45 protein-coding genes and 1 pseudogene (2 of these 46 cut by a window edge) are annotated in these 57,671 nt (G+C 58.8%); 19 read left to right on the forward strand and 27 right to left on the reverse strand.

Going from position 1 to position 57,671, the window contains the following annotated elements:
* Both CEPID_RS08765 and CEPID_RS08770 read left to right on the forward strand, forming a co-directional pair.
* A protein-coding gene (locus CEPID_RS08765) for an aminotransferase class I/II-fold pyridoxal phosphate-dependent enzyme (RefSeq protein ID WP_047240659.1) crosses the window boundary here: on the forward strand, positions 1 to 772 show its 3' portion. It extends 365 nt beyond the left edge of the window; the window shows 772 of its 1,137 coding nt (coding positions 366–1,137); the start codon falls outside the window, past its left edge; the stop codon is at positions 770 to 772.
* A 185-nt stretch (positions 773 to 957) separates the two neighbouring features.
* Positions 958 to 2,685, forward strand: a complete 1,728-nt coding sequence (locus tag CEPID_RS08770) for an FUSC family protein (protein WP_047241456.1) — start codon at positions 958 to 960, stop codon at positions 2,683 to 2,685.
* A 9-nt stretch (positions 2,686 to 2,694) separates the two neighbouring features.
* Here CEPID_RS08770 and CEPID_RS08775 read toward each other — a convergent pair whose 3' ends face one another.
* From CEPID_RS08775 to CEPID_RS08790, 4 genes are all read right to left on the reverse strand, one after another.
* Positions 2,695 to 3,492, reverse strand: coding sequence for an alpha/beta fold hydrolase (locus CEPID_RS08775; RefSeq protein ID WP_052843469.1), 798 nt, complete (start codon positions 3,490 to 3,492; stop codon positions 2,695 to 2,697).
* Between the two features lie 21 nt (positions 3,493 to 3,513).
* Positions 3,514 to 4,854 (reverse strand): M20 family metallopeptidase, encoded by a 1,341-nt coding sequence (locus CEPID_RS08780; RefSeq protein ID WP_047240660.1) that lies wholly within the window; start codon positions 4,852 to 4,854, stop codon positions 3,514 to 3,516.
* Between the two features lie 59 nt (positions 4,855 to 4,913).
* A complete protein-coding gene (locus CEPID_RS08785) occupies positions 4,914 to 6,557 on the reverse strand; it encodes an AbgT family transporter (protein WP_047240661.1) in 1,644 nt (547 codons plus the stop codon).
* A 284-nt stretch (positions 6,558 to 6,841) separates the two neighbouring features.
* Positions 6,842 to 7,534 (reverse strand): hypothetical protein, encoded by a 693-nt coding sequence (locus CEPID_RS08790; RefSeq protein WP_052843472.1) that lies wholly within the window; start codon positions 7,532 to 7,534, stop codon positions 6,842 to 6,844.
* A 166-nt stretch (positions 7,535 to 7,700) separates the two neighbouring features.
* Between CEPID_RS08790 and CEPID_RS08795 the strand changes: the two genes are divergently transcribed.
* A complete protein-coding gene (locus tag CEPID_RS08795) occupies positions 7,701 to 8,633 on the forward strand; it encodes an ornithine cyclodeaminase family protein (RefSeq protein ID WP_047240663.1) in 933 nt (310 codons plus the stop codon).
* Here CEPID_RS08795 and hutG read toward each other — a convergent pair.
* Positions 8,630 to 9,562: a formimidoylglutamase gene (hutG, locus tag CEPID_RS08800; RefSeq protein WP_047241458.1), complete on the reverse strand. Its 933-nt coding sequence runs from the start codon at positions 9,560 to 9,562 to the stop codon at positions 8,630 to 8,632. The genes CEPID_RS08795 and hutG overlap by 4 nt on opposite strands.
* Positions 9,563 to 9,581: 19 nt before the next feature.
* Here hutG and CEPID_RS08805 point away from each other — a divergent pair, with 19 nt between their 5' ends.
* The 4 genes from CEPID_RS08805 (at position 9,582) to hutH (ending at position 15,042) form a co-directional block, all read left to right on the forward strand.
* On the forward strand, positions 9,582 to 10,382 hold the full coding sequence (locus CEPID_RS08805; RefSeq protein ID WP_047240664.1) for an IclR family transcriptional regulator: 801 nt from the start codon (positions 9,582 to 9,584) through the stop codon (positions 10,380 to 10,382).
* Between the two features lie 167 nt (positions 10,383 to 10,549).
* Positions 10,550 to 12,238, forward strand: coding sequence for a urocanate hydratase (gene hutU, locus CEPID_RS08810; RefSeq protein ID WP_047240665.1), 1,689 nt, complete (start codon positions 10,550 to 10,552; stop codon positions 12,236 to 12,238).
* A complete protein-coding gene (gene hutI, locus CEPID_RS08815) occupies positions 12,238 to 13,416 on the forward strand; it encodes an imidazolonepropionase (protein ID WP_047240666.1) in 1,179 nt (392 codons plus the stop codon). Before hutU ends, hutI begins: the two co-directional genes overlap by 1 nt.
* 90 nt (positions 13,417 to 13,506) lie before the next feature.
* Positions 13,507 to 15,042: a histidine ammonia-lyase gene (gene hutH / locus CEPID_RS08820; RefSeq protein ID WP_047240667.1), complete on the forward strand. Its 1,536-nt coding sequence runs from the start codon at positions 13,507 to 13,509 to the stop codon at positions 15,040 to 15,042.
* Positions 15,043 to 15,097: 55 nt separating this feature from the next.
* On the opposite strand, the gene CEPID_RS13330 is transcribed toward hutH, so the two are convergent.
* Together CEPID_RS13330 and CEPID_RS08830 are read right to left on the reverse strand one after the other, a co-directional pair.
* Complete coding sequence (locus CEPID_RS13330) at positions 15,098 to 15,505, reverse strand: hypothetical protein (RefSeq protein WP_047240668.1); 408 nt, start codon at positions 15,503 to 15,505, stop codon at positions 15,098 to 15,100.
* The gene (locus CEPID_RS08830; RefSeq protein ID WP_047240669.1) at positions 15,484 to 16,146 is read right to left on the reverse strand and encodes a hypothetical protein; all 663 of its coding nucleotides are present in this window, start codon (positions 16,144 to 16,146) and stop codon (positions 15,484 to 15,486) included. Before CEPID_RS08830 ends, CEPID_RS13330 begins: the two co-directional genes overlap by 22 nt.
* Before the next feature lie 70 nt (positions 16,147 to 16,216).
* Between CEPID_RS08830 and CEPID_RS08835 the strand changes: the two genes are divergently transcribed.
* Positions 16,217 to 16,984 carry an SDR family NAD(P)-dependent oxidoreductase gene (locus tag CEPID_RS08835; RefSeq protein ID WP_047240670.1) on the forward strand — a complete coding sequence of 256 codons (768 nt, stop codon included), beginning with the start codon at positions 16,217 to 16,219 and terminating at the stop codon, positions 16,982 to 16,984.
* Between the two features lie 25 nt (positions 16,985 to 17,009).
* On the opposite strand, the gene CEPID_RS08840 is transcribed toward CEPID_RS08835, so the two are convergent.
* Positions 17,010 to 17,405, reverse strand: a complete 396-nt coding sequence (locus CEPID_RS08840) for a DUF2200 domain-containing protein (protein ID WP_047240671.1) — start codon at positions 17,403 to 17,405, stop codon at positions 17,010 to 17,012.
* An 84-nt stretch (positions 17,406 to 17,489) separates the two neighbouring features.
* Here CEPID_RS08840 and CEPID_RS08845 point away from each other — a divergent pair, with 84 nt between their 5' ends.
* On the forward strand, positions 17,490 to 18,470 hold the full coding sequence (locus tag CEPID_RS08845; protein ID WP_047240672.1) for a YeiH family protein: 981 nt from the start codon (positions 17,490 to 17,492) through the stop codon (positions 18,468 to 18,470).
* On the opposite strand, the gene CEPID_RS08850 is transcribed toward CEPID_RS08845, so the two are convergent.
* Positions 18,451 to 19,749, reverse strand: a complete 1,299-nt coding sequence (locus tag CEPID_RS08850; protein ID WP_047240673.1) for a glycosyltransferase — start codon at positions 19,747 to 19,749, stop codon at positions 18,451 to 18,453. The genes CEPID_RS08845 and CEPID_RS08850 overlap by 20 nt on opposite strands.
* A gap of 141 nt (positions 19,750 to 19,890) precedes the next feature.
* Between CEPID_RS08850 and CEPID_RS08855 the strand changes: the two genes are divergently transcribed.
* Positions 19,891 to 20,979 (forward strand): oxidoreductase, encoded by a 1,089-nt coding sequence (locus CEPID_RS08855; protein WP_047240674.1) that lies wholly within the window; start codon positions 19,891 to 19,893, stop codon positions 20,977 to 20,979.
* On the opposite strand, the gene CEPID_RS08860 is transcribed toward CEPID_RS08855, so the two are convergent.
* Both CEPID_RS08860 and CEPID_RS08865 read right to left on the reverse strand, forming a co-directional pair.
* Positions 20,976 to 22,337 carry a YeeE/YedE thiosulfate transporter family protein gene (locus tag CEPID_RS08860; RefSeq protein WP_047240675.1) on the reverse strand — a complete coding sequence of 454 codons (1,362 nt, stop codon included), beginning with the start codon at positions 22,335 to 22,337 and terminating at the stop codon, positions 20,976 to 20,978. The two genes, CEPID_RS08855 and CEPID_RS08860, sit on opposite strands and share 4 nt — an antisense overlap.
* Before the next feature lie 90 nt (positions 22,338 to 22,427).
* Complete coding sequence (locus CEPID_RS08865; RefSeq protein ID WP_047240676.1) at positions 22,428 to 24,014, reverse strand: cation:proton antiporter family protein; 1,587 nt, start codon at positions 24,012 to 24,014, stop codon at positions 22,428 to 22,430.
* Positions 24,015 to 24,138: 124 nt separating this feature from the next.
* On the opposite strand from CEPID_RS08865, the gene CEPID_RS08870 reads away from it, so the two are divergent.
* The 3 genes from CEPID_RS08870 to CEPID_RS08880 all read left to right on the forward strand — a co-directional run bounded on the left by CEPID_RS08870 (position 24,139) and on the right by CEPID_RS08880 (position 26,897).
* Positions 24,139 to 24,756 (forward strand): hypothetical protein, encoded by a 618-nt coding sequence (locus tag CEPID_RS08870; RefSeq protein ID WP_047240677.1) that lies wholly within the window; start codon positions 24,139 to 24,141, stop codon positions 24,754 to 24,756.
* Positions 24,757 to 24,772: 16 nt separating this feature from the next.
* Entirely contained in the window at positions 24,773 to 25,141 is a 369-nt protein-coding gene (locus CEPID_RS08875; RefSeq protein WP_144413496.1) for a hypothetical protein, read from the forward strand.
* A gap of 103 nt (positions 25,142 to 25,244) precedes the next feature.
* Positions 25,245 to 26,897 carry a metallophosphoesterase family protein gene (locus tag CEPID_RS08880; protein WP_047240679.1) on the forward strand — a complete coding sequence of 551 codons (1,653 nt, stop codon included), beginning with the start codon at positions 25,245 to 25,247 and terminating at the stop codon, positions 26,895 to 26,897.
* A gap of 90 nt (positions 26,898 to 26,987) precedes the next feature.
* Here CEPID_RS08880 and hisC read toward each other — a convergent pair whose 3' ends face one another.
* The 4 genes from hisC to CEPID_RS08900 are packed head-to-tail and all read right to left on the reverse strand — an operon-like array spanning position 26,988 to position 32,591.
* Complete coding sequence (hisC, locus tag CEPID_RS08885) at positions 26,988 to 28,025, reverse strand: histidinol-phosphate transaminase (RefSeq protein ID WP_047240680.1); 1,038 nt, start codon at positions 28,023 to 28,025, stop codon at positions 26,988 to 26,990.
* 16 nt (positions 28,026 to 28,041) lie between these two features.
* Positions 28,042 to 29,715 carry an alpha-keto acid decarboxylase family protein gene (locus tag CEPID_RS08890; RefSeq protein ID WP_047240681.1) on the reverse strand — a complete coding sequence of 558 codons (1,674 nt, stop codon included), beginning with the start codon at positions 29,713 to 29,715 and terminating at the stop codon, positions 28,042 to 28,044.
* A 48-nt stretch (positions 29,716 to 29,763) separates the two neighbouring features.
* Entirely contained in the window at positions 29,764 to 31,167 is a 1,404-nt protein-coding gene (locus tag CEPID_RS08895; protein WP_047240682.1) for an amino acid permease, read from the reverse strand.
* A gap of 23 nt (positions 31,168 to 31,190) precedes the next feature.
* Positions 31,191 to 32,591, reverse strand: a complete 1,401-nt coding sequence (locus CEPID_RS08900) for an aldehyde dehydrogenase family protein (protein WP_047240683.1) — start codon at positions 32,589 to 32,591, stop codon at positions 31,191 to 31,193.
* A 152-nt stretch (positions 32,592 to 32,743) separates the two neighbouring features.
* Between CEPID_RS08900 and CEPID_RS08905 the strand changes: the two genes are divergently transcribed.
* Positions 32,744 to 33,646, forward strand: coding sequence for an AraC-like ligand-binding domain-containing protein (locus CEPID_RS08905; RefSeq protein ID WP_047240684.1), 903 nt, complete (start codon positions 32,744 to 32,746; stop codon positions 33,644 to 33,646).
* Positions 33,647 to 33,948: 302 nt separating this feature from the next.
* Here the strand turns inward: CEPID_RS08905 and CEPID_RS08910 are convergent, their stop codons facing one another.
* Entirely contained in the window at positions 33,949 to 34,359 is a 411-nt protein-coding gene (locus CEPID_RS08910) for a hypothetical protein (protein ID WP_047240685.1), read from the reverse strand.
* A gap of 230 nt (positions 34,360 to 34,589) precedes the next feature.
* Between CEPID_RS08910 and CEPID_RS08915 the strand changes: the two genes are divergently transcribed.
* The gene (locus CEPID_RS08915) at positions 34,590 to 35,768 is read left to right on the forward strand and encodes an alpha/beta hydrolase (protein WP_047240686.1); all 1,179 of its coding nucleotides are present in this window, start codon (positions 34,590 to 34,592) and stop codon (positions 35,766 to 35,768) included.
* A gap of 10 nt (positions 35,769 to 35,778) precedes the next feature.
* On the opposite strand, the gene galK is transcribed toward CEPID_RS08915, so the two are convergent.
* The 7 genes from galK to CEPID_RS08950 all read right to left on the reverse strand — a co-directional run bounded on the left by galK (position 35,779) and on the right by CEPID_RS08950 (position 43,952).
* A complete protein-coding gene (gene galK / locus CEPID_RS08920; RefSeq protein ID WP_047240687.1) occupies positions 35,779 to 37,005 on the reverse strand; it encodes a galactokinase in 1,227 nt (408 codons plus the stop codon).
* A 2-nt stretch (positions 37,006 to 37,007) separates the two neighbouring features.
* On the reverse strand, positions 37,008 to 38,123 hold the full coding sequence (galT, locus tag CEPID_RS08925; protein WP_047240688.1) for a galactose-1-phosphate uridylyltransferase: 1,116 nt from the start codon (positions 38,121 to 38,123) through the stop codon (positions 37,008 to 37,010).
* Positions 38,124 to 38,153: 30 nt separating this feature from the next.
* Complete coding sequence (locus CEPID_RS08930) at positions 38,154 to 38,468, reverse strand: hypothetical protein (RefSeq protein WP_236684229.1); 315 nt, start codon at positions 38,466 to 38,468, stop codon at positions 38,154 to 38,156.
* Between the two features lie 20 nt (positions 38,469 to 38,488).
* The gene (locus CEPID_RS08935) at positions 38,489 to 40,138 is read right to left on the reverse strand and encodes a sodium:solute symporter family protein (protein ID WP_047240689.1); all 1,650 of its coding nucleotides are present in this window, start codon (positions 40,136 to 40,138) and stop codon (positions 38,489 to 38,491) included.
* 10 nt (positions 40,139 to 40,148) lie between these two features.
* Positions 40,149 to 41,096 (reverse strand): aldose 1-epimerase family protein, encoded by a 948-nt coding sequence (locus CEPID_RS08940; RefSeq protein WP_047240690.1) that lies wholly within the window; start codon positions 41,094 to 41,096, stop codon positions 40,149 to 40,151.
* 139 nt (positions 41,097 to 41,235) lie between these two features.
* Positions 41,236 to 42,375 carry a M20 family metallopeptidase gene (locus tag CEPID_RS08945; protein ID WP_047240691.1) on the reverse strand — a complete coding sequence of 380 codons (1,140 nt, stop codon included), beginning with the start codon at positions 42,373 to 42,375 and terminating at the stop codon, positions 41,236 to 41,238.
* A gap of 17 nt (positions 42,376 to 42,392) precedes the next feature.
* Positions 42,393 to 43,952, reverse strand: coding sequence for an AbgT family transporter (locus CEPID_RS08950; RefSeq protein ID WP_047240692.1), 1,560 nt, complete (start codon positions 43,950 to 43,952; stop codon positions 42,393 to 42,395).
* 172 nt (positions 43,953 to 44,124) lie between these two features.
* On the opposite strand from CEPID_RS08950, the gene CEPID_RS08955 reads away from it, so the two are divergent.
* Positions 44,125 to 45,126 (forward strand): Lrp/AsnC family transcriptional regulator, encoded by a 1,002-nt coding sequence (locus tag CEPID_RS08955; RefSeq protein WP_047240693.1) that lies wholly within the window; start codon positions 44,125 to 44,127, stop codon positions 45,124 to 45,126.
* Between the two features lie 34 nt (positions 45,127 to 45,160).
* Here the strand turns inward: CEPID_RS08955 and CEPID_RS08960 are convergent, their stop codons facing one another.
* From CEPID_RS08960 to CEPID_RS08970, 3 genes are read right to left on the reverse strand one after another with little or no spacing between them, the layout of a single operon-like run.
* On the reverse strand, positions 45,161 to 46,075 hold the full coding sequence (locus CEPID_RS08960) for an ABC transporter ATP-binding protein (RefSeq protein ID WP_047240694.1): 915 nt from the start codon (positions 46,073 to 46,075) through the stop codon (positions 45,161 to 45,163).
* Complete coding sequence (locus CEPID_RS08965; RefSeq protein ID WP_047241460.1) at positions 46,072 to 47,643, reverse strand: ABC transporter permease; 1,572 nt, start codon at positions 47,641 to 47,643, stop codon at positions 46,072 to 46,074. Before CEPID_RS08965 ends, CEPID_RS08960 begins: the two co-directional genes overlap by 4 nt.
* A 14-nt stretch (positions 47,644 to 47,657) precedes the next feature.
* Positions 47,658 to 48,686, reverse strand: a complete 1,029-nt coding sequence (locus CEPID_RS08970) for an ABC transporter substrate-binding protein (RefSeq protein ID WP_047240695.1) — start codon at positions 48,684 to 48,686, stop codon at positions 47,658 to 47,660.
* Between the two features lie 777 nt (positions 48,687 to 49,463).
* Between CEPID_RS08970 and CEPID_RS08975 the strand changes: the two genes are divergently transcribed.
* The 3 genes from CEPID_RS08975 to CEPID_RS08985 all read left to right on the forward strand — a co-directional run bounded on the left by CEPID_RS08975 (position 49,464) and on the right by CEPID_RS08985 (position 56,358).
* The gene (locus CEPID_RS08975) at positions 49,464 to 49,691 is read left to right on the forward strand and encodes a hypothetical protein (protein ID WP_144413497.1); all 228 of its coding nucleotides are present in this window, start codon (positions 49,464 to 49,466) and stop codon (positions 49,689 to 49,691) included.
* A gap of 739 nt (positions 49,692 to 50,430) precedes the next feature.
* Positions 50,431 to 53,169: a PD-(D/E)XK nuclease family protein gene (locus tag CEPID_RS08980; RefSeq protein ID WP_047240697.1), complete on the forward strand. Its 2,739-nt coding sequence runs from the start codon at positions 50,431 to 50,433 to the stop codon at positions 53,167 to 53,169.
* A gap of 3 nt (positions 53,170 to 53,172) precedes the next feature.
* The gene (locus tag CEPID_RS08985) at positions 53,173 to 56,358 is read left to right on the forward strand and encodes a UvrD-helicase domain-containing protein (protein ID WP_047240698.1); all 3,186 of its coding nucleotides are present in this window, start codon (positions 53,173 to 53,175) and stop codon (positions 56,356 to 56,358) included.
* 75 nt (positions 56,359 to 56,433) lie between these two features.
* On the opposite strand, the pseudogene CEPID_RS08990 reads toward CEPID_RS08985, so the two are convergent.
* A pseudogene (locus CEPID_RS08990) lies at positions 56,434 to 57,671 on the reverse strand (MFS transporter) (it continues 7 nt past the right edge of the window).

Below are 57,671 nucleotides of genomic sequence, written 5' to 3' on the forward strand. Positions count from 1 at the left end.
GGTGCCTGGTCTAACCGTGTTCTCCGACCAACTCAATCACGCCAGCATTATCGACGGCTGCCGCTTGGCCCGCGTGCCGGTCAGGGTCTACCCGCACCTGAATTACGTGCGGCTCGACGAAATGCTGAGCGCAAGCACCGCCGAGGCAAAACTCATCGTAAGCGACGGCCTCTTCTCCATGGACGGTGACACAGCAGACATCGCCCGCCTACAGCAGCTGTGCCACCAGCACCGTGCCTGGCTCTACATCGACGACGCCCACGCCATCGGAACCATCGGCCCCAGCGGCCGAGGCACAGCCGAACTTGCCGGAGGCTCACTGCCAGACATCCTCATCGTCACCGCCTCTAAAGCTCTTGGTGCTGAAGGCGGCTTCGTCTGCTGTCCCACTGAGCTCGCAACGTGGCTCAGAAATCGAGCTCGTTCCTACGTGTTTTCCACGGCCGCTGCCCCAAGCGTTCCCGCCAGCATCAGCGCAGCGCTTCCCCTCATTCCGCAGCATTTGCCCACTCTACGTAGCAAGCAGGCACAATTCGCGGCCTTAACCGGGTTGTCTATCTCGTCTCCGATCGTGCCTATCCATGTCGGTAGTGAAACAGACGCCATGAATGCATCTGCCCAACTGAAAAGGCAAGGACTTTGGGTGCCAGCCATTCGCTACCCGACTGTCGCTCGAGGTCAGGCTATCCTGCGCGTGACCATTACCGCCCAGCACGAAGATGCCCACCTGGCGCAACTAGCATCCGCGCTCGCTGAGCTCCGACTCATTTAGCCGGTACAAACTGGGGAAGGCGGCGTCGATAAGCGCGGGCTTGGTTGTCACCGTACTCACTCATGAACATATTTTGGTGCGGATTCACAATATTTGGCGCATTCTTCGGCTAAGGCGTTTAATAGATGCGTTACTCGGGCGCAAGACAAGCGCTCAACGCAGTGCCGGGAGAATCAGGGGGAACAGTGACAACGACCAACCAACAGCAACAATTCCCCGAGCCCCTCCCCGCCGCCCCGAACCCGTGGCGGCTCTTTACTGCGTTCAACACCCCCGGCCCACGCTGGCCGGGGGCTCTACGCGCCGCATTATCGATGTTGCTGCCCGGCGCGGTCGCCCTCCTGCTTGGGTTCGATGCGGAAATGGTGCTGATCACCGCCGGTTCCTGCACCGTGATCTACGGCGAGGGCCACCCTTACCGTGCACGCATCACCATCATGTCTGTCGTGGCTGCATTACTAATCGTCGGCTCCGGCATGGGCGCTTTCGTTGGTGAGACCGTGTGGGGGCACATCCGTGCCGGTGCGACCAATTGGTGGCTCCTGCTCACCGCGGTGTTCGCCACGGCCATCGCCGCTGTTTTGGTATTCTGCGCCAACGCGTTGCGGCTTTCTCCCCCAGGGGCCTTCTTCATCGTGATGATCGCCTCCGCGTCCACTATGACGCCCCGCCTGGGTGTAGAACCGCTTGAGGTGGCGATGTGGTGCGCCTGTGGTGCCCTGACCGGCATCGCGGTCGGGATGTTTCCGGCACTCATCCATCCGGCGAAGCCCGAAACTAACGCAGTCGACGTACTAGAAAAAGCAGTTCGTTCTTTCAAGGAAGCTGATGGCGGGAGCATCGCCAAGCGGCACCAGGCCGAAACCGCCCTGGCCAACGCGTGGTTTGCCCTTGCCGACGCGCGGATTGTCTCCGGCGGTCGCGTTATCAAGCCGAGCGGCGCAGAACTTGTGCAGCGCGCACTTGCAGCCCAGGCCGAGCTGGTCCAAGTTAACCGGGAACGCAAACTCAGCAACGAAGCCGATACCGCTGGTGATCAACCCACCTACGTGGACTCCACCCGCCTGGCTATCCCGCACACCCGGCCGACCGTGACCTACCGGTTGTACCGTTCCAGTAATTGGCACAGCCACGCAACGATCACCACGTTGAGGGTGGTTATTGCCTCCCTAGCTGCAAGTGTAGCCTCCATCGCTCTTGGATTCGATCGTCCGGACTGGGCCGTGGTGTCAGTGGTGATGACCTTGCAGTGGGGTCCAGAACTGATCCCGGGAACGATTCGAGGTGTTCACCGCATGGTGGGATCCATCGTCGGCATCGGGTTATTCTCGCTCATTTACCTCGCCCAACCCAACCCGTGCGTATTGCTGCTGTGCCTGGCCACCGCGCAGTTTTACGCCGAAGTGTTCGTGGTGCGCAACTACGCCATTACCGTCATTTTCACCACGCCATTGGCCCTACTCATGGGGGGTGCCACCCATGGCGCGTTAGGGCCGACGTTAGTGTCTCGAATCTCCGAGACGGCGCTGGCCACGTTTTTCGCGGTGGCTGTGCTCTGGCTATTGTTCAGGAATGCGGAGAGCATCCAGCACCGCAACCTCGTCCGGCGCTGCTACAGCGCGATGGGTAATCTCATCGGCGCGCTCACCACGAAAACTCCCGCACAATCACTCGAATACCGTCGCGACCTCCAGTATGAACTACTCGGCGAGCGTCGAGCCATCCAGTCTTTGGCCGCCGACATTCGCCACTCCGCCCGCGCACACTGGGCCGAACACCTTGATGTCCAATCCACCGGCTACTACCTGCTCGACTACGCCAACGCGCATGCCGACCGCGAACTCACCCTCGAAGAAATCGGCGAGCTCGCCAGCCGGGTCCGCGCTCTCTCCCTACGCCACGGACGAAACTAATCAGCCCGCCTAGCCAAGAAACCGCATGACGGCTGCCACCACAGCGTCAGGGTCTTCAAACACAACACCATGCCCGCCGGGCAATTCCTCGAGCCGGGCATCTGAAATCGCCCCCGCTAATTGTTGTTGCAGGTAAGGCGGGATCATCACATCCTGCGCGCACGAAAGCACCAAAGTTGGCGCGACGATCGCAGCCACCTCCTCCGTGATATCGACCCGCCGATTAAGCCCCATTTGCTTATCCCCAAAAGCCGAAAACCGTACCGAGTTGAGGGTGGCTCGCAGCTGCGCCGTCGACAAGCGCGCAACAAACTCGGGGCTGAACGCGCTCAGCGTACTGAACTGCCGCAATGCCGTTTCATCCTCCGCCTTGCGCAGCGTCCACCAGAGGTCGTTGCGCATCTGCAGATAAGCATCGCTGCGCTGCCAGCCCGCAAGCAGCACCAGCTTATCGACGCGCGCCGGGTGCATCCCAGCACACGCAGCCGCGACCACCGCTCCTTGGGAATAACCCATGAGATGAACCCGAGCGAGGCCCAGCCCATCCAGCAGGTCAATCACTTGGTCAACGAGTTGCTGGATCTTCAACTCAGGGGTGTCAGGCTCCTGAAAATCCAGCCCGATCACACGGAAATGCTGGGCTAGGGCCTGGTAGATCAGTCCAAAATTACTCGCCGTGCTGCCGAAGGTTCCATGCAGAAGCACTACAGCGGGGCCTGGCGTGGCCGAGTCATAAAACTTGAGGGCGAAGTTGGCAGATTGGAACTGTAGCGGATTGAGCTTGGCGGAGTGCGACGCATGAGACATGACTTAACGATAGCGATGGGTTCAAGGGAAGATCTCGTTGACGCGGATCTGAGGGCCGGTTTCCACAAACTCCGCATGCACGACCGAGCGAAACTCGCGGTCGAACAGCACATCGAGGCCGACATGCGCGAGACTCGTTGCGGCGCGGCGCATCGCAGCCAAACCCTCAGGTGAGGCGGCTGCCTCGCGTAGTTGTTCAGTGTGCAGCGCAACGCCTTCCGGCGCGATCTTGATGAGCGGATGAATTCCAGGTACGAGCTGAGAGACGTTACCAAAATCGGTTGAAGCAGCGATAGATTCTGGCACAACACCTGCAGGTAAGGCATCCACGCCTTGTTGCGCTTGGCTTTCGCGCCACCGCTGCGCCAAGGCTTGATTATTGCGCACCGGCAACGTGGGCGGGTGCGGGTCCCAGGCGATGTCCACGCTGCACCCCGTCATCAGCGCTGCCCCGCGGCACACGTCGGTCACCCGCGCGGACAAGTCAACCAGGGTGTCGGAGTGCAAAGAGCGGACATAGAGCTCTACCGTTGAGGTATCCGGGATCACTGAGGGGCGCTGGCCTCCCTCAGAGATCACCGCATGCAACCGGTCACTCGGGGGCATCTGCTGTCGCAGCAGCCCGAGGCCCTGATACAACAATGTCGCAGCGTCGAGGGCGTTTCTCCCCATGAAAGGCTGGGACGATGCATGGGCCGAGACGCCATGAAAAGTCACCGTGGCACTGCGACGCCCAATCCAGGCATGGCTGGCAATATCCATGTCAAAAGGGTGAACCATCACGGCAGCATCGAGGCCTTCAAATGCCCCTCCCCTAATTAGATATTCCTTGCCGGAATGGCCTTCCTCGGCGGGAGTTCCGAGGAAAACAATCCGGACATCGTCTTCCCTACCAACCTCACGCACGGCAGCCACCGTGGCGAGGAAAGCGCCAACCCCGGCACTAGCGATGAGGTTGTGCCCACAAGCGTGACCAATCTCGGGAAGCGCGTCGTACTCAGAAAGGAAAGCCACCGCAACTTTGCCTGTGCCTACTTCGGCGTGGATCGCGGTGTCAAGGCCGAACGCAGGCGCGGTGGCCACGACCCCGTGGTTACGCAACACTTCAGTGATCGCGGCAACCGCGTGCTTTTCCGTAAATGCGACTTCGGGATGAGCGTGAATGTCGAGGCTGAGCTGTTCCAATTCGGTGTGCATAGATTCAACTGCCGTGGTAGCAGCTGCCCACAACTGTGTTTGCTCGGGATACGAGGTCAGTTGCGGGGGTTGCGCTGGCGAGGTCTCGGCCATCGCGCGGTGTACCGAGGCGTTGAGTTCGTCGATAAACGCGGTGGATGGGGTCAATCGATCTCGAGAGTCCATCGGTGTGTGCTGCACTCCTAACACATTTTTTTTAATTTGGTGGGGTCGAATAGCGGACCCTAAGGGATAAAGATGCCGGAACCCGGGCCGAGCGGCAGATCGGCGATGTACCAGGCAAAGAGGATCAACACCCAGCTCAGCCAGAACGGCACCACGAAAGGAACGAGGCGCGACATCAACGTGCCCAGGCCTGCCTCGGGCTCATAGCGGCGCAACAGGCCCAGCACCACGATCATGTATGGGTTTAGCGGGGTCATGACCTGAGTAGCGCTGTCCCCCACGCGGAACGCCGCTTGCACGAAGGATGGCTCATAGCCCAAGAGCGCGAACATCGGAACGAAGACGGATGCCATCAGCGTCCACATCGCGGACCCCGAGATCAGTAACAGGTTGAGGCAGGAAGCGAGAATGATGAACGCCAGGATCGCTGGGAATCCAGTCAGATGCATCGATTCCAGGAGCGCAGCCCCTTTCACCGCGGTGTAGGTGCCGATGCCGGTCCAGGAGAACAATGCCACGAACTGTCCGAGGATGAACGCCAAGATCAGGAAGCTGAGCATGTCTTTCAGCGCGTGCCCCATCATCTCCACTGCGTCTTCCATGTTCTTCACTGTGCCTACGAACGCACCATAAACGATGCCCATCACCATGAAATACGCAAACACGATAAACACGATGGAGTCAAGCAGTGGCGACTTAGGTAGGAACCCACCTTCCGGGTTACGCCACGGCGACCCGGGGTACAGCGTGGAGGCCAGAATTATCACTGTCAGCACCAAGCAAGCAAACAGCGACGCCCACAGTCCCCGCGATTCTTCTCGGCTCAGGTTAGGCGAAAGTTCCTCGCCGTTTTCGTCACGATCTCCGCGGGTCTTCGCATCCTCTGGGTCGATCGTCTCATCTACCGGCACGTCTTGTTTCCACATGCGCGGTTCCAGGATCCGGTCGGTGATGAAACCCGCCACGAGGCCGAGGATCACCGCGGACACGAAATTAAAATAGAAATTCGATAGCGGATTGACCTCGGTGGCTCCCGAATGAGGCAGGGTCTCCATCACGGCGTTCGTGATGCCAGCAAAAAGGGCGTCGAGGCTGGTGGGGACGAACGCCGTCGAGTAGCCAGCACCGACGGACGCGAAACCACCCAGCAGCCCAGCCACGGGATGCCTGCCGGCGGATTTGAACACCAGAGCCGCCAGCGGTGGGACGACGACCCAGGCTGAGTCCGCCATGACCGAGGCGCCGACGCCTACTATTCCCACGGCATAAGGCAGCGTCCATTTCTTAGCTGAGCTAAAACCCCTCCGAATCAGGGCGCTGAGCATGCCGGAGCGTTCCGCGACTCCCACGGCCAGCAGGATCGGCAGGACCGTCACCAACGGCGGGAAGCCGACGTAGTTCTTGCCGAGGTTCACCGTCAACCAGGTCATGCCCTCGCCGGTAAACAGTCCCTTAATGGCTACCTGCTTGTCGGAGCCGGGAACCGAGACGGAGATGCCCTGCAGCGCCATCACTGTCGACGCCACACCGGTGATCAGGAACAGACCCAGAAACAAGGTAAACGGCTCGGGCAGCTTGTTACCAACCGTCTCGATGCCGTTCAACACCTTTTCGCCCCAGCTTGAGCTGCTTGGCGACGTCCGCGCGGTCTTCGACGGCCGATCCGAGCCAGAAGCCAAAGTTTTCGGTGTTCGGTCGCTCATCGCTATTGCCCCTTTGCTCTTGCCGGACTACAAAAATCAATAGTGAGCCACCACACTACCGACGGTGTTCTGCATCACGCCAGGATTGCGGGGAGGTGTTACCCAATCGTTAACGCATCCGGACCCACGTGTTTTTTCAGAATCAACCCTTCTGTAGTTGCCGGGAATACAGGCAAAAGCGCTCCCAGGTTGAGGTGGAATGGGCATAGATGGGGATTTCGTCGCGCCGTCTAGGCTTCGCTGAGTGCATTCCACTTTCCTTCGTGCTCACCTCGGATAGGTAATCAGAAGTCATCAATCGCACTCCAAGTCCCACAATCACCGCCCCCTGGAAGTGCAAAGTCGAGGTCGGCTAGCAAGTTGGTGGGAAGCGCCACCTCAGTAAAGCCGTCTTCGATGTCTAGCCCCAGCACCGTCACTGCAGCATCGGTAAAGCCATTTCGCACAGCGCATTCATCCGCAATATGGCCGAAGAACATAGTGCCTTGCCCGTAGTGCTGGGGTTCCTTCAAAGAAACGGTGCGGGAGAGGTCTTGGTCGAAGAATTCGGTGGCGCCTTGCTCGCTCTCGAATAGGAAGCAAGCGCGAACCGCAAGCCCAAGCCCCCAATAATCGGGGTTGAAGCTAAAAGGACACTGAACTGCATATTCATTGTCCCGCTCCCCGACGCAGAGCGCTTCTCCCCCAGATTGCCAGGCCCGAACATATCCAGGGGTTGTTTCGTGAAAGTCCGCAGTTCGCAGGTGGGTGTGTTCGGGATCGAAATCCACCGGGAACCCACAACTGGTCTGCGCGTCAGTCTGGAGGAAATACACCCCTGGACGTACCGATACGCCGAGATTCTCCGGTAGCCTCGCCAACTGTTCCAGCACAGCTGCTGAGTCTGAGCAGTCATGCACCGGAAAACCGCTCAGCCCGGTGTCAACACCGCCCAGACCGGGCGTATCAGAGCCAACCAGAAAACTGCGCACGCTCATGTCCACACTCCTCGCATTCTTTATTCGTGTTCCGCTGTCACCCTGAACGCTAGTCAAAGGGGTGGATATATCCTGCGGCGCTTCGAAAACTTGAGCTAGCACACGAAAGTCGGTTCCACTAGTCTGGTGATTCACTACTGCTAACCGGATGCAGAAAGGCACCATTATGTCCCCAGTGAACCCGAGTTTCATCGGCGCAGATGAGTTTCGTCGACTCATCGCTCCTAGCGACGCCCGCGAAGCACTCGCAGCCGCCCTAGCCGGCCCATTCGACCCCGAAACCGATCCGCTACGCAGCAGTCTGACTGCAAGCACCGGAGCCGGAGAGCTGCTGTCGATGCCTTCGACTTTAGGCGGCTGGATCGGCACGAAGCTGGCTACTGTTGCTCCCAATAACGCCGAGTTAGGACTACCTCGCATCCAAGGCGTTTATGTATTGTTCGATGCCAATACGATGTCTCCACAGTGCGTCATCGAGGCCTCTGCGTTGACCGAACTGCGCACGCCAGCGATGTCAGCAGTTGCCGTCGATAAGCTGGCGCACCCGGAGGCCAGCAGTTTGCTGGTGATTGGCAGTGGGCCGCAGGCTGTCGCCCATGTCCATGCCCTGGCTGCCATTAGGCCTCTGACCCATATTGCGCTGCGCTCACGCGATACCGACTCGGCCGAACGCGCCATTAAGTCACTGCGGGAGGAGGGGCTGCCGGTTACCGCGGCCCGGGAGGGCGAGCAGCCGGACATCATCGCCTGTTGTACCTCTGCTTCCGACCCCGTCATCGCGGATGAGGAAGTTAAGGATGGGGCGTGTGTTGTCGCGATGGGTTCCCATTCCCCCGTTGCCCGCGAGGTGCCGACCAGCGTCATCACCCGCTCTCAGGTGGTCATTGAATCCCGCGCCACCACCTTGGCAGAGGGTGGCGACGTCATCATCCCGATAAACGAAGGCGCCCTCGCCGACAGTGACCTCACCACGATCAAGCAGCTTTTCGACGGCTCTTTCATCCGCGATTTCCAGCGCCCAGCAGTATTCAAGGGCACGGGAATGTCCTGGCAAGATCTCGCCGTGGCGGCTTTCGCTGCAAAGAAGGCAGGTCTCTAGGACGCGCGTTTCGCGAGCTCAGCCACGATGTCATCAACGAGCCGGGCGGCGACCTTGGCGGTTCGATTGTCGATGTCGTACTTCGGGTTGAGCTCTACTACGTCGACAAGCTTGAGCTTTCCGGTTGCAGCCGCGGCTCGCGCCATCGCACGAATAGTCGCTAGCTCCACACCCACGGCTGCGGGCGCGCTCACACCGGGGGCGACGGCAGCGGGCAAAACATCCAAGTCAATGGAAAGGTGCAAGTAATCAACCTTTTCGGCCGTCTCGCGGATGAGCTCGGCGGCTTCGGCTGGCTTCAGCTCCGCCAATTCGTCATCGAGGGTGTAGCGCACGCCGAGGTAGTCCGCGGTATCGAAGAGGATGCGGGTGTTGTTAGGCCGGGAAATTCCAAACACACTGTAGTTCAGGTCGCGCCCCACAGCGTCGGCAATCTGCTTGAAAGGCGTTCCGGACGAGGGTCGGTCGGCGGTGCGCAAATCAAAATGCGCGTCCAGATTAATGATGCCGATCTCGGCATCAGGCAGCGCGGCCCGCAATCCCATGTGAGTGCCGAAAGCGGTTTCATGCCCGCCACCAAGCACGACCGCGACGTGCCCGCCGCCAAGAATCTCTTGAACCGCATCACTTAAAAAGGCGTGGCCTCCTTCGAGGTCTTCGCCGCGCACGGTCACCGTACCGACGTCGTAAAGCGGGAATTCGTGATGAATTGCCAGTCCGCCCAGCGCCGAACGAATAACGTCGGGCGCGGTGGCTGCCCCTACGCGGCCGTGATTGCGCCGAACTCCTTCGTCGGAGGCAAAGCCTAAAACCGCTACGCCGGGGTACCGCGCATCGAAGCCAATCGGCTGGATGACAGAGTTCCAGCGGGCGTGTTCCTTTCCGGATCCATCAACACGGCCGGCCCAAGCAGACATATTTTCTTTCATATTTTCGTAGGATAGCGCCATGTCACCCTCTTCGCGGGCACATTCGTCAAAGGTCCCCGCCGCCTCGCACACGCTTCGTATTCTTTCGCTGCTCACCAGTATCGACGTGCCAATTTCCGCAGCCCGTATCCAAGCCGAGCTCGACCTACCCAGAAGCACGGTCTACCATCTTCTCACCGTAATGATCGAAGCTGGTTTTGTAGTCCGACTGCCGGAAGAAAAGACCTATGGTCTTGGCGTAGCTGCCTATTCGATGGCCAACGCCTACACGAGCCAACAGCCACTCGTGCGAGTGGGCGCACGCCATGCCCGTGCCTTGACGTCGGGCGTGCATGGCTCCGCCCACATGGCTAAGCTCGCGGGATCCGATGTGCTCTACATCCTGGAGGAACGCGCCTTACACGCTCCCAGCTTGGTTACTGATGTTGGTGTGCGACTTCCGGCCGTCGAGACGGCCAGTGGCTTGTGCATGCTGGCGTTCCTCGCAGAAAAGCAAGTTCGCGCAGCGCTTGGCGACGACGCGATGGACCGGCAGTTTCGCGCGGAGTGTCTGCAGATTCGCGGGCGGGGTTGGGCGGAGGAGGACGGAATCGTCACCGCTGGGCAGCGAACAGTAGCTGCCCCTATTTTTGACCATGTTGGCAGGCCAACCGCCTCGCTTGCTGTGACTTTCCCGTCTGGTTCACTTACCCCTGAACAGCTGGGTGAGCTATGCCAGGAGATCATGAACAGGGCTAGTTCAATTGCTGGCACAGTGTATGGATCACGGGCGGGCAATCACCTGCAAAGTCTGATATACCAGACAGGCCGGATCGAATAATGCTGGTCAGGTCACCTCAGGCTCCATACACTGGGACTGACAGTGATCCACAGCACTTGCGGTGAAGTGTGTGATAGCCTCCCTAGCCCACGTGACTTTCCAGAGGTTCACGGTTCGCTCATTCCCCGTTCCAAGTGCCCCCGATTTCAAGATTTCTAGGAGTTGCCATGACCACCTCAGGCCCTCGGGAAGTCCGTGCCCCTCGCGGCACCGAACTCAACGCAAAATCCTGGCAAACTGAGGCACCCCTGCGGATGCTGATGAACAACCTCGATCCCGAGGTTGCGGAACGTCCCGAAGACCTGGTGGTCTACGGAGGCACCGGCAAAGCAGCCCGAAACTGGGAGGCCTTTGACGCGATCGTTGCATCATTGAAAGACCTAGAAGAAGACGAAACTCTGCTCGTCCAATCCGGTAAGCCAGTGGGTATTTTCAAAACGAATCCCTGGGCGCCCCGCGTGCTGATCGCCAACTCCAACCTCGTAGGCGACTGGGCCACCTGGCCGAAGTTCCGTGAACTCGAGGCAGAGGGCCTCATCATGTACGGCCAAATGACCGCGGGCTCTTGGATTTACATCGCCACGCAGGGCATCCTCCAGGGAACTTTCGAAACTTTTGCTGCCATTGGTCGCAAGCGCTTCAACAACACTCTCGCCGGAACCATCACCCTCACCGGTGGCTGCGGTGGCATGGGCGGCGCGCAGCCACTCGCGGTCACTCTCAACGGTGGCGTGTGCATTATTGCCGACGTCGATCGCAGCCGGTTGGAGCGTCGACAAGCTAAGCGTTACCTGGATACCATCGCATCTGACCTAGACGACGCTATCGCACAAGCCAACGCTGCCAAGTCGGAGAAGCGCGCACTCTCCATCGGTGTGGAAGGCAACGCTGCTGAGATCTTCCCGGAGATGTTGCGTCGCCACCGCGCTGGCGAGATCAGCGTCGATATTGTCACCGACCAAACCTCGGCACACGATCCGCTGTCCTACCTGCCCACTGAAGTCCGCTTCGTAGATTGGCAGGCCGAGGCTCGCCAAGATCCAGAGACCTTCACCAAGAAGGCCCGCGAATCCATGGCCACGCAGGTCCAAGCCATGGTGGAATTCCAGGACGAAGGCGCGGAAGTCTTTGACTACGGCAACTCCATCCGCGACGAAGCACGTCAGGCAGGCTACGGCCGTGCCTTCGAATTCCCAGGCTTCGTGCCCGCCTACATCCGCCCGCTTTTCTGCGAAGGCAACGGCCCCTTCCGCTGGGCAGCGCTTTCCGGCGATCCAGAGGACATCCGCGTCACCGATCAGGCCCTCAAGGAGCTCTTCCCAGACAACGAACACCTGCACCGCTGGCTCGATGCAGCCGAGGAATATGTGGAATTCGAGGGACTGCCAGCCCGGATTTGCTGGCTGGGATACGGCGAACGCCATAAGGCTGGCTTGCTGTTCAACGAGCTTGTTCGCGAGGGTAAGGTCAAGGCTCCTATCGTGATCGGCCGCGACCACCTGGACTCCGGGTCCGTCGCTTCCCCGTACCGCGAAACCGAAGCGATGCTCGACGGTTCCGACGCCATCGCCGACTGGCCGCTGCTCAATGCCCTGACGGCCACCTCCTCCGGCGCGACCTGGGTGTCCATCCACCATGGTGGTGGCGTAGGAATCGGCCGTTCCATTCACGCCGGCCAGGTGTCCGTGGCGGACGGCACGGAGCTCGCCGCCCAAAAACTCGCCCGAGTCCTCACCAATGATCCAGGGATGGGCGTGATCCGCCATGTTGATGCCGGTTACGAGCGCGCCAACGAAGTGGCCGTCGAACGCGGCGTCCGAGTTCCGATGGCTTTCAAGTCGAGAGAGGAAAATTAATGTCTACGCTGTTCACTGGCATTTCCGAGCTGCGCACTGTCTCGGAGCTCGGCACCTTGCGGGATGCTGCCTTGGTAGCCACCGACGGCATCATCGAGTGGATCGGACCCGCCAGCGAAGCTACCGCTGCTGACGAGCACGTTGACCTCGGCGGACGAGCTGTGCTGCCAGGCTGGGTGGATTCCCACACGCACATGATTTTTGACGGCGATCGCTCCGCCGAATTCGAAGCCCGCATGGCTGGTGAAAGCTACGCAGCTGGCGGAATTGCCGTGACGATGAACGCCACGCGTCAAGCCGGGGAACAGCGCCTCACCCAGCTCCTGGATCAGCGCATTGCCGCCGCCCAGGCCGGTGGCACCACCACGATGGAAACCAAAACCGGCTATGGCCTCAATGTGGCTTCCGAGGCCGAAGCCGCCCGGATCGCTGCGAGCCACATCGAGGATGTCACGTTCCTAGGTGCGCACCTGGTGCCACCGGGAGCAGACGCGGAAGAATACGTTGATCTCGTCTGCGGCGAAATGCTGGCAGCAGTCGCGCCGTTTTGCACGTGGATCGATGTCTTCTGTGAACGTGGCGCTTTCACCGAAGAACAGTCCCGCCGAGTGCTCACCGCAGGTCAGACAGCGGGCCTCCTACCCCGCGTCCACGGCAACCAGCTAGGCACGGGACCGGGCATTGCGCTGGCCGTCGAGGTGGGCGCGGCCAGCGTCGACCACGTCAACTACGTCAGCGACGCGGACATTGAACTACTGGCTGCCTCAAACACAGTTGCCACCGGACTTCCGGCCTGCGACCTATCCACTAGGCAGCCTCTTGCCCCACTGCGTCGCCTTATTGACGCCGGTGTCACGGTGGCGATCGCTTCGAATCTCAATCCGGGCACCTCATACACCTCTGCGATGAACTTTTGCGTTGGCACCGCGGTACTGCAACAGCACCTCACCCTGGACGAGGCGATCAAAGCCGCCACGTGGGGTGGGGCTCGGGCGCTTCGTCGCGAGGACGTCGGAGGTGGCAAGGATGCCAAGGGACGCCCCGCCAAAGGCTCCCTCGTGGTGGGAGCGGCCGCTGACCTGCATGTTTTGAATACCCATAATGCAGTTGACCTTGCCTATCGTCCAGGCATGCCCTTGAGCTACCGCACCTTCGTGGCCGGCAAAGCAGTCAATTAATTACGGCGCTGCCCGGCTGCTCTCGCGTGGCCGAGCAGCGCTTGCCCGCATTAACACCAAAATTTCACCGAACTAAAAAAGGAACATAACATGGCTATCTCCGTTGGCATCGGTGCACTGAGCATCGCTGATGTAGTCGCAGTAGCACGCCACGGCGCGCAGGTAGAGCTCTCTGCGGAAGCACTGGCGGAAATCACCAAAACCCGAGAGCATATCGAGGCGCTAGCGGAAGCTCCAGATCCCGTGTACGGCGTTTCCACTGGCTTCGGCGCCCTAGCCCAACGTCATATTCCGCACGACCTGCGCGCACAACTGCAGCGGAGCCTGGTGCGCTCGCATGCTGCGGGCACGGGGCCTGAGGTGGAAAAGGAAGTTATTCGTGCCCTCATGCTCCTGCGCCTTTCTACCCTGGCCACCGGCCGAACCGGCGTCCGGGCCGAGGTCGCCGAGACCTACGCCGCTCTGCTCAACGCCGACATCACCCCAGTGGTCTACGAATACGGCTCATTGGGCTGTTCCGGTGACCTGGCACCGCTGGCCCACTGCGCGCTGGCCGTAATGGGCGAGGGCGACGTCCGCACCGCCAACGGCGAGGTTAAGCCGGCTGCTCAGGCGCTTGCCGACGCCAACATCCAGCCAGTGACTTTGCGGGAAAAGGAAGGCCTTGCTCTGATCAACGGCACCGACGGGATGCTGGGAATGTTGTGCCTGGCGTTGCATGACCTCACCCAGCTGGGCAAGTATGCCGACCTAGCCACCGCGATGACCGTTCAGGGGCTGCGCGGCACCACGGGCGTGTACGAGCCAGACCTGCATGAGCTTCGCCCGCACGCTGGCCAAGCCGCGTCCGCCGCCAATATCCTGAAGCTGGCCTCGGACTCCCCGATCCTGGACGCTGCCCAGGCAGACTTCAAAGCCACCCAAGTCCAGGACGCATACTCGATCCGGTGTGCGCCACAGGTCGCGGGCGGTTTCCGCGATACGTTGAGTCACGCCACGCATGTCGCAGAGGCTGAGCTCGGCTCGGCGGTGGATAATCCGGTGGTCACCAAGGACGGCCGTGTGCGTTCGAACGGCAACTTCCACGGCGCACCCGTGGCCTATGTGCTGGATTTCCTGGCGATCGTGGCTGCCGATCTCGCTTCGATTTCCGAACGCCGTACCGACCGCTTCCTCGACGTTGCTCGCAACCGTGGCCTGTCGGCATTCTTGGCCGATGATCCAGGCGTCGATTCCGGACACATGATCGCGCAATACACGCAGGCAGCGATTGTTTCGGAGCTCAAGCGTCTGGCTTCGCCTGCCTCGGTCGATTCCATTCCGTCCTCAGCGATGCAGGAAGACCATGTGTCTATGGGCTGGTCCGCAGCACGCAAACTGCGCAAGTCTGTCGACGGCCTCGGACGAGTACTCGCAGTGGAAATCCTGACTGCCGCCCGCGCCATCGACATGCGCGAAAAGGAGCCTTCACCTGCGATTTCTGCGGTAATCGCCAAGCTCCGCGACACTGTTCCGGGTCCGGGCACGGACCGATTCCTCGCTCCAGAAATCGCCAGCACCACCGAACTCGTAGTCTCCGGTGAACTACTCACCGCCGCGGAAGAAGTAGTGGGCACGCTGGCTTAATCCACAGCGAGGGCAGGAGGCATCCGCGTTTCTGCCCTCGCTCCGTCGCCCAAAGCTAGGGCCGGGGCTGGTGTCCGTCGAGGCTCGCTTCTACTACCCCGGCGGCGTAAGCCTGCAGGTCGAATTCTTCAAATCCATAGGCTACTGACGGGTCCCATTCGGTCAGTTTGCTCAGTTCTCGCTCGTGCTCGAGCTCCCGACACACGATCCCCAGTACGGCGTAGTAGCTAAACACCGGCCCGAGCTTATGCAGCTGCTGGGCGGCGCTGGTCATCACCCATTGTTCGGCTTCGCGCAGCACAAACCCGTGTTTACGCAGGAATTCCCAGGTTTCCTCAGCAACTTCCGCGCCAAAATCGCCGGAGAACATCACACGCGCCGCCTGGGCAGCCAGCGGAAATCGTTCCGCTACCAGGTCGATGACCTGCATGTATTCCGGATTCAGTTCCAATTCGCGCAGCACCCAGTACACCAGGAGCTGTCCTCGGGCGTCGATTGTTCCCGGCGGCGGGAAGTGCACGATGCGGTCGCGGTGCAAAACTTCTGCCAGCAGCCGGGGCGCGATGGGGGTGGGGTCGTCGTCGAAAAGCCCGAGCACGGCGTCTGCATCGCTGGAGAGAAGTTGAGTGGCACTGCCCCAGTTTGTTCTTGCAGTTCCAGGAGTTGGGCTGCATTGATATCGGTTGAGTGAGGTGCTGGGCTAAGGGTGAGATCGAAGTGCCAATTTGTGATGGGGTCGAACTCGAACAGCGCCCCGCCCTGGCAGGCTTCTTCGATGGTGGTGGCGTGCGATTCGAGAAAAGGGCTGCAGTGGAAGAGATAGCGTGAATCGCCGATGATGTGGCCGTCGTGGCGCGTGATGGTGGCGCTGTTGCGCGGTTCACGCAGCAGCAGGACCTGGAGTTGTTCTATGACTTCGGAGGCAGGCCAGGTGGCGTCGACAAGCGCGGTGAGTTGCACGGGGCGCCGCATACCACGCGCACTGGCGGTGAGCTTCGCCAGGTGCGTTGAGGTGGTGCGCCCCAGCTGTGCCAGCGGCGTGCCAGCAAAGACTCCGCCAGCAGCGGCGCGACGGGCTTTGAGGTCGATGACATTGTCATTCATAGTGGTCACCAGCGTAGTCCTGGGCTAGCGTGGAAGCGAAAGCAACTTTCTTCCCGACGAGGAGATTCCCATGCCAAACCTCTTTGATTTGACCGGACGAACAGCACTCGTGACTGGCGGCTCCGCAGGTATCGGTCTTGGTATAGCCCGCTGCCTGTCCGAGGCCGGCGCGCGGGTGGTCGTCGCAGCGCTTGACGACGCCGCCCTCCACGACCTCCCCAACAAACTGCCAGGTGCCGTGGCCGTGGCGTGCGATGTGACAGTGCTCGCCGACTGTGAACGAGCAGTAGCTACCGCGGTTTCTGAATTTGGCGGGCTAGACATTCTGTCGGCGAACGCCGGGGTATTTCCGCAGGCAGCAGTCGACACGATTGGCGCTGACGAAATCGAAAAGATCACCCGCATTAATGTCGGTGGCATGGCAAACTGTGTGAAAGCAGCGCTGCCGGCGCTGAAAGAGTCCGCACACGGAAGGGTCATCGTGACCAGTTCGATCACCGGAAACATGACTGGCTACCCGGGTTGGGCGCACTATGGCGCCACCAAGGCTGCCCAAATGGGTTATGTCCGCACGGCGGCCGTCGAGCTGGCGCCCCACCAGATCACAGTGAATGCTGTGCTTCCGGGCAATATCGCCACGGAAGGGTTGGCGGAGCTCGACCAGTCCTATGCAGACGCGATGCGCGCCGCCGTTCCCGGTGGTCAGCTTGGCAAACCTGAAGACATTGGCTACGCGGTGGCGTTCCTCGCTTCTGATGCAGCCAGGTTTATTAATGGCCATGGGATTGTGGTCGATGGTGGGCAGATCCTTCCGGAATCAGCTGAGGCCCTCGCCTAGCGGTTGTGGCGTCCTTGGTTAAGGCTTAGGCGAGGTCTCGTTTGATTTTCGCCAGAGCCTTGCCTTTTGCTAGCTCATCGACGACCTTATCCATGGCACGAATCTGCTGCATCAAGGGGTCTTCGATGTTTTCCACGCGGTAGCCACAGATCACACCTGTGATAGTGGGGACGGTCTGCTGCAGCACAGGCGCCTGTGCGCACAGCTCGCGTAGCGTGAGGTCACTGTTAGCATGTTGCTGTAGTTGCTCCTGAGAATAGCCAGTGAGCCACATGAGCACCTCGTCGAGATCTTCCCGAGTGCGGCCTTTTCGCTCTACTTTGGCCAGGTAGAGGCGGTAGATTTCCGCGAAGCGCAGGTTGTAAACACGCTCAAGTTTCGCGGCAGCTTTTTCATCGCTGGTTTTGGTTGTTTCACTCACGCTGGGCAAGTGTAGTCGCCGACAACGCGCGGGACTTTGCCCAGACTTCTTCCGAAGGCTGGCGGTGTGCGCATAATAGGTGCCATGAGATTGGCCACTGTGATTCCGGGCGTGGGCATTGCTGTGGGCGGCGCCGCCGTGGCATTGGCTATTGACCACCTCGCTGTGGGCCTACTGGGGGTCTCCAGCACCATCTTATGGGCAATTGTGCTGGGGATTTGCACAGGCAACATTGGACTTCCCTCGTGGAGTTCCCCTGGGCTGAGCTTTTCCGCCAAGCAAGTATTGCGGGCTGGAATTGTGCTACTTGGACTGGAGATTTCCTTGACGACGCTAGCGAGTCTGGGCTGGCCCGTCCTGGTGGGCAGCGTGCTAATCGTTTTCTCAGGCATGACTACTGCAGCCGGGCTTGCCAAACGATCCGTTCTGAGCTTTCCGCACGCGATACTCATCGGTGCTGGGTGTTCCATCTGCGGAGCCGCCGCGGTCAGCGCTGTCGAAGCGGTGTTGCCCAAGCGGAAGGCGGAGGAGATCGCGAGCGCGATCTCAGTGGTCGTGGTGTTGGGCACGGCGATGATTGTCCTCGGTCCAGCGTTCGTGAGCGCATTGGATTGGCACGAGTTGCCTGCTGGGGTGTTCATCGGTGGGGCAACCCACGAAGTCGGGCAGGTTGTCGCTGCCGGGGGGATCGCCGGTGCCACGGTGTTGCCGCTCGCGGTAGCGGTAAAGCTGTCCCGGGTGTTGCTCTTGGTGCCCGTGGTGTTGGTGGTGGGCTACCGCGAGCGTCCACAGCTGCGTGGGCTGGTCCCTTGCTTTGTCCTGCTCTTTCTTGTGGCTGTGGTCGTGCGCACCGTCGCACCAATCCCGCCGCTAGCCCTGGAGTGGAGCACTCAGCTGCGCGCTTGGCTCTTCGCAGTCGCGATGTTCGCCCTGGGCACCACAGTTACCGCCAGTGCTTTGCGACGCGCCGGTTGGCGCCCATTCCTCTTTGGCCTGGTTGTTTCCTTGGTGGTTGCAATCGTAGCGGGACTCGTCGCCATCACGGTTACTCAGCTCGCCGGTTAGCTCCGAAATCCTCGTGTTTGCGCACTACTGCTTCGTACTTTCGCTGCGCCGTCAGCTCGTAGATGCGCAGCATTTCCGCAGCCTGCGACGCCACTGACCATTGGCCAGCTAGCTCGCGGGATCGCTGCGCTGCGCTCTCGCGCCAGCCTGGCTCTTCCAACCGATCGATGATCCGCAGCATGGCCGCTGCGAAAGCAGTGGGGGCAGGGCCTGCGAGTTCACCATTCTGGCGTGGTTCCAACACCAGGTTTAGCTCAGGGTCGGCGGATACGATGGGCAAGCCCGCGAGGGCCGCCTCGTGCAGGACCAATGCTTGGGTGTCAGTGACGGAAGGGAAAACGAAGCAATCCGCCATGGCGTAAAAAGCGCCCAGCTCGTTGCGAGGAAACTCGCCAGGTAGTAGTACGTTTCCGCCACGTTGCGCAGCAAGCAATCGCTTAGCGATCTTGGGGTAGCGTTCCCAGTCTCCGACGATCATCAGTTGCGCATCGGGATGCAGCTCGCGGACGAGCTCAAAGGCGTCGACAAGCAGGTTAAGGCCCTTTTCCGGAGCTACTCGTCCGACGTAGAGAAACAGTGGGCCCGGGCCGCGCTCGACGGGAGGAGGACCGGCTGGCAGGGGGTCGACCCCGTTGGGGACGCATACGACGTTAGCTTCCGGCGCGATCTGCAGTGCACGCGCCAAGGTCTTCGGCGAAGGCGCTGTCACGACGTTGGCAGAAAGCAGCATTTTGCGCATCAGCCCTAGTAGAGACGCCTTTTCCGGGTCGGGGAATTCTAATCGAGCAGCGCGAATTGCACGCACATCGTAGACTTCGCCACGGTTAAGGCGCGCAAACATGCTCACGATGCCTCGGAGAAGTGGTAGGACGCGGGCGTAGTAATCCGCGTAAGCATCGAAATCGGTGTGCCAGGTCAACAGCAATGGGGTGTTAGTTCGCAACGCCGTCCATACGCCGAGCACTCCGACCGGTCCCAGGCCGTGGGCATGGATCACATCCGGCTGGAGTGCAGCGACCTGGTTGATCGTCCGCTTGAATTTGTTTCCGTTAGCTACTCGGGTCGGCATTTTCGGCACCCGGATGGACGGCAATCTGATTTCCGTTCGGCCGGCACGACCTTCGTGCGGGTTCATTCCCTTGGCCTGTGGTGCCACAACCAGCACCTCGTGCCCCGCGTCCAGCAGATTCCCCTCCAGCTGCTGGACCGCCACCATCAGGCCATTTGAACCCGGACCGTAGTTATCCACGTATTGCGCGACGAATAGCTTGTTTTGCACATAGCCAATGTAGCCCCTCTGTTGGACTTCCGTGTGATGAACCGGCGTGTCCGCGCTCCTTGGTGGTGTTGGGTGCTCGCTTACAGCGAATCTTGCAGAATCAAGTTGTCAGCTCAACAAGATGGGTGTATGCCTGAATAAATGACATCTCTTTTCTCTTCGCTAGCCGTTGGACGTCTGCAATTGAAGAATCGGGTGGTCCAGGGGCCGATGGGGCGCCTACGCGCCGACCATGACGGAAATCCCACCGAGATCATGACGCAGTACTTCGCTGAACGAGCCGGGATGGGGTTGATTGTCACTGACGGCACGTCCCCTACCCGCGAAGGTCGTGTTCACGCATATCAGCCAGGCCTTTTCGACGACTCTCATATCCCTGGCTGGGCAGCGATCGCCGATGCTGTACACCAGGCGGGAGGGACCGTAGTGGCCCAGCTCATGCATGCTGGCTGGAACACTCATTCCGGGATCACCGGTTTCCCTGTCGAAGCTCCCTCCGCCGTGGATCACGAAGGTTGGGCCCATGATGCCCAGGGTAACCGCTTGCCTTTTGAAACCCCCACTCCCCTCGACGAAGGCGGCCTCGACCGGGTCATCGAGGGCTTCCGTGGGGCCGCGCGTCGTGCTATCGAGGCTGGTCTTGACGGTGTCGAACTACATGCGGCTAACGGCTACCTCCTGCACAGCTTCCTCTCCCCCAACTCCAACCAGCGCACTGATGCCTTCGGCGGCTCCCCGGCCAAGCGGGCGGCTTTCCCATTGGCTGTCGCCCGCGCGGTAGCCGAGGAAGTAGGTGCCGACCGGGTGGGTATCCGCGTTTCCCCTGGTGTTCCCGTCCAAGGTGTTGTGGAATCTGATCCGGAAGATATGCTCGCAACTTATTCCGCCCTCATCGACGGACTCAACGAGCTTGGGGTGGCGTACCTCTCTGTGCTGCATTACGACGTCCGTGGCGAACTCGTCGCCACGCTGCGTTCCCGGTTCGCGGGAGCATTCTTCCTCAACAATGCGGCTGGCCCCGAGACCCCGATGGGCCTTGCGGAAGCCACCGAGATCGTCGATGAGCAGCTTGCCGACGCCGCTGTGGTCGCCCGACTAGCCCTAGCCAACCCGGATTTGGTGGCACGCTGGCGTGCGGGTGCTGAGCTCAATGAGCCCCAACCAGCAACTTTCTATGCTGGTGGAGCTCGTGGCTACATCGACTATCCGGCGCTTGAGTCGGAAGCTTAGGACTTCCGCACGGTGATCTGCCAGCCCGCATTGCCTTGACGGCGGAAATCGGTGACCGCATACCCCTCGTCACTGGCCCACTGCGGGATGGTTTCCGTGGCTTGGGTGCAGTCGAAATCGATGACGAGGCTGTCGCCAGATTGGAGGTTGCTCATCGCGGCGCGGGCATCCACGAGCGGAAACGGGCACACCGCACCAAGGGTGTCCAGCGCGTAAGTAGCTGGGGCGATCTGACGCAGCCCCTGCTGTTGTTCGGTACGCACTTTCAGCGCTACGGGTGCCGTCGCAAAGGCAAACTCTTTCGGCTCCGCAGTTAGGCTGGGCTCAGCCACTGGGGCGCTGGTGGGCACTTCAGTGTTTTGCGTTGGCTTGAGGAATACCTTTGCAGCCAGTGCTACGCCCAGCCCAGTAAATAGCAGCGCCACCCACCCTTGGTAGCTAAACAAGCTGGTCTGCACCATGCCATTTCCCACGGTGCAGCCACCAGCCCAGGAGGCGCCGACACCCATCATTACGCCACCGATTACGGAGCGCTGTGCTTGTACGGCATCCGGCAGGCGAACCCGGAATTCACCGGCTGCCTTCGCAGCCAGGTAGGAACCAACGAGGATTCCGAGTACCAGCAGTGTTCCCCAGTTCAAGAATTTCAGATTACCCGTGGTGAGGTAGGAAAAGAGGTCAGCCGAAGGGGTGGTGATCCCCAGGCCGGAGTTACGTCCGGTCGCAGCGGAGAGTGGCCAAGCAATCACGCCGATAATGCCTACCAAGGCGCCCGCGGTGTAAAGGTGCAGTGAACGGGCCCACCATGGCTGTTCGAGGCGTACTTTGCTGCCTCGCATGTTATCGCGCTGGAGGTAGAAATTCACCAAGTAGATGGTGAGTGCACTCAGCCCCAGCGCGAACCACCACACCGAAATGCCGAGCGTTTCGGGCAGGGTGGTCATCTTGACCGTTCGGTTCGCGAGCGCTTCATGTGTGCTAGCTAGCGGTCCGCGCTTCATGGCAGCAGCAGAGAGTCCGTAGCCGACGAGCGCGAGCCAGGACCCGACAAGCCCCTCGCCTGAACGGTACCAAGTGCCGGAAGCACAGCCACCGGCCAGCACGATGCCTACACCGAATACTAGGCTGCCAATCATTACTGCAGCCGGGGCAAAGTCGCTGACCTTTGGAGTGATGATTCCGGCGCTTGTCAACGCTGCAATGCCCACCGCATGGACTGAAATGACGATGAGCAAGGCGACAATGCCTCGCCATGACTTCAGGGTGACGATGTCTCGCAGCATTCCCGTCACACAGAATCGTCCTCGTTGCATCACTGCACCCAAGACAATGCCCACGGCCAAGCCTGAAAGTAGCATGGGTCCCCTTCTTCCCTAGTCAAGATTTTGTAGGGAAACCATAACCCAAAACATACTTAACTGTCTATAGTCCTTAGACAAATCTTTCTACTATCTGGCGCGGGAGCTCACCGCAAGCATGGCCTGATCTGCCAATTCCTCACCCGCACCATCATAGAGATAGACCGCCACGTCAGTCCCAGCACTATACAACTCTGTCTTGTTTGCGCGTTGTTTCGTGGTTGTAGCGATCACCACCTGCGGATGATTATGGCGAATCGCGCTGAGCACCGACAGTGCGTCGTAATGCCCGGGAAGGGCAAGAACCACCAGCTGAGGCGGAGTATCGATATGCACGCGCTGCCACAGTTCCGGATCGGTGACGTCCCCAGCGACCACATTGTGCCCGGCCTGCCGCAGCACTTCGATGCGATCTTCATCGAATTCCACACCCCACACCCGCAGACCATATGCCTCAGTCAACCGGTGATACACACCTTCACCGACCCTGCCCATACCCATCACCAGGGCATCCGCACCGACAATCCGCACTGGCTTCTCGTCTGGAGCCAACCGGTGCTCGGGTACCTCAGGAATCAGACGCAGGAGCATCGGCATCAGTCGATGTTCGGTTGTCGCCACGATAGATCCCACGATGAAGCTGCCAGCCACCGCAATCGCCATTATCGACGTCCACACCGGCGGCAACACCCCTTGCGCCACCGCAACTGAGGTGACGATCAACCCGAATTCCGAGTGATTAGCCAAGGTTAAACCTGAGAGCGCCGCGGTGCGATTCGACATGCCCACCCGCTGCAAAATCACCATGAAAATTCCCGCCTTGGCTATCAGGAAAACCAGCAGAATACCGGCTATCACAAAGCCTGTGGCATTGGGCAGGCCGCCGAGGCCGATCTGGAGGAAGAACGCTACAAGTAGCAGCTCGCGGACGCTGATGAGGGCGTAGAAAAGCCGCTCGGAAACCGGGTGCCCGGACAGGATAATGCCCGCCACCAGGGAGCCGAAAGAGCCGGAAATTCCGGAAAGTTCGAAAAGCGAATACGCGCCGACGGCGATGCCGATACCAGTGAGCACCAAGAGTTCAGTACGAAACATCCGGTTAGGAAGGCGGGTGACCAGCGGACGTAGCAGCAAAAGCAGCGGGAGTACCAGGGCCCATTTCTCCGGGACTCGCCCCGAGGAGGCTACCAACACTCCGACGGCGATGATGTCTTGCAGAATCAAAACGCCAAGCGCAATGCGACCCACCGCTGATCCGCTGCGGTTTTGTTCTTCGAGCAGGGACATCACGAAGACGGTGGAGGAAAACGCGGTAGCCATCCCAAGATAGATCAGCGCTTTAAACTCCAGGCCCGCCAGTCCCGCCAGGGGCAGCAGGCCAATCAAGCTGAACACCACAGTGAAGATCACCGTATTGGCAAAGGCCTGCCCGAGCGCGGAGCCCACTACCCGCGGGCGCGCGATATCTCGCGGATTTAGCTTCAGGCCGATGGTAAACAGCAGCACCGTCACACCAAGTTCGGCGAAAATGTCAATCGCCGGGATGTGATCTAGCCCTAGGGCACTAATGGCAAACCCAGCGCCTAGAAATCCAATGAGCGGAGGCAAGCGCAGAAGGGACGCTAAGAAACCACCGACAATGGAAAACAGCACCGCAATAAGATAGATCGATTCCACAGCATAACCATACTGTTTATGAGTATTCCGTCCCCCCATAACGGTTGCTCCCTACCTCTTGCCACCGCATCGGCCGGGTCGCACACAGGTGTCGGGGCAAAACCAATAGCTAATATTGAAAAACATGGTGCACATCCGGGGTCTCGCCCTCGTTGGGTCAGCGAGCGCATTTTTGTTTTTGTGGCGTTTCACGCCATTTTCACATTTTGATGTTGCGCGTTCCATGCTCTGGGGGTTAAGCCTGGGCATGCTCAGTTGCGGGGCAGGATTTCTCGCCAGTGAATTTATCGGCGCTGACCACCGCACTGACCCAATCGCAGCGACACCACCGAAAGAAATATCGAAACTCCGAAGGGCAACCTTCTTCCTAGGCGCCTCCTTCCTCATCGTGATAGCGGCGATTGAACTACTCGGCGTTCCGCTAGAAGAAACCCTGAAAGCGATAGGCGCTGGCCTCATTCTGGCTGCATTTCTAGCGCGACGCTCGTGGTTCATCCAAGTCCCCGCCGTGATGCTGCTTGCCATGCAGGCTTATGCAGCCGTGGCCTCCAGTTTCCACACCGAGCACTATTTCTTCCTCGGCGTTTTCTGCACCGTGCTGGGGGTAAGCCTCGAACCCCTCTCCTGCAACCGCACCACCCGGCTCTGCGCGTTGCTAGTCTGCGCGGTCCTCGCCTATCTCGGATTCCGGCTTCGTTACAAATCTGAACTCGGATATCGAAGCTTTCGATTTCGGTCCTAATTTTCACGCGTTGTGCATGATGACGGCCGGGGCGTCGTTAAGCCTGGCAGCGTCAAACCAGGTAGCGCGCTGGAGCGGTGCGCTCCGGTGGGGCGCACACGCAGTCTCTATGTACCTGCTGGGCGTGCTAGCTGCGGCTATCTACGATCTCACCCACACCGGGGCGCAGGCTGATTTCGGATGGACGATGTATGCCCCGCTCTCCGACGCCTCCCACTCAAGCCGCTACACCTCTAGCCTGTATGACCTGCTCCAGAACTACGGCCCCACGTTCCCCCATTGGGTTGCCCTCCTCGCTGCAGTCGCGGTGTGCGGCCTTGCCGCCTGGCATCGTGGCCCGGGCCCGGTAGAGCACCTCATGCGCGCTACTTATCGACGCCTCTAGCCCCCAAATACAACTTCACTCAGAATTCACCCTGCTGTCCCACCGTGGTCACCCAGCAACGATAACTTTTTCTTGCACTACACATCCGTTATCAAAAGGTGGCATGAACGTGAAGAAAATCGCGTCGGTAATTCTTGCCGGCATCCTCGCAGCTCCCCTAGCAGTCTCCGCCCCCAATGCGGCAGCGTTGGGCAGTTCGGAATTCGGTTCCAGCCTGCTCAGCTCCGGTAGCTCTACTAGGTCCGGTAGCTCCGGGAACGCAGGACCATCGACCCCAGCACTCCCAGCAACCGGCGCACAAGCCTACGCCACAAACACCACCCGCCCCGTCCTGTGGCAGGAAAGCTTCGACGGAGTGGATACTTCCCTCGGTTTCTCTAAGCAGGCACCGGCAGGTTTTGCCGTTGACACCAACGAGATCAAGTCGGGCGAGGAACGCTGGAAGGGCTGGACATGGACAAACACTCGGGACTGGACCTTTGCGGTAGGCACCGATCAACGCCACTACTTTACCAGGGGCCATGGCTCCTACGCGGTCGCTGAGTCCCAGCATCACCGCATCGCGGCCCCTGAAGTGATGAATACTTCCCTGCGCACCCCGGACCTAGCGCTCGCCCCCGGGGTAGCTTTCGAGTTCGATTCCCACTACCGCCAAGGCAGCCCCGAAAATTCCGGGCAGGTCACCGCGCACTACGACACCGGTGAGACCCAGGTGATTCGCACGTTCAACGAAGACACATGGTCTTCCCACGAGGTACTGCCGCTACAGCCACCGGCTGGGGCGAAGAACGTCTACTTCACGTTTGACTACCTCAATGCACAGGACGACTGGTTCTGGGCAGTCGATAACCTCGCTTTGACGCAGCCGTTGGGGCCGGTCGTCGGCAAGCCCGAGGCAATTATCGACGTCCTCTCGGACACCCATGGCCACACGGAAAAGTACGCCCGGGCCATGAAGGTGCTGAATTCGCAGGCAGATCCAGCCGGGGCAATCGTGTTTAACGGCGACTATGTCGATGTCGGCGCGCAAGAAAACTATGACGCTTTCCAGGCAGACCGCAAGGCGTACCCGCACGTGAGCGGGCGGGAATACTTCACGATCGGCAATCACGAGATGCTCGGCCAGGAAGGCTCGGACGTCTACATTAAGCGGTTCCTCGATATGACTGGCCAGGAACATGTGTGGCGGGAGGAAGTGGTAGACGGCCAGCCGATCATCACCATTTCCACCGAGCATTACAGCGATGCCCTGCGTGGTGGCAAGGAGCCGTACGTGGTGCTTTCCGCCGAGCAGCTGGAGTGGATCGACTCGCGGCTCGCGTACTGGGAAGCCAAGAATCAACCCGTGTTGTTGTTTTCCCACTTGGTATTGCCAAACACCGTCTCTCTTACGCACTCCGCGTGGTACGGTAACGACTTCGCAGATCTGAACTCCTTCTCCGCGGTGGTGGGCAAATACCGCAACGTGGTGATGTTCACCTCGCACACGCACGCCAGCCACGACCTCAACGACTGGTGGGGCGTCTACCGTGATGACAGCACCGGAAACCGCGCCGGCTTCCCGGTGGTAAACACCGGTGCACTGCTGAACAACACGTGGCCAGATGGCGACCACGACGAATCCAAGCTGGATGGCGACCACTCGACGGGCCTGCGAGTGAAGGTCTACTCCGACCGCGTCCGCGTAGAAGCCTGGGATTTCGTCTCGGGGAAGATGGTGAAGTTCCACGATCTGCCCCGTTTGGCAGCACAGTAACTCCATCGGCGGGCGCTAGTTACTCGCTCCTAGGTACAAAAAATCCAGGTGGGTGCGCTTGTTGTGTGCACCCACCTGGATTCTTATTGCCTAGCCCCAAGCCTTGAGCAGGGCGTCAGACTCTTCCTGGGTGGTGATGGTGATCCGGACCCCTTCTGGGAAAGCCCGCACAAGCACGCCCTTTTCCGCAAGGTTGGCGGCGATCTCCTGCGGTGTCCCCAGCGCCGAAACGGCATCGGCAGGCAACCAAATGAAGTTCGCCTCGGAAGGCAACGCACCATGATCCGCTAAGGATTCCACGACCCGGGCACGCTGCTCAATGGTGGTTTCGATGCGTTCGCTCAGTTCATCCTGCGCGTGCAGGGATGCCAAAGCTCCTGCTTGTGCAACGGCACTCACTGAGAATGGGATGGCCACCTTGTTCAAGGCCCCGATGATCTCTGCGGAGCCAAACGCGTAGCCTACGCGGACACCGGCCAAGCTGTATGCCTTAGAGAAGGTGCGCAGCCCCACCACGTTCGGGTGCGAATCCAGGAAGTCGGTGGCCACTGGGGTGTCGGTGGCGCGGTTGTACTCGAAGTACGCTTCGTCCAGCGCCACGATGACATCCGCAGGCACCGCCGCCAGGAACTCCTGGAATTCCGCGGTGGTCACTGTGGTACCCGTTGGGTTATTCGGATTGCAGACAAACACCAAGCGGGTGTGCTCGGTGATCGCTGCCGCCATTGCCTTCAGGTCCACTCCGTGGTTGTCGTCTAGCGGGACAGCTACCGGCTTCGCGCCAACTACCTGCGCAAAGAGTGGATAAGCCTCAAAGGAACGCCACGGGAACACGATCTCGTCTGCAGCGGTGCAAGTGATCTGAACGAGCTGCTGGCACAGTGCCGAGGATCCAGTACCCACCGCGACGTTGTCCAGGGTGAGACCAAGGTGTTCTGCGAGTGCGGTGCGCAGCTCAATCGCACCCATGTCTGGGTAGCGGTTGGCTCCAGCTGCCGCGGTTTGCATTGCTTCGACGGCGGATGGCAGTGGCGGTTGCAGGGTCTCGTTGGAGGAGAGCTTGATGGCATTCTCGGCTCGTTTGCCAGGAACGTAGGCTGGCAAGTTTGCTAGATCTGCGCGAATCATGGTTGAAGTGTCCTTCTTATGGGTTGCGTGGGCCACGGGGGCCGTAGTCGAATTCAGCGGTGAGCGGGCCGAATGCTTGGAGACCGCGAGGGGCGTCGAATGGATCGAGGTGCACTTCGAGGAACGCGCCGTCGTCAGACTTGGCGATCTGCTGCAGAGCTTCCTCCAGCTCGCCTTCGGTCCGAGCAACATAGGACTTCATCGTGGTGTCGCGCATGAACACCTTGGGCAGCTCGGCGTAGGACCAGTCCTGGATGTCGTTGTACTCGTCCTCCATTCCCAGGATGAAGCGCTCGATGGTGTAGCCCTTGTTGTTGACCAGGACGATGAGAGGCTTCAGTTCCTCGCGAACGATCGTCGATAGTTCTTGCGCGGTGAGTTGGAAGGAACCGTCACCGATGAACAACACATGGCGACGCTCAGGTGCCGCCAACATCGAACCCAGCAACGCCGGCAGCGTGAAACCGATCGATCCCCAAATCGGCGAATTGATGTATTGCGTTCCCGCCGGCATCCGCAGCGGCCCCAGTCCGATGTTCGACGTGCCTGCTTCAGCGATCACCACACCGTTTTCTTCCAGATGGCTCACGAAGTGTGGCCACATCCGAGCCTGCGTCAACGGCGCCTGCTTATCGACGACGAACTCCGGCACCTCCACCTGCTCCGAAGCTGCCGGTGCTTGCACAGCTGGGAGCTTTTCGAGCAAGATGGCCAGAAGTTCGAGGGTGTTGATGCCCACGAAGTACTCCCCTGCGACGAGCGCGTGCTGATCGCCAAAGTTGACGATATTCTTCTCCGGCAAATGATGAGTGTAAGAACCGGAGTTCACCTCGATGAAGCGTGGGTTCGTGGTGACGAGGAAATCCGAGTTTTCCACGCGCTCTTGCACTCCAGGTGCGGAGGCGGAGCCGTTGTACACGCCAAGAAACAGTGGGTGGCGCTCCGAAAGCAATGCCTTGCCGGAAGTCAGTTGCGAATAAGGCAGCTGCGTCTTTTCGATGATCGCCCGGAATTTTTCGGTAAAACCGTGCCGGTCAGTGTCCTGGTCGAGCAGGAAGATGGGGTCCTTGGCCTCTGCAAACCGCTTCAATACTGCGTCTGCAGCAGCCTCAAGCCGCTCGGTGTCGGAGCTGGCAAGTGCGGTGCTAAATGGTTCGTCCGGAACCTCAATGGTCAAGTGCGTAATATCCGATGGGATCTGGATGTGCACCGGGCGCTTCTCCCGCAGGCAGGTGTGCAGCGCGCGATCAAATTCCTCCACGACATTCATCGGGGTCACCCGGCACGCCACTTCGGTAAATGGTGCGATGGCTTCGAGCATGTTGGCGTAGTCGCCGTCGGCAAGCGAGTGGTGCATGGCCCAACGGTATTCGGTGGCGTAAAGCGGTGGTGCGCCAGCCAGGGAGACCACTGGGACATGCTCGGCGCGCGCACCGGCAATGCCATTGATGGCAGAGAGTTCGCCCACGCCGTAGGTGGTGAGCAGACATCCCACGCCACGCTGGCGGGCGTAGCCGTCGGCGGCATAGGCGGCGTTGAGCTCGTTGCAGGTACCCACGAATCGGATCCCCTCGGCGTCTCGAACTTGCTCGAGAAAACTGAGGTTGAAGTCGCCGGGGACACCGACGATTTCCGTGATACCGATTGCCTTGAGGCGGTCAATAATGAACTCGCCAACGGTGGTGCGCATGGAAGATGAAGCCTTTCTTAGGTGAGGTGGAGCGAACAATGAGTGATTTTAGGACGCGTCGGAGAGCTTTTCTTGACGCCGATCGTGAATCATCTTGCCTTGCCAGATTACGCCCAGGACCAGGATCCAGATCGGGAGGGCGATGGCACCAGTGCGGTAATCCGGAAGGATCGCCATCAGAACGTAGATCATCGCGAAGAAGGCGAGGCAGATCATGTTTGCGATAGGGAAAAATGGAGCAGCATATGAACTCTTGACGCCGTCTTGCCGCTGGACCTGACGGAACTTGAAGTGCGAGATGGTGATAGATGTCCACGAGATCAACTCAGCGCCGACGATGATAGCGATGAAAATGATCAGTAGCTTTCCTTCGAAGAGGTAGTTCAGCAGTACGGAAATCCCCATCAATGCCGCATTGAACAGCAATGCACGTACCGGCACCCCGCGGGAGTTCGTGGCAGCGAAGAACGGTGGTGCCTGATCTCCCAGGGAAAGGTCGCGCAGCATGCGGGTTCCGGAGAAGGTCATGGTATTGAACACGGAAAGTGCCGCGACCAACACGATGAGGTTCAGCCCGGTGGCAGCGCCGCTAATTCCGATCGTGGTCAGTGCACGGACGAAGGGCGAGGTTGCGGTGTCCAGCTGGTCCCATGGCGCGAGCAGCACAATGATGCCCATGCCGCCGATGTAGAACAGCAATATACGCCAGATGACGGAGTTAATCGCGTTCGGGAGGGTCTTTTCTGGGTTTTCCGTCTCCCCGGCTGCAGTGCCGATGGATTCGATGCCACCAAAGGCAAAGATGACGGCTACCAGCGAAAACAGCACGCCGGTGAAGCCCATAGGGAACATACCACCGTGCTCGGTGATATTCTTAACACCCAGTGCAGGTTCCGGAGTAAGCCCCAGCACGATAGCGGCGCCCACCACGATCATGAGGATTAGCGCGGCAACCTTAATGAAGGAAAGCCAGAACTCTGCCTCCGCAAATGCACCTACGTGTACCAGGTTAATGGCCGTCACAATGAGCAAAGTGACCAAAGCGGTGATCCAGTGGGGCAGGTCCGGGAACCAGAAGTCCATGATGGTGCCCGCTGCGGTCAGCTCCAGCATTCCGACCACGATGGTGGTAAACCACCAGTTCCAGCCGGTGATAAACCCGGCGCGCCTACCGATGTATTCGCGGGCATAGGTGCTAAAAGACCCGGAAACAGGGTGAGCTACGGCCATCTCGCCGAGCATGCGCATCATCAAATAGATCACGAAACCAGCGATGGCGAATGCGACCAGGACCCCAGGTCCAGCTTGTTGGATCGAAGCGCCCGAGCCCAGGAACAGTCCGGTGCCGATGGCGGAGCCGAAGGAAATCATCTGCAGGTGGCGTGATTTCATGCCACGGTGCAGACCGTCATCGGCGATGTCTACCGATGTTTTGTTTTCTACAACAGTCATTGTAGGGCTGCCTTTCGTGGGTTTTAGCCATTGACGATGTGTGGGTAGCCGAGGCCCTTAAGCCCCTCGACTGCGAATTCCACGCCGTAACCGGAGGACTTGATGCCACCAAATGGGACGCGTGGATCCACTGCACCGTGGGCGTTGATCCAGGTAGTGCCGGCCTCTAGCTGTCCCGCGACTTCGAGGGCGCGCTCGCGGTTGGAGGACCAGACAGAGGAACCCAGTCCAACGTCGAGGGAGTTTGCCTGCTCGATCGCCCAATCGAGGTCGGTGTACTTGATGATTGGCAGTGCTGGGCCGAACTGCTCTTCGACAACCAGCGGGTTTTCCGGGTCGATGTCGGCGATCAGGGTGGCTGGGTAGAAGTAACCGGGAGCGTCGTAGTCTGGGTTCGCACCGGTCAGGACACGAGCACCGGAATCCACGGCAGCCTTGACCAGGCGGTCAACAATCTCAAACTGCGCCTTGTTTTGCAGTGGGCCCAGGACATTATTTTCATCGAGGCCGACACCCATCGGGGAGGCCGCCACGACGTCGACAAACGCGGCACACACCGCGTCGTAGAGGGATTCCGGAACGTAGAGTCGCTTCATCGCAGCGCAGGTCTGGCCGGTATTGATGAACGCACCCCAGAACAGGTCGCCGGCGATTGCTGCTGGATCAGCGTCGTCGAGGACGATGCCAGCGTCGTTGCCGCCAAGCTCCAGCGTCAAGCGGGTCAGGTTGTCAGCGGAAGCAGCGGCGATCTTCTTGCCGGTTGCGGTGGATCCGGTGAACATGAGCTTGTCGACGCCCTCATGGCTGGACAGCGCGGCGCCCACCTCGCCACCGCCAGTGACGACCTGCAAGATGTTCTCTGGCAGCACTTCGTTGAGTACCTTCACCAGGGCGAGTACCGAAAGTGGAGTGTATTCAGATGGCTTCATGACCACGGCGTTGCCCATGCGCAGCGCTGGGGCAATCTGCCAAACGCTGATCATCATCGGCCAGTTCCATGGGCCAATCGCGCCGACGACACCGAGTGGTCGGTAGGTGACGGTTGCTTTGACGTCAGCGTCGACGGCGACGTAGTCCGGAGATTCAAAGGATGCGGTGGCTCGGAGCCAGCCTGCACATGCTCCAACTTCGAATCGGGCATTCGGCCCGTTGAGTGGCTTGCCTTGTTCGCGGGAGAGCAGCTCCGCCAGCGCTTCTGCGTTCGCTTCGACGGCGTCGGCTGCCTTCATCAGCAGCTCGCTGCGCTGTTCGTGGGAGAGCTTGGCGAACTCGCGCTGTGCCTTGCGAGCGGTGGCTACGGCGGCATCAACATCCGCAGCCGTGCCTACTGGGCAAAAGCCGAGGGATTCGCCGGTGGCTGGGTTAAAGATCTCCTGGCCGGACTCGGTGGAAACGGAGGCGAGAAGCTCTGAGTAAGTGGTCATCGAAAATTCTCCAATCTGTGGAAATGAACATGGTCCGCTGTGGCGCAGGACACGATGTCACTCATTGTTGCTTGAGCCACAGCCTCTCAATTGACTTTCCGTGCACAAACCTTGTTTGAAAATGTGCTGAGCATCACTTAGTGTTGTTTCCCATGGCTGAACACACACTGGCTCAGTGGCGCAGCGCCGCCTCGTCCTACTTCGGACGCCTCCAGGTATCCGCCCCGGACGCAGCAGGTTTCCGCGCACAACTGCGGGTAGCCAACCTAGGTGAAGTGATGCTGTTCGACATGCACACCCCAGCCCACCATGTCTCCCGTTCCCCAGCAGACATTGACGAGCACAACATCCCCTACTGCAAGCTATCCCTGCAGCTCGCCGGACACTCGACACTGACCCAAGATGGACGCACGGCAACCTTGACTCCTGGCGACCTCGCGCTCTATGTTTCCCAGCGTCCCTACGAGTTGGACTACCAGTGCGAACAGCGCACGCTGGTGGTTTTCTTTCCACAGCGTCTCCTCACCGCGACACCCGCCCAGATCAGCGCCCTGACAGCTAAGCCCATCTCCAAGAATGACGGATTGGGGCGCGTAGCTATTCCGCTTTTCGAGCAGCTAGCCACCAATATCGATATTCTCGACGGCGCCCACGCCGAAGCTCTCGTACGCTCCGCGCTGAACATGCTGATCTCGGTCTTTGCCAACGAAATCCCCAACGAGCCATCAAACCTGCTCTTTCGTCAGGCGACCGCCTATATTGACCAGCATCTCGCCGATCCCGACCTCAGCCCCACCACAATCGCAACCGCGCTATTCGTCTCGGTGCGCCACCTACACGCGCAGTTTTCTCGGGAGGGACTCACTGCCGCAGCCTACATTCGGGGCCGGCGTCTCAGCCGCATCCGCGACGACCTCACCAATCCCCAATTCATCAGCGAACCAATCCAGGCCATCGCGGCCAGGCACGGGCTTATCGACGCCTCCCATTTCTCCCGCGCCTTCAAAGCGGAATTCGGAGAGTCCCCCAAGGCGTACCAGGCAAAACATTCCTAAGCTTGTGTTTTTGCCAGACATGAAGAAATGAAAGATGCTGTTCGTGGTCACACTGTTGGTGCGGCAAGCGATCCCGCCCAGGCCATGACATTCAGGCAAGCGTCGCACACCAGCACAAGAAATCCCATCAGGCACTAGTGCAGACAAGCTTCAAAACGAGATCAAGAACCACGCCTAATCAGCTTCAGTTTCAACACGGGTTACTCAGATCCCCGCCCGCGACAAGCGGGGTCAAGTCGCCCAAGCATGACGAAGGGCCGTGGGGAAAGATTCCCGCACGGCCCTTTTGCCGGAAAAGTCGATTACTTTTCCTTGTCGTTAACTCCAGCCAACAATGCCAGACCCATAGCTACCAACCAAGAGTCCTTTGCCAAAGGCAAGCCCGCTTCGGTTGGGCGAATGTTGTCAGATTCGGTGTTGCCATCGTTGCCGAAGTACAGGCTAAGCAGGCCAGAACCGAAGCCGGTGAGGGCCAAGCCCGCGATGCGGTTAGGTACGAATGGCAGCAGGAGGCTGGCAGCTACGGCCGTTTCGGCGAACCCGAGCACGGTGCCGAACTTGTCAGCAGGAATCTGCTTCACCAGCGGCATGCCGGTAGCAGCAAATTCTTGCATGCCGGCGGATACTTCCGCTGGCATACCAATCTTGCCGAGTCCGGAGTTAAGGATAAAAGCGCCTGGAATTGCGCGGAGTGCGAGTGCTGCAAGATTCATGGTGGTTCCCTTTCCAAAGATTGTTGATATGTCTACAATTATAGCGCGTGGTGCCAATTTGCGCAAGGTATCCGACAAAGTTGTTACACACCTCTTTTCTCACCCTCCCCCGTTTCTTAAGGTTATTGCCATTTTTTGACCTTGGTGTGACAATGGAAATTCCTTGCTTTTACCGAGACTGATTCATGAGGAGTATTGTGCGACGGTCCGCAAATAGGTTTCTAGCCACGATGTCCACTCTCGGATTGGTTATCGGATTGACCGTGGCGGCGCCGTCGGCAAGCGCGCAAAGCTCACAGTTTCAGCCGGGTGGTGTGTTGGGCAGTTCGGCACTAACAGGCCTGAGTGCCGAACCCACCAAGCCACTTCACGCGAGCAGCGAGGCGATGTTTTCCTCTCCCCTCGTCGCGCAAGGTGGCGTCAATGCGCTGCTGAGCTCGCTGGCCATCGTGGGCTCATCTGAACTGCCTGTTTTCGGAAGCACTTTTGTGGAACCGCCCTTCCCCACGGTTCCGGGGATTACGAGGCCAAAGGTCGTCGAGAAGCGGCAGGAAGACCGCGCCGAACGTTGGATCATTGCCTCTCCCGCTATGGAACGCGAAGTGGAGGTATTGGTTCGCCCGGCGCGAAGCACGACTGCCACTGCACCTGTGCTCTACCTGCTCGACGGAGTGGATGCGAAACCGGCGGGCGAATGGTTGAGCCCCGGCGACGCAGCACAATTCGGCGATGACGTCACCCTGGTGATGCCGACCCAAGCCCGGGCATCGCTATGGATGGACTGGGACAATGACGACCCAGTCCTCGGGCGAAACAAATGGGAGACGTTCCTCACCGAGGAACTCCCTGGCCTGGTGGAAGCCCAACCCGAAGTGCGATTCAACGGTAAACGCGCTATTGGTGGGATTTCGATGGGCGCCAACGCGGCTGTGATGATCGCCAACCTCAACCCCGGCAGATACGACGCCGTCTTCGGCATTTCCGGTTGCTACTCCACCCTCGACGACATTGGCCACCAGATCACCAACCTCATGGTGTCCTCGCGTGGCGGGAATTTGGACAACGTGTGGGGCCCCTTCGGCTCGCCGGGCTGGCAGCGCCACGACGTTGTTTCCGACCCTTCCGGACTAGCCGGAACCCGCATGTACCTTAGCGCTGGTAGCGGCGTGATTAACGACGCCGAGCGCGAGTTCTTCTACAACGCCACCAGGTCGTCCGAGATCGCATTAAGCGCCACCCTGGAAGCAGGTGTACGCACCTGCACCCAGCGTCTCGAACGCGAAATGAATCGCCACGACCTCGCCAGTAACGCTCGCTTTGCTTACTCCGACCGTGGTGCCCACACCTGGATGAACTTCAACACCCAGGTGGGGCCTGCTTGGGAATACATCCGCCCGGCGCTTTACTAGCGCTGTGAGCCTAGCTAAGCCGACGCGCACCATCACCAGGAACAGCCAGCAAGAACGAGCATTCGGGGAAACCAGCATCAGCAGCTGCCCGCGAAATCTGTGCCACGGTATCTTCTACTTCGGATTCTGGCAGCAAAACAATAACGCTACCGCCAAAGCCGCCTCCCGTCATTCGGGCCCCAAAGCGGCCCGCAGCCTGAAACGCCGACTCTAATTCCTCGGTGACTACTTCGTACAGATCCCGCAGGGATTCGTGACTTTCCTGCATATACTGTCGAAAAGCTGCCATGTCCGCATCCTGCAAAGCCTCAGCCGCTTTCAATGTACGCTGGGTTTCTTCAACCACATGCTGCAATCTTCTGCGAACAATGCTGGCGTCAAGTCCTTGTTCTATCGCCCAAGCGTCGGCTTGCGAAAGCGCCTGTTCTGCTGCAATCTCCCGTAGGGTTTTCCCCTCTCCAACCAGCGCTAGAGAGACCTCGTCAATAATGCCTCGTCGACTGGCATATTGACCGTCGTTGAGGGCGTGGGGTGCATTAGTGTCAGCGACGAGCAACACCATGTCTTGAGCTGCGAGGTCAAACGGCACCAACGTGACGGTGTCAGCATGAAAATCAATAACCAAAGCTTTCCCGGCGACGCCGAACAAGGAGGCTCGCTGATCTAACCCGCCGGTGGAAGCTCCGACCACATCGTTTTCTGCTCGCATGCACACGGGCACCAGTTGCCCTCTCTCTTCCTGCGACGGTGCGTGACCATGAGTCAACTCGAAAGCAGCTACAGCGATTGCGCACTCAAGAGCCGCTGAGCTCGACAGCCCAGAGCCAACAGGCACATCAGAGACAATTGCGATATCCATCCCAGGGCAATTAGGCCAAATGCCCGACTGCTGTCCAGCCCACAGCACACCGACCACATAGCCAGCCCAATTGTCAGGGTGCTTCGGACCTACCTCGGAGAGTTCCATCTCAAAACTTAAAGGGTCGATCGCACCAGGTGCCTGGGATATTATCCTGACTCGTTGGTCAGAGCGTAGTCGCACGGCAAGCGCCGTCATCTGGGTAAGAGCAAAGGGAATGCTCACCCCTCCGGCATAATCGACATGATCGCCGATAACGTTTACTCGGCCAGGAGCAGCCCATACTCCGGCGGGTTTCGTACCAAAGTGGTCGTCGAAAAGCTGTCGGGCATCGCGATCGAGCTCTTCAGGAGTGCGAGTATTAATCCACTGGGTCATTTTCACCACAGTTCCTTAAATCGGGAGGCGATGCGCTCCGGCGTGGTGTCGTTGATCCACACGCCTTGCGAGGATTCCGATCCGGCAAGGAATTTCATCCGGTTCGGGGAGCGCATCAGGGAGAATAATTGGAGATGTAATCGGCCGTACCGGCGAAGTTGCGGATCTACTGGGGCTTGAGTCCACCCGGCGATATAAGGGGTGCGTTCCACCCCGGGAAAGAACTTATCTACGGCTTTGTACAGCCGACTCAACAGCCCGGCTAGCTCACGCTTTTCGAAGTCATGAAGCTCAGTAAAATCCGCCACATGGCGGTTGGGCATGACGACGACCTCCATCGGCCATTTCGCTGCGGCAGGGACAAAGACGGTGAAGCTCTCCGTCTCCTCCACGATTCGAGTTCTTGCGGCCTTTTCCTGCGCCAAAATCTCAGAAAAAAGCTCACAACCTTGTTCTTTTTCGAATTCCTGGGCGCGATTCACAATGGCGCGTAACCGTGGGCTCAAGAACGGGTACGAGTAAATCTGGCCATGCGGGTGCTGGAGGGTAACTCCGATCTCCTCCCCTCGATTTTCAAAGGGGAATACCTGCTGGACACCCGGCAGTGCCGAGAGCGCCGCGGTGCGATGTCCCCATGCTTCGATGACCGTGCGGATTCTCGTTTCCGGAAGATCCTTGAAGGAGACGGAAGGGTCCTCGGTAAAACAGACTACTTCGCAGCGTGCCAGCGCGGGCTTGCGCGGGTACAGGCCCATTTCGTCTACGTGATCGGCCCAATCGCCTGAAATGTCGACATGCATTGAAAATGACGGAAAGCGGTTTTCAAAGACCACGACGTCATAGGTGGGTGAGGGAATTTCAGTGGGGAGCTGACCAGGTTGAGTTGGTGCAAGGGGATTTTCATTTGCCGGAGGCATGAATGTTCGGTTCATGCGGTGGGCAGCAAATGCAACCCAGTCACCGGTGAACGGATCACGTCGAATCTCAGAGGTGACATGGGTCTTGGGGAGGTCCCGTGAGTCAACTAGCACGCGCTCACCGGGTTCGTGTTGGCGGTCATCAAAGTAGATGATTTCGCGCCCATCAGACAGGTTTGCGGTTGTGATATTAAGAGTCATTACTGCTTGTCCTGAATCCTTTGCTGCATACTAGTCGCTGCCGTTGACGATAATTGGACGAAGCCGTGCCCACACCATGAAGCCAATGCCCACAATGAGCATGCCGATGCCAGCCCAAAGGTTATCGGCTGCACTTTTTAGCTCGCCGTTTTCCGGGTTGTAGCCAGGGTCGAGCACAAAGCTGCACACGATTAAAACAATGCCGTAAATGCCGATCAGTGCTCCGATCACATTGCGAATATCGAACGCGCCGGCGATGTGGGGTGTTGATGCTTTCGGTGATTCCTGCAGAGATTCCGCTACGTGACGAAGTGGTGTATCTGCGGGCTTTGATGAATGTGACATGAGGATCTCCTAGTGGGCTGCTACATGAAGACGATGTTGAGGGCGACGACCATGATCAGGCAGATTATGCCCAGCGGAACGGTGCGTTGGTACCACGGCAACGTAGCTTCCGCTGCATCTTCAAAGTGGTCTTTCGGGGTAACCGAACGAACAAATCCGACGAGCTCTGCATCTGGCTTCGGTGTGGTGAAGCTGGAAACTACTATCGAAACCACGATGTCTGTCACGAAGGCGATAGTCGCAGCCAGGAACGCTGTCCCCTGCCCAGGCAATTGGAGGAGAGGATCTGCCCCCAGGGAGAGCGACCAGAAACCTACTGCTGCCAACGTGCCTGAGACAAGCCCCGCCCAGCCAGCATGCGGTGTCATGCGTTTCCAGAACATACCCAAAATGAACGTGGCGAATAGCGGGGCGTTAAAGAACCCAAACAGGGTTTGCAGGTAGTCCATCACGTTGCCGAAGTTTTGTGCCAGCAACGCGGTGAACATAGCAATAACAGTGGCCACTACCGTAGCAATCCGCCCAAACTTCAAGTAGTAACCATCCTCGCGGTCCTTCACCACGTAGGTCTGCCAAATATCGTAGGAAATCACCGTGTTAAAAGCGGAAATGTTCGCAGCCATGCCGGCCATGAAAGATGCGAGCAGGCCGGTAATGGCCACGCCCAGCAGTCCGTTCGGCAGCAGGTCGCGCATGAGCAGCAGCACGGCGTCATTTGGCTTTGCCGTAGGGCTATCTCCCATGAGTTCGGCCACCGTCACGGAAGCAACCATGCCTGGAAGTACAACGAGGAACGGGATGAACATCTTCGGGAATGCGCCAATGATCGGCGTCTTTCGGGCAGCCGATAGCGACTCAGAGGCCATAGCACGCTGAACTTCAACGAAATTCGTGGTCCAGTAACCGAAGGAAAGCACAAACCCCAAGCCAAAAGTGATGCCGATAACTGAAAGCACTGGGCTGGCAAAGCCGGAAAGTCCCTGACCGGGCCAGGTGTGGAAGTTTGCTTCGGTAGCTACAGCTGTTTTCAGCCCAGACCAGCCCCCAACGCGATTCATGCCGATGATGGTCAGTGGTAGCAGTGCCGCCACGATGACAAAGAATTGCAGTACTTCGTTATAGATCGCTGCTGATAGTCCTCCCAAAGTGATATAAGACAGCACAATCAGAGCAGCGACCACCAACGTGACCCACAGTGGCCAGCCAAGCAACGCGTTAACAATTTTGGCGAGCAGCAAAAGGTTGACACCTGCGATGAGCAACTGTGCCAGTGCAAACGAGATCGCGTTGACCAGGTGCGCGCCAGCGCCGAATCGACGACGCATAAACTCGGGCACTGACCGGACTTTGGACCCGTAGTAGAAGGGCATCATCACTATTCCAAGGAACACCATCGCGGGTACGGCGCCGATCCAGAAATAGTGCATCGTCTGGAAACCATATTGAACGCCGTTGGCGGACATACCGATAATTTCCACCGCGCCCAGGTTGGCGGACACAAAAGCTAACCCTGTAACCCAAGCTGGTAGCCCACGGCCGGAAAGAAAGAAATCGATTGATGATGACACCCTGGATTTTGCAGCCCAGCCTATGCCAAGAACGAAGAGGAAATACAGCGCCACGAGGGTGTAATCGACCCAGGACGCGTCGAGACGCAATGCGGAATCCATAATGATCCTTCTATTTGATCGATGGTGAAACTGCGAAAATGTGGACCTGATGCGAAAGTGGCTCACTAGCACGCAGGATGTCCAAACAGGTACCGGTTACCAACGCGTTGGGTGGCGCACTCATCGGCTCGACGGCCACTGATCGGCCTCGGCCGGGATAGGGTTCGCCCCACGTGGGATCAGGCGTGAAGATTTGCAACCAATCCAACCCCGCGGAACAGTGCATTTCTACCCCGCTGCCTGCGCTGGTGAGACGCACTGCGCCATCCGTGGCGTGAAAACAGTCGTCGAGAAGCACGCCCCGCATGGGCAGCTGCGCCAGATTGAGCTTGGGGTCGGTGAGTTCACCGCGGGGCAGGTTGCGATCGTCTAGGGGCAGTTGCTTATCGACGTGCACCTCGAGCACACATTCGTCTAGTGGCGCTCCTTGCGCATTGAGATAGGTGTGCAGGCCAAAGGCATAGGGCGTTTGGGGTGCGCTTCCGGTGGCGGTAAAGGTGGCGTGCAAGCCATCCTCACCGAGCTGGTAGGTGGCGGTGATAGTGAGGGGCCAAGGCCAAAATTCGGTTTCCGGGATCTCGACAGCGAGCACGGTGTGGGCGGGTAACTGTTTGAGGATTTGCCACTGCCGATCGCTGACGAATCCATGGATGGCGTTGTTGCGTTCTGGTTCGTTGATCGGGAGGCGGAACCGCTGTCCATTGAAAGCGAAGGTGCCGTCAGCTACCCGGTTGGGCCAAGGCGCGAGTACTACTCCGGCCGAGAGCGGCGGGAATTCGCCGTCTGGATATGTCTCGATCAGCGGTGCTCCCCGCCAGGTAAGCGCTTTTAGCCCTCCTCCCCACGTGGAGATTTCTGCCCGGTAATCCCCCAAAGCTAAAGGTACGACCGGGCTGGTGTTTGCGCTTTTCGACGCCCGTTCGGTGTCTCCACCGGGGTGGGCTGAGTCGCCAAACATGCGTTGCTCCTTATGTGAGCTCACTGATAAGTAGGCGACCAAAGTGGCCACCGCCTCACTACTAAGCCACACTCTAAGTCTTCTTGACCAATCAAGTCAATGAGCTAGAGAGCAACGGCTGGTAGGTATCGACCAGCTGCTAAAGCTGCGCCACGCTGTTAGCCACCAAGGCAGTAAAGAAGGGGATCTCTGCAGGGTAGACGAACTCATGGCGCGCATGGGCACCGGCACCATTTGCCCCAATTCCACATACGACCGGAATACCCAGCGGTGCGATGTAGTTGGCATCGCTTGCGCCCCCGACGGACACGTGATCAATTTCTCGCCCCATCTCGGTCGCCGTGCGAGCCACCAAAGCGTAAAGCTGCTGCGAGGCTGGCGTGAACTCCATCGGCGGCCGATTCCATTCCTTACGCACGTCCATCTTCACCCGGGGATCCGACCAGGTGATGAGGTCGAATTCCTTATCTAAGCGGTGCATTTCCGCCTCGGTCCGAATGCGAATGTCCAACATTGCGGTCGCTTTTCCAGCGACGACGTTGCTGCCGGTGCCACCGTCGATAAGGCCAACGTTGATGGTAGTACCGGCTTCCTCGGAAGCTAGTTGCGTCGCCGCGAGGCACCACTGCATGAGCGCGGTGATTGCGCTGGCACCGTCCTGCGGATTCAGCCCGGCGTGGGATTCGACGCCAGTGGCGGTCACCGTGACCAGCCCAACGCCCTTGCGGGCAGTTTTCACTTTGCCCTCATGAGACGCTTCGAAAACAAACGCGGCCGTGCTGGTGCGAGCTTCCTCCTCGATGATTGGCCTCGAGGTCAGCGACCCAATTTCTTCATCGCCGTTGATGACCAAGGTGATGGGCGGATGCGCGATGTTGTTGGCTTGCAGACCGCGAATTACCCAGATCGCCTGGACTAGGCCAGTTTTCATATCGAAGATACCAGGCCCGGTGAGCTTCAGGCCGTCCTGCTGTACTGCCTCGCCCCATTCGGACAGTGTTCCCCTGGGCCACACGGTGTCGTAGTGACCGACCAAGAGAACTTTGCCTGGTTGGTCACCTGGCACGCGCACAACGAGGTGGCTACCCAATTCGGGTTGCGGATGCTCTTCGAGTTGGTACCCAGGGGCAAGCCGGTCGGCGAGGATCTCGCGGATCTTCGTCAGGCCGTCGTCTAGCCCGGCGCGATCGCGACTGTAGGTTTCTACCGAAACCAGCGAGAGAATATCCGCGGTGATCTCTTCCAGATGGTCAGTGAAGTATGCGTGGAGTTTATCCATTTTCAGCTCTCCTTTTTCTAGAAACCGAATGGCAAGCCGGCCAGGTACCACACCATAAAGAGGGCGACCCAGACCACCCAAACGACACCTGCCAGGGGCAGCGTGAAGGATGCGAGTGTTCCGATTCCAGCCGACTTCTTGTAGTTCTGGATAAAGCCCAGCGCCATGACGAAGTACGGGCTCATTGGGGTCACGCAGTTGGTGACAGAGTCGGCGACACGGTACATCGCCTGGGTCGCTTCCGGTTCGATTCCCAGCAGCATCAGCATCGGAATAAATACTGGCGCGGCGAGTGCCCACATGGCAGAACCACTTGTCAGCACCAGGTTCATGATCGAAATGATAATCGCCATACCCAGCAGGATTGCCCAGCCAGGGGCGTTGATGTTTTTGAACACCGTCGCGCCGTGAATGGCGATAACTTGCCCGATACCGGTCCACTTGAAGTACGCCAAGAACTGCGCAATGGCGAAGAAGAGCACCAGGATCGGTGCCATCGATTTGAAGCCGTCGCTCATAGCAGGCAGTACGTCGCTGAGCTTGCCGTAGGTACCCACGGACTTGCCGTAGGTGTAGCCAATAACTGCAAAGAACAGTCCGATGACGCCGGCCATGCCCTCCATGACTGGAGACTTCAGGATTCCGCCGTCGGCACCTCGGAATGGCGAACCAGGGATAGCCAATGCTGCGGCGAGCAGCGCGAAGAACACTAATGCTGCCAACCCGGCGCGTGCGAGCGCGCGACGCTCTGCTGCCGAGACGTCGTAGTTTTTGCTTACCTCTGCTTCTGCAACGTAGTCGTGGTCTACATCCAGGTCCGGACGCTTGGCCAGGATCTTTTCCACCACGATGGTGATCACCAGGGCGACGACGATGGAAGAAACCAGGGAGAAGAAGTAATTAGCCGTTGGATTCATGCTGCCAGCAGGATCGATCGTGTGGATCGCGGCAGTAGAAATGGTGGAAAGCAGGATGTCCGTTGGGGTGATAGATGGCGAGGCATCGTAGCCAGCAGACACGGATACGAAGGCGACGATACAGCCGAGGATCGGGCTGCGACCGAGCGACCGGAACACGATGCCACCGAGTGGAATGAGGGTGACATAAGCGGCGTCACCGGCCACGTGTCCGATCATGCCTGCGTAAGCCAGCGCAAAGGTAGTGTAGCGTGCCGGCACCTTGGTCACGGTGAGGCGCAGTACAGAATCGAACAGCCCACTCTTTTCGGCTACCACGATGCCCAGCATCGTGGTCAAAATGGTGGCCAACGGTGGGAAATCCGCGAAATTCTTGACGATATCGCCAATGATTACTTCCGCGCCCTGCTGGGTGAGCAGGGACTTCACCACTACTTTCTTTCCATCCGCAGGGTTGATTGCGTCCACCCCGAAATGGTTAAGGACGGCGCTGAGCAGCACAAGGAGGAAAGAAAGGATGCAGAACAGCCAAAATGGGTGAGGAAGCTTGTTCCCCCACTCCTCGATGACGTTGATGGATCGGAAGGCAAAATTGATGAGCCTACCTCCCGCGACTTGTTGTTGTGAGTTGCGTGGTTGAACTCCGGCACTGCCAGACATTTTCATCCCCTTTCTCCGCTCGTGAATACATCTATGACCTCACTTACCCAAGATTAGGCAAGCGACTTGGATCACAGTAGACCATGAATTGGCGAATACAATCAACGACGGGGTATAGATTGCAAGAAAATAAACCCCCGTTCCCAAGTAGTCCCACAAAAAGACGAAAACCATGCTCAATCGCACTGACTTAGACATCATTGGCGCCCTGTTCTACGACCCCCGCGCCAGCATCGACACCCTAGCCCACGTCGCCGACGTCTCTCCCTCGACTGCGTCACGACGCCTAAAACAGCTCATCGACAGCCATCGGGTCCACATCGTTGGTGAGGTAGCCTGGCAACTCTTTTCCGACTCCTACCCCGTCCACGCCTGGATCCGCGTCCTTGGCACCGACATCACCAGCGTTGCCCGAACCATCGCGGCCCTGCCCGAGGCCCAGCATGTAGCGACAATCTTTGGCAGGGAACCAATTTTTACCACCTTGAATGCGCGATCTGACTCAGCATTGCTGCAGCTTATCGACGACATCCAGCAAATACCCGGTGTCTCCACCGTCATGACCCTGCCGATCTTGACATGGGCAGCTAAAGCCTCTGGCTGGAACCCCCGATTGTTGAGCGATTCCCAAGTAAGTCAGATCCCCCACCCACAAGACTTCCCTACCCGGGCTCAACCAGCTGGCTTTGCACCCACCAAGACCGAACTCACAGCGTTGCGAGGACTCCAGCGAAACGGCCGCTTTACGGCGGCTGAACTAAGCACGTTGGCAAAGGTGTCAGCGCCGACTGCTCAGCGCACAATCAACCGCATCATTGACCGGGGTTGGCTTCGGCCGCGTGTCGAATGCAACCTGGCAGACATCGGCATTACCTGCAGATTCTTAGTCCGGATCCAGACGGACCCGCAGCACACCGAAGCGGTACTCCGCGCAGTATCATCCCACCCGGCGAACCGATTTGTCACGCAAGTTGCAGGTGACGCCGACATTTTCGCCGTCGGCGTCTGCACGGATCGCCAGGAACTCGCTCGAATCATCAACGAGGATCTCGCGAACATCCCTGGGGTACGCGGGACTCGAACAGACATCATCGCTAGGGACTGGAAACGCTACTGGCACACACTGGGGCCCGACGGTGAGCTCGGTGATTTCCGCCCGCCGAAGGTGCGGTAGGGGGCTGAAAGGTGAAGGCCCCTACCACCTCCGGCTAGAAGCTCAGCACCCGCCGGAATTCAAAGCGAACTTCGTCCCCGATCGCTACCTGAGTCGGGCTCATAGCGCGGAATTCGAGCCCGTCTGATTCGATAGTGAGTGAAAAACCAGTGCGATCGAATAGCGCCGAACGGACCGTTCCGCGTCGAGTGCCATCTTCGTCAACGACCACGTCTGCGGGCAGAACGGCTTCCCCTGTGGGCAAAACCGTAGCATCCCCCATGAAGGCAGCCACGAAAGCGGATACCGGGGAGTTGAGAATGTTACTTGAGGTGCCGATTTGTTGGATGGCGCCGTCGGCAAGCACCACTACGCGGTCGGCAAGCGCAAGGGCTTCGGAGCGGTCGTGAGTGACGTGGACTGCGGTGAGGCCCTGGCGGCGCACTAGGGAGAGAATGTCGCGTCGCAAGGAATCCCGCAGGGGTTCGTCGAGGGCGGACAGCGCTTCGTCGAGAAGTAGGACCCGTGGTGAGGACACGATTGCGCGGGCTAGAGCTACTCGCTGCCGCTGGCCTCCCGACAAGCTCGCCGGGGAACGCTTGTCAAACCCAGAAAGCCCTACGAGAGCTAACGCTTCGGTGACCGCTGGGGCGCTAAACTTCCGCGCCCGGCGCAGCGGGTACGCCACGTTTTCGAACACGCTCATGTGTGGCCACACCGCGTGCTGTTGGAACACCATGCCCAATCCACGACGTTCCGGTGGCACCCCATCCATCGGGGCACCACCGATGGACACGGTTCCGGAAGACGGCGTTACGAATCCAGCGATGGTGCGCAACAGCGTGGTTTTGCCCGAGCCGGAGGGCCCAACCAGGCAAACGAATTCCCCTGGTTCGACATCAAGAGAGACTTCGGTGAGCCCCAACGTCCCATCGGGGAAAGTCACGGACACATCTGATAAAGAAATCATGAAACTTTCTCCCTCAAAGTCACGCTGAGCGCAATCACGCCCACAACAACAAACAGCAGCGCCAATGCGCTGGCCTGGTTGTAGTCACCAGCCAGCTGGAGATTAAAGACCTGCACACCGAGGGTGGTCGTCCCCGGAGCCACCAGCAAAATGGAAATTGTCAGCTCTCGAACCGCAGTAACCAAGACCAGTACTGCGCCCGACAGCGCTGCGGGGATCGACATGCGTCCCGAAGTATCAAGCAGAGCCCGCAGCCGAGAGGCGCCGGAGATCCGAGCTGCTTCCTCTACCGCCAGCGAAGTTTGCTGCAACGGTGCCCGAACTGCCTGCAACACGAGAGCTGTGAAAGCACAAATGTAGGCCCCAAGAATGATCCATCGCGTGTTGTATGCGCCGGTATAGCGGCCCAGAATGAGCCAACCCACGCCAATAATCAAGCCAGGCAGTGCAGTCGGTAGCAGGATCACCAGAGACATCGCCGTGTTAGACCAGTGCTTAGTTCGGGTGACGATGATCCCCGCCAGCCAGCCCAACACCCCGCACAGCACGGCTGCGGAGGCCGCGAGAACTGCGGAATTAGTAAAACCGTCGATGACCCGCGGGTTTGCCAGCGCGAGTGAAAAATTGGCCAGTGAAATATTGTCCAAAGTAAACGGAACGCCTGGCGCGGGTAGCAACGAACGATACCCCAGCCCGACGAGTGGCGCGAGGGTGATCAGCAAACCGAGTGTCCACGCAAGGGCCGTCGTCAAGCCACGGGCCCGGCCGAGCGGGTAACGCTGGGTGCCGCCATCGGCCACGCTTGTCGACGCCCACATGGACACAACGTAGTCGCAGATCACCGCTGCAATGCCGAGCAGCAACAACACGACTCCAACCGTGGAGACCACCTGAAGTGGATTGGTTACGGTACCGGAATCCATGAAGCGGTAAATCATGGTCGCAAGCGTTTCGAAGCGTGCTGGTGAGCCGAGGATCGCGGGGATACCAAAATCAGCGAGGTTTGCTACCGCGGTGAGAGTGAAGGCACTGAGCAAAGCCGATCGCAACAGCGGCAACGTTACGGTGCGGATCGCTGTATAAACAGAGGCACCAGATATTCTGGCAGCCAATTCCATATCGGCCGGGATGTGGCGGAGGGCGCTCGCGATCACCAGGTAGACCACCGGGTAGGAATGCAAAATCATCAGGACGATAACCCCGTCGGCTCCGTAGATGTTCCACACCTCTTGGCCAAACCACTTGTTAATTCCTTGCCGTGGCCCGAACAACTGCATCCACGCAATTGCACCAATAAACGGAGGAACTAGCAGCGGGCTGAGCATTAACAAGCGTAAATATTTAGCGCCCCGAACATCGGTACGTTCCAGCGTCAACGCGGCAAACGTGCCGACGAGCACAGCGCCGAAACTCGAGACGATGGTGGTATAGGCAGAGTTCCAGGTAGCGGTGGCGATCCCTTGTTCTAGGAGTACGGGAATTTGATTCCCGCCTAGTGCCAGGGAAACCACCAAACCTAGTGGGGCAAGGAAAAGACCAGCGAGGACGAGCCATAGGCCCGCCCTCATGAGTCGAATCTGGGTCACTTTATCGCTTCCTGGAAGGTAGCCGTCGCAGCCTTCTTATCAGCGGTGATCTTCTTCAAATCCTGGTCCATCAGCTTGATGTCCTTGAGAGCAGGGGCATCCTTCGGGGAGCCTGCGTCTTCGCGAACTGGCAGGTAATTTTGCTTAACTGCTAGCTCCTGGCCTTCTTTGGAAAGCAGGAATTCCAGGTACTTGGTGGCAGCTTCCTGGTTCTTGGAACCCTTAAAGATGCCAGCTGGCTCGGTAATATAGGGCGCGCCTTCAGCAGGGTATGCCACCGCGATTGGAGACCCCTTCGCTGCCAAGTCACGCACGAGGTAGTCCACCACGATGCCAACCGGACGGGAACCGCTCGCGATTTCCTGGGATGCTGGTCCATTGGACTTTGCGATCATCGGCTTGTTCGCGCCAAGCTTCTTGATCCACTCCTCCCCCAACTGCGGATCGTTCTTCCAGGCGGATGCGTTAAAGGCTGCCGCACCGGAAACAGCTGGGTCTGGTAGGACCAGTTTGTCCAGGTACTTCGGGTCTGTCAGGTCCTGCCACGACTGAGGTTTGTCGGTGATTTGCTGGGAGTTGTAAGCGATCACTGTAGGAATGAAGCGAGTCCCGACATAGAAGCCTTCTGGATCCTTGGCCTCTTCCTTTACTTTGGAAACGTCCAACTTATCGAGCTTCAGCAGATCCCCCGCCTCAGCATAAGTTTCAAACGTTGGAGCATCAGCTGCCCAAAGAATATCCGCGCCGACGTTACCGGTCTTCTTCTCCGACTCGATACGGGCGTTCAGATCGCCGGTACCACCGCGGAAGACTTCAACGTCAATGTTTGGGTTCTTCTCTTTGAAGGCCTTGTTGATCTCATCGACCTTTGCCTCCGGCTCGGAGGTGTAAACGGTGATCTTCGTCTTCTCCCCAGCCTTGTTTGTGCTGTTCTCGCTTGGCTGGCTTGGCTCGGCGCAAGCCCCAAGCAGAGTGGCTGCCGCAACGACGGCAACAGCTGGCTTTAGCAAATCCTTGGAAAGCATGAATTGGTTCTCCCGTTTTCGATCAACGAAGCAGCACTTTTGTGCAACTAGCCATCTTGGTATGGGTAGCCTAACTTCGCAGGACTTGGTTCCAAATGGGGGTGACTCCAGCTTGAGGCAGAAATTGATCGGCGCTTGTTGGCGCTGCTCTCGGTGCTAAATTGCCGTGACTTATGCTACCGGAGGGATTGATTGGCTCGCTCCGAGCTGTTCCAGACTAGGAAATGGGAGGAAGCGGTGTGAGCGAGGAGGTATGTTTGCTGTTTCGTCGGGCCCATCCACGAAAGCAATGCACTCTCGGGATTCTAATTCGCCGATTACATGCTCATACTTTCAATAATGCCACCTGTACCTCGTCAGGGTTGCTGTGCGATACACCCTTGTGCCGAATCATAATACCATCACAGCTAGGCAAAGCTGTCTAATTGATGTATGTTCATCTCCAGGATCCAGAAGCCTGGCCGATAGGCCCTTTACCTGGCCAGCTGGCAACCGCACGATCGCCCTGCCCGCACAGATTTCGTGGACCAGGACATGAACGGTGCCCGTAAGGGGAGATCCGCCTCGCTCAAACCGAGTTGAGGAACTGCGATCCTTTCAGGGAGAATCCCGATGTCTGAATTCTGTGAGCGATTTGAGACAGGACATAATCTGTTTTACAAACTCGCGATTGCAAGCTTAAACAGGCAGAATCCCACGGTTTCGTTTCGCATTCTTACACAACATGGAAATATGTTCACCGCCAGCATTCTTGGTGGTGAACCGGTTTGGTGTTGGATGCACAACCAGGAGACTGCTACCCGGATCGTCGCAATTGCTGAATCCGGTGGCGAATGGAGGTTCGACCCCTCGTTGCGAATCATTCTCGCCCGCCTTGCCAACGGCAAGCATTCTGGCCCAAAGCCCACAGATCGTGCCTCTCGGAACCCACAGGTTGCTGCAACAGCTTCGCGACGCCCCACAGTGCATAACGAAGCCGATCTACGCCGACTTACGCCCGATTAGCGAGCGTCAAGATTAGGGTCGGTCACCGCGTAAGCATTACGACTGTCCGCCAGATCTAACTTGACACCTCACTCCCGTCGCGGAGATCATCCCCCGGTGTGCAGTCGCAGTATGTATGCACTCTTCCGCAACACACACCACCGAGCACCTACCCACTCAATAGCCGAAAATGTCACACTAAGCGCGTAACAAAGCAGGGAACACACCAGCCAAATTCCTGAGCGTATCCAGCTTAAATACCGGCGATTCTAGAATAAAGATTCTAGTTTTGCAGTCTTATGTCCACCCTTCCCCCTAAGATCATCACGCAAAGGAAAAAGGAGAGGTTATCCGCAGTGCCTAAACCAATCTCAACCGCCAGAACAATCTCGAGCCAAAAGCTTTTACCAGTTTCCAGCACCTCGAAAACTCCCGATCGCTTTTCACCCGCATGCATAAACTTCTACGCTTTCGAACTCCACCATGAGCCCCGCGATGAAAATCTTGCCTCCAGCGAGTGGCATTAAAACTGGCAAGCCTGTTACTTGCACAGCTCTATTAGCAGCGCTGACTCAGACGGCCTCACCTACCTCAGCCTAGCGAGTAAAGCACTCACGGAAGAAGCCGGCCCACTTCAGCCATACCGCTATTCCCAAACTATTTACTAGTCCCTAACCGTGGGTAGCACGATCGCTAATTACTACCCGCTTTCGATCATTCGCCCTGCGCTCCATCAAGCCACCACTTAGGATTAATAGGTATGACCAGACTCTCCTCGCTTGTCGCCGCTGTCCGCTCCCTCCAAGACGGCCCTGCCGCCGCCACCCCGGTCACAATCGTGTGCAGCCCAGGCGCCCGCGATGACATCGTGTTAGCCCTAGCCGAGGCAAATACTCAGGTAAACGTGCAAGTCCAAACCCTCACAATGCTGGTGGAAGCACAATTTCCAACAATGCTGCATGGACCAGAGCTCGCGCAGCTTGTCACTAAGGAGCTCCATCAGCTACCGGAAAGCTCCATCCTTAAACAGAAGGGTTTGGCCGAGGAACCAGCAACGCGCATCGGGGTCCGTCGTGCCGTCGAAAAGCTACTGCACTCGCCACGGGAACAATGGGCTGCCACCGGGGGCCGCACGCTGCCGCAGGAGATCGCGCAGATCGCAGAGCGCATCGCCACAACCAGCGCGCACATCCTCCCGTGCGATGCCTGGTCGCAGGTGAGCATCCCGGAACGCACCATCGTGTGGGATGTGGTCGCCACGAATCCAGCCGAAGACCGTCTGCTCGCACGCCTACCAAAGCCCTTAGCGCCCACGACAACGGCTGAGTCGGAACGCAAAGTCGTCGCAGATGAGCACACCCAGGCACTTGCTGTCCTGCACACCGTGCGTAACCAGCTCGCCACCACCCCGCTCCACCGGATCGGCGTGGCACTCCTTCGCCCAGAATTTGGGCCAGTGCTTCTCGACGCCGCCGAGGATCTCAAACTTCAGCTGCACACTGGCGCCACCTACTTGGAAGACCCGGCCGTCGCGACGCTGCTCGCGCTGCTCGACCTAGAGGTCGACGACATGCCTCGCTCCGGTTTGGCCACCGCACTCCAGCGAGGGCAAATCACTTGGTCTAAGGAAAAGGGCGAAAAGCCGAAGCTACACGCGTTCGACCGGCAATCGCGCAAGAAGGACAAACCGCGCACCTGGCCTCGGTGGGAAAGTGCAGACGACTCCACCGAAATCCGCTGGATCTTGGCGCTGAGGCAAGACCTCATCAAGATACGCAACACCAATTCCTGGACGCAGTGGGCTGACCGCGTCACCGACCTCGTGCACTCGCACCTCAACTTCAAGAAGGACGACCAGTGGTTCCTTGAAAGCATGCGTCAATACGATGCCCTAGGAATCGACTTCTCCCCGCTCGCAGCCAAAGAAGCACTTTGGGAAGTGGCGGCGACTTCGCCGCTGGGTGAAAAGGAAAACAAGGGCCTGCGCGTTGGCACACTTGAGAGCTTTGCAGGTTGCGACCTCGACCTGCTCATCATCTGCAATGCATCGAGCACTTGTCTGCCACACGGCCTTCCTGAGGAACCCGGGTTGTCCTGGGAACAACGCGACACCAGTACAGAACGCGAAGCACAACGACAAGAAGAAGTCTTCGCCTCAGCTCTGCGTTCCGCGGACAAAGTTATCTTCCTCCATCCACAACAACTGGCAGGTGGCGAATTCGGAGGCTCCCCTAGCCTGTGGACTTCCAACGCTTCCCGTACCACCTACACCACGCCGGACGGGAAAACCGTGGACGTTGTGCATGAGGCAAGCAACTTCCCCAACGCAAACAAGCGCACCCTAGCGTTCCTGCGTGCTGCCGCCGGTGAACTCCCCATCGCCACGCAGCAGTCCCTTTCGGTCTTGGGCGACCGGGATGCCGGCGCGACTCACAGCGAGTTCAATGGGTTCCTACCCAACTACACTGACTGGATCCACGGCAAAGAGTTCTCCGCCTCAGCGCTCAACGAATATATCCGTTCGCCATACCTCTACTTTCTCAAACAAGTCGCGCAACTTTACGAGTTCGAAGCGGACCCCGCAGACGACCTCGCAAGTAAAGACAGCGGCACAGTTTTCCACGAGATCGTCGAGAACTGGACCAAGTTGGTATGGCTCGATGCCACCCCACGCCCGATGAGCGCCAGCGACATCGACTGGGACGAAGCTCGCACCACCCTGGACACCTGCATTGACAAAGCCCTCAGCGCCCGCCTTCTAGAATCCCTCCCCGCCCTATCTCGGCTCACATTCAGCGAACAACTCCGCCGAGGACTAACCACCTGGTTCAAGGAGGAACGCGAACGAGCCCATGCAGGCTGGGTACCGCTCGGCGTGGAACACTCCTTTGGCAAGGATCAGAACATCCAAGCAACAGTAGCTACCCCGCTTGGCGAAATCTCCTTCCGAGGCAACATCGACCGAATCGAATACCACCCCGGCGAGCGCATCCTGCGGGTCGTCGACTACAAAACCGGCCGCAGCCACCTCAGCAAAGACACGATCCTCGACTGGGAAGATCCCAAAAAGTTCAGCGTCCAGCCCTACCTCTACGGCTTCGCGATGTCCACCGCCCTGCACACCGGCACGATCAAGGAGCTGCTTATCGACGCCGGCTTCCCCACAGCCGAGATCAATCCCGAAATCCACATCTGCTTCTACTACATCAATCAAGAGAGCGACAAACGCTACTTCAGCGACACCTACAACGTGGAAACGAACGATGAATTCGTGCTTTTCCTCCTCAACCTGCTGGAACTCCTGGAAGCCGGGCTGTTCTACCCACGCGAAATCGACAACGGCATGTGGGGGCCACGCAGCGATGTTTTGCGACTCGGTGCCAACAACTATGCCCGACAAGCAGCCGCTCTCACCACCACTCTGCGCACCCACTATGAGTCACTCAGCGCCAACCCCGCAGAATTAACCACCGAAGATAACGCCGGAGAAGAGGACTAACCGATGCACACACTCAACGACCAACCAGCCCGCGACCGCATCCGCACCGGTGTCCATGAAACGCTCTTCGTCGAGGCCGGCGCCGGAGCTGGAAAAACCACCAACCTTATCGGCCGACTACTCACCTTGATTCTCGAGCACAAAGTACCCGTCAGCCAGATTGCAGCGATCACCTTTACCAAAAAAGCTGCCGCCGAACTTTCCGAAAAACTCGCCAGCGAGCTCAGCAAACACGAAAACAACCCTATCGCCGAGCGAGCACTCCTCGAACTTCCAAGCGCCGCATTCGAAACCCTACATAGCTTTTGCCAGCGCCTGCTCCAGCTCTACCCTCTTGAAGCAGGCATCCCACCCGAAATCGAAGTTCAAGACAGCTTCGCCGAAGCCCGGCAATCCAGACTCCTCAAAGACCGCATCAACGACGCCTTCACCCGCGCGCTCGAAGGCACCCTCGACATCGCCGGACTCTCCCAAGGCAAAGTGCTTGACGACGACCTCCAGGCCGCCATCCACCATGTCGCTGACACCAACGTCACCATGGAATCCATCTTCGAACTCGCTAGCTACATGGATGACAACTGGGGTGAACTTCGCCCCACCCTCAACGCGACCCTGCCTGAGGAATACACATTTGATGCAGGTGACGCCGAACGAATCGTGTTGTCTTTGCGCGAGAAACTCAATCAATGCACCGATACGGCCGACCTATTTGCCGTCAACCTCTCGAATCAAATCAACGCCCTGGAACAGCGCATCGCAAACCAAGATTTCACCGATGTCGGCGACTTCACCAAAGGTAGAGGAGGTTCGAAGAAGAACTGGGGCGGAGCAGACGTCGCTGCGCTAAAAGCCGAGTGCGCCGAGCTTTTCGGTGCCTGGAACTCAGCCGTCGAAAAGCAAAACGCACGCCCGCGAGCGGTCCTCCGGTACGTGCTCGCCCTACTCGTGATCGAGCATGCTCGCGCCCGGCATCGCAGCGGGAAACTCCAGTTCAACGACCTCGTTTATCTAGCAGACGAATTGCTCGCGACCAATGCTGACGTGCGTGCCGACACCCACCAGCGGTTCACCCACCTCCTCGTCGACGAGTTCCAGGACACGGACCCGGCTCAGTTCCGCATCGTCACCGCGATCGCCACGGACCCCACCACCGGTGCCATCACACCCGGGGCACTGTTTACCGTCGGCGATCCAAAGCAATCAATCTACCGATTCCGGCACGCCGACCTGGACACATACCTCAAGGCGAGGGCTGAGAATCCGGAGGGCCTAGTGGAACTCAAGACGAACTTCCGCTCCACCGCCAAGGTCCTGAACTGGGCAAACGATGTATTTTCCGAATACTTCGCCAACGCAAGTGACCTTGCTGAAAGCAAAGTACCCAAGCATCTGCACCCGCTTTCCGTCGACTTCACCCCACTCGACGCTCTCACCGACGCCCCTGGTGAGCACAGCCATGTCTTTACGCTGGCCTACGATGACGACAAAGAAGAAGGCATTTCCGCAAAGGACGCAGAGGCCGCCGCCATCGAAGGAGCGATCCAGCTTGCGTTGACGCAGCAGTGGCAAAAGCGAACACCCAACGGGCTGGCAAACTTGCAGCTTGGTGACATTGCCATCCTCGTACGTACCCACGCGCACGCCGCTAATCTCATGCAATACTTCGACAAGGTACGCCTTCCCTACATCGCCGAAAGCGCAACACTTACCTACCTGGCCACCGAAATCGAAGAATTTCACACTGTCGTCCACGCTGTCGCTGACCCAGCTGAATCGCTTTCCGTCGGTGCAGCTCTGCGGACCAGTCTGCTCGGGATCTCGGACCTTGAACTCGCAGAATGGGCTACCACAGAAAATAAGTGGTCTCCATTCCAGCCGGACCTGGACAAGCGAACCGACCGCGTTTCCGAAGCGCTCAAAACCATCCGGGACCTGCACTTTAAGTCCCGACGCATGCCTGTCGACGAATTCATCTCCATGGCAATCGACACCCTTGCACTACCTCAACTAGCCGCAGCGTATGGCGACTTCCCAATCGAGGCCCTCAGGCGACTGGAATTTGTCAAGCACAACGCCCGCGCCTTTACCACTGCGACGCACGGCACGCTGCGCGAATACTCCGAGTGGGCTGACGCGCTCGCCAACGAGCGCCACCAACTCAAAGACCCCGAAGCCACCGCAGTAAATGCCGTGCGCATTCTCACGCTGCATGCCGCCAAAGGTCGTGAATTCCCTTTTGTCATCCTCGCCGGAATGTACGCCCAAAAGAATTCCAACCCTCCGCAGCGCAGCTTCCACCCCGCCGACCACGTCCTGGAATACCACATCGGCAAACTCGCCTCCCCACGAGCCGATGACATCAAGCTCTACAACAAGCTTGCCGACGACCAAGAAACCGCCCGACTCTTCTACGTCGCAGCTACCCGCGCCGAAGACCACCTCGTTGTCGGACGCTACACCAAGACGAAAACAAACAGCACCGCGCATGCACTAAACGTAGCGATCGAAAACACCCAAAAAGACGCTGCGCTTAATGCCACGGACCTCCCCGCCACCGAGTACACCTACGCTATGCCCCTATCACCGACGCTGCCCGCAGAAACCAGCGACACCCTCGCAATTTCCACCGCGCAGTGGCAGAATGCCGAACACCCACGACAAGCTGCGACCGCGCTCGCACACCGACCCGAAACTCATCTGGAACTCGACCCCTCCTGGGAAGTGGCCTTCCACGAACGAGCACACCACGGCAAGGAACAAGGCACCGCGTTGCACTGGATCATGGAGCACGCCGGCACTGCCCCACTCGCCGAACTGGTACAACGCACCGCCGTATCGACGACCGCCCAAGCCGAACTCCTCACGATGGCAACCACCCTCATGGAATCCGACATCGTCACGAAAGCGTTCGCCTCCGACCATTACCGCGAGCTACCCATCTTCGGCACAGTGGATGAACATGTCGTCGACGGCGTAATCGACCTGCTCTACCGCGAAGACGACGCCTGGGTCATCGCCGACTACAAGACGGACCTGTCCGCCACATCCCAGACCGTCGGCGAATACTTCCTGCAGCTCAGCTACTACGCACGGCTGCTCGGCGAAGACTTCCCGGTCAAGCGCCTCGAATTGCTCTTCCCCAAAGGAAAGCAGGTTGTAGTTCGAAGCAAAGACTTCCCCGGAGCCTAGGCGGTAGAGGCCGAACGGACGTCGACAAGCAAAAGCCCGGGCCAGCACTGCTGAACCCGGGCGCAAACCACCAGCCTAGTACGCAGCGCCTTGCTCGCGATCCAGGTGAGTCTCCGACTTGTTCTTGAGCCAGAAAATGTACACCATCAGCGAGATAAACACACCGCAGGTGATGTAAGCGATAAACCAGTTCACCTGATTATGGACAGTCGCCCACTCGTACACCATCGGCGCAGTGCCACCGAAGATCGCATTCGCCAGGCCATAACCCAGGCCCACACCCAGCGCGCGGATGTGCTTCGGGAACTGCTCCGCCTTCACCAGCGCATTGATCGACGTGTAACCAGCCAGGAACACGTACGCGACCAGCACGAACAGGATCGACATCGCGGGCTCGTGCTGCTTCGGAAGTTAAGTAACAAAGAAGTAGGTCCAGACCAACGCACCTGCACCAAACCACACCAACAGTGGTTTGCGGCCAATCTTGTCCGAAATCAGCCCGCCGATCGGCTGCAGAATCAGTAAAACGATCAATGTGAGCAAGTTGATGTTAGTCGCGGTCTCTGGGCTCGACTTGTACGCCGTCTTGATCATCGCCGGCCCAGAAACACTAAACGCGTAGAAACACATCGTGCCGCCCAGCGTCAACAAGAACACCAGCAACAGTGGCGACCAGTACTTCGTCAATAGCTCACCCATCGAGCCAGACTGCTTATCGACGCTCTCCTGCGGCAAACTCTCATCCATCGAGCGACGAAGCCAGAAGACCACAACCGCGCCCAGGCCGCCGATCAAGAACGGAATACGCCAACCCCACGCCTTAATGTCCTGCTCAGACATCACCTGCTGCATAATCAGCAGCACCAAAGTAGCCAGAACCTCGCCGCCGACAAGCGTCACGTATTGGAAACTCGACAAGAAGCCACGGCGATCACGAGTAGCCGCCTCAGAAGTGTACGTGGCAGAAGTGCCGTACTCACCACCCGTCGCGAAACCCTGTACCAGGCGACAAATAACCAGCGCGATCACCGCAGCAAAGCCAATGGTTGCATGGGTAGGGAGGATAGCAATCACGAAGGAAGCGGCCGCCATCATCAAGACAGAAAACGTCAGAGCGGACTTGCGGCCATGGCGGTCAGCCCAGCGACCGAAGAACCAGGAGCCGATCGGACGCATCACGAATGTCGTGGCGAACACGGCCATCGAGTTCATCTGTGAATTCTTCACATCACCGAAGAACTGGGAGGCGAAATAGCTAGAGAACACGGTGTAGGTGTACACGTCGTACCACTCGACCAGGTTGCCGGCCGAGC

It is taken from the genome of Corynebacterium epidermidicanis, from assembly GCF_001021025.1.
Classification (GTDB): Bacteria; Actinomycetota; Actinomycetes; order Mycobacteriales; family Mycobacteriaceae; genus Corynebacterium; species Corynebacterium epidermidicanis.

Bases quoted from the DNA above. Each gene is read 5' to 3' on its own strand.
- CEPID_RS08775 (WP_052843469.1), bottom strand. From the start codon at position 3,492: ATGTCTCATGCGTCGCACTCCGCCAAGCTCAATCCGCTACAGTTCCAA.
- CEPID_RS08780 (WP_047240660.1), bottom strand. From the start codon at position 4,854: ATGGACTCTCGAGATCGATTGACCCCATCCACCGCGTTTATCGACGAA.
- CEPID_RS08785 (WP_047240661.1), bottom strand. From the start codon at position 6,557: ATGAGCGACCGAACACCGAAAACTTTGGCTTCTGGCTCGGATCGGCCG.
- CEPID_RS08790 (WP_052843472.1), bottom strand. From the start codon at position 7,534: ATGAGCGTGCGCAGTTTTCTGGTTGGCTCTGATACGCCCGGTCTGGGC.
- CEPID_RS08795 (WP_047240663.1), top strand. From the start codon at position 7,701: ATGTCCCCAGTGAACCCGAGTTTCATCGGCGCAGATGAGTTTCGTCGA.
- hutG (WP_047241458.1), bottom strand. From the start codon at position 9,562: ATGAAAGAAAATATGTCTGCTTGGGCCGGCCGTGTTGATGGATCCGGA.
- CEPID_RS08805 (WP_047240664.1), top strand. From the start codon at position 9,582: ATGTCACCCTCTTCGCGGGCACATTCGTCAAAGGTCCCCGCCGCCTCG.
- hutU (WP_047240665.1), top strand. From the start codon at position 10,550: ATGACCACCTCAGGCCCTCGGGAAGTCCGTGCCCCTCGCGGCACCGAA.
- hutI (WP_047240666.1), top strand. From the start codon at position 12,238: ATGTCTACGCTGTTCACTGGCATTTCCGAGCTGCGCACTGTCTCGGAG.
- hutH (WP_047240667.1), top strand. From the start codon at position 13,507: ATGGCTATCTCCGTTGGCATCGGTGCACTGAGCATCGCTGATGTAGTC.
- CEPID_RS08830 (WP_047240669.1), bottom strand. From the start codon at position 16,146: ATGAATGACAATGTCATCGACCTCAAAGCCCGTCGCGCCGCTGCTGGC.
- CEPID_RS08835 (WP_047240670.1), top strand. From the start codon at position 16,217: ATGCCAAACCTCTTTGATTTGACCGGACGAACAGCACTCGTGACTGGC.
- CEPID_RS08845 (WP_047240672.1), top strand. From the start codon at position 17,490: ATGAGATTGGCCACTGTGATTCCGGGCGTGGGCATTGCTGTGGGCGGC.
- CEPID_RS08855 (WP_047240674.1), top strand. From the start codon at position 19,891: ATGACATCTCTTTTCTCTTCGCTAGCCGTTGGACGTCTGCAATTGAAG.
- CEPID_RS08860 (WP_047240675.1), bottom strand. From the start codon at position 22,337: ATGCTACTTTCAGGCTTGGCCGTGGGCATTGTCTTGGGTGCAGTGATG.
- CEPID_RS08870 (WP_047240677.1), top strand. From the start codon at position 24,139: ATGGTGCACATCCGGGGTCTCGCCCTCGTTGGGTCAGCGAGCGCATTT.
- CEPID_RS08875 (WP_144413496.1), top strand. From the start codon at position 24,773: ATGATGACGGCCGGGGCGTCGTTAAGCCTGGCAGCGTCAAACCAGGTA.
- CEPID_RS08880 (WP_047240679.1), top strand. From the start codon at position 25,245: ATGAACGTGAAGAAAATCGCGTCGGTAATTCTTGCCGGCATCCTCGCA.
- hisC (WP_047240680.1), bottom strand. From the start codon at position 28,025: ATGATTCGCGCAGATCTAGCAAACTTGCCAGCCTACGTTCCTGGCAAA.
- CEPID_RS08890 (WP_047240681.1), bottom strand. From the start codon at position 29,715: ATGCGCACCACCGTTGGCGAGTTCATTATTGACCGCCTCAAGGCAATC.
- CEPID_RS08895 (WP_047240682.1), bottom strand. From the start codon at position 31,167: ATGACTGTTGTAGAAAACAAAACATCGGTAGACATCGCCGATGACGGT.
- CEPID_RS08900 (WP_047240683.1), bottom strand. From the start codon at position 32,591: ATGACCACTTACTCAGAGCTTCTCGCCTCCGTTTCCACCGAGTCCGGC.
- CEPID_RS08905 (WP_047240684.1), top strand. From the start codon at position 32,744: ATGGCTGAACACACACTGGCTCAGTGGCGCAGCGCCGCCTCGTCCTAC.
- CEPID_RS08910 (WP_047240685.1), bottom strand. From the start codon at position 34,359: ATGAATCTTGCAGCACTCGCACTCCGCGCAATTCCAGGCGCTTTTATC.
- CEPID_RS08915 (WP_047240686.1), top strand. From the start codon at position 34,590: ATGTCCACTCTCGGATTGGTTATCGGATTGACCGTGGCGGCGCCGTCG.
- galK (WP_047240687.1), bottom strand. From the start codon at position 37,005: ATGACCCAGTGGATTAATACTCGCACTCCTGAAGAGCTCGATCGCGAT.
- galT (WP_047240688.1), bottom strand. From the start codon at position 38,123: ATGACTCTTAATATCACAACCGCAAACCTGTCTGATGGGCGCGAAATC.
- CEPID_RS08930 (WP_236684229.1), bottom strand. From the start codon at position 38,468: ATGTCACATTCATCAAAGCCCGCAGATACACCACTTCGTCACGTAGCG.
- CEPID_RS08935 (WP_047240689.1), bottom strand. From the start codon at position 40,138: ATGGATTCCGCATTGCGTCTCGACGCGTCCTGGGTCGATTACACCCTC.
- CEPID_RS08940 (WP_047240690.1), bottom strand. From the start codon at position 41,096: ATGTTTGGCGACTCAGCCCACCCCGGTGGAGACACCGAACGGGCGTCG.
- CEPID_RS08945 (WP_047240691.1), bottom strand. From the start codon at position 42,375: ATGGATAAACTCCACGCATACTTCACTGACCATCTGGAAGAGATCACC.
- CEPID_RS08950 (WP_047240692.1), bottom strand. From the start codon at position 43,952: ATGTCTGGCAGTGCCGGAGTTCAACCACGCAACTCACAACAACAAGTC.
- CEPID_RS08955 (WP_047240693.1), top strand. From the start codon at position 44,125: ATGCTCAATCGCACTGACTTAGACATCATTGGCGCCCTGTTCTACGAC.
- CEPID_RS08960 (WP_047240694.1), bottom strand. From the start codon at position 46,075: ATGATTTCTTTATCAGATGTGTCCGTGACTTTCCCCGATGGGACGTTG.
- CEPID_RS08965 (WP_047241460.1), bottom strand. From the start codon at position 47,643: ATGAGGGCGGGCCTATGGCTCGTCCTCGCTGGTCTTTTCCTTGCCCCA.
- CEPID_RS08970 (WP_047240695.1), bottom strand. From the start codon at position 48,686: ATGCTTTCCAAGGATTTGCTAAAGCCAGCTGTTGCCGTCGTTGCGGCA.
- CEPID_RS08975 (WP_144413497.1), top strand. From the start codon at position 49,464: ATGCACAACCAGGAGACTGCTACCCGGATCGTCGCAATTGCTGAATCC.
- CEPID_RS08980 (WP_047240697.1), top strand. From the start codon at position 50,431: ATGACCAGACTCTCCTCGCTTGTCGCCGCTGTCCGCTCCCTCCAAGAC.
- CEPID_RS08985 (WP_047240698.1), top strand. From the start codon at position 53,173: ATGCACACACTCAACGACCAACCAGCCCGCGACCGCATCCGCACCGGT.